This is a genomic window from Streptomyces sp. NPDC001348 (assembly GCF_053597535.1).
This window is the reverse complement of the sequence record NZ_JBSFIK010000029.1, coordinates 1-57,671: the sequence shown is the minus strand read 5'-3', so window position 1 is coordinate 57,671 and position 57,671 is coordinate 1. Positions and strand designations below refer to the sequence as shown.

Here is a 57,671-nt window from a genome sequence, read left to right as displayed (position 1 = left end):
CCGCGGCGGTCACCGAGGCGGCGCGGACCGACCGCTTCGACGTACGGTCCCTCGCCGAGCGCGCCCGTGCCGGCGGCAACCCGGTCATCCCCCTGGTGGCCGACCTGACGAAGGCCGTCGGCGAGGAGTACGGCCCCTACGTGCACCGGGGCGCGACCAGCCAGGACATCATGGACACCGCGACGATGCTGGTCGCCTCGCGCACCCTGGACTTGATCCTCGCCGACCTGGCGCGCGCGGAGCGGGCGCTGGCCGCGTCGGCCGCGGAGCACCGCGGCACACCGATGCCCGGGCGGACGCTGACCCAGCACGCCGTGCCGACGACGTTCGGGCTGAAGGCGGCCGGGTGGCGGTCGCTCCTGCTGGACGCCCGGGACCGGGCGGCGGCGGTGCGGGACTCGCTGCCGGTCCAGCTCGGCGGCGCCGCGGGCACACTGGCGGCCTTCGCGGCGTACGGCGCCCGGGACCCCCTCGCCCTGCCCGCCGCCTACGCAAGGGAGACCGGTCTGCGCGAGCCCCTGCTGCCCTGGCACTCCCTGCGTACGCCGATCGCCGACCTCGCCGGATGCCTGGCCTTCACGGCCGGGGCGCTGGGCAAGATCGCCGCGGATGTGCTCACGCTGTCCCGCACCGAGATCGGCGAGGTCACCGAGGGGGCCGGCGGCGGTTCCTCGGCCATGCCCCACAAGGCGAACCCGGTACGGGCCACCCTTGTCGCGGCCGCGGCCCGGCGGGCACCACAGCTCGCGGCCACGCTGTACGGGGCGCTGGCCGCCGACGACGAGCGGCCGGCCGGGGCGTGGCACGCCGAATGGGAGCCGCTGCGGGACCTGCTGCGGGCGGTGGGCGGCGCCGCCCGGGACCTCGCCGAACTGGCCGGCGGACTGCGGGTCCACCCGGAGACCATGAGCGAACACCTCGGCCTCACCCACGGACTGATCGTCTCCGAGCGGCTGTCCGCCGAACTGGCCCCCCTCCTCGGCCGGGCCCGCGCGAAGGAACTGCTCACCGGACTCGCCCGCCGTGCGCACGCCGAGGACCGCGACCTCCGCCACCTTCTCTCCGAGCAGCCGGAACTGAAGCACGTCGACCTCGACGAGCTCACCGACCCCGCCCGCTACACCGGCTCCGCGCGAGCCCTCACCGACCGTGCCCTGGAGCGACGTTGACAAGTGCACTGCTCAGCTACCGTGCCGAGGGCCCCGTTTCCGCTGCCCCGCTGCTGCTCGGGCCCTCGCTCGGCACCTCCCACGCGCTGTGGGACGCCGTCGCCCCCGAACTGTCCGCCACCCACCGGGTGGTCCGCTGGGACCTGCCGGGGCACGGCGGCTCGCCGGCCGATCTGATCGGGCCGGGGGCGACCGTCGGCGACCTGGCCGGGCTGGTGCTCGCGCTCGCCGACTCCCTCGGTGTCGAGCGGTTCGCTTACGCGGGAGTGTCCCTCGGCGGCGCGGTGGGGCTGCACCTGGCCGTGCACCACCCCGAACGGCTCACGTCCCTCGCCGTCATCTGCTCCTCGGCCCACTTCGGCGGCGAACAGCCGTGGCGGGAGCGGGCCGAGCGGGTCCGCCGGGAAGGCCTGCGGTGGCTGGTCGAGAACGCCGACGCCCGCTGGTTCACCCCCGGTTTCACGGTGCCGCGCCTCGTGGCCGACCACCGCGACGCCGCCCCGGAGGCGTACGCGGCCTGCTGTGACGCGCTGGCCGCCTTCGACCTGCGGGACCGGCTCGCCGACATCGCCGTACCCACCCTGCTCGTCGCGGGCCGGCAGGACCCGGCGACCCCGCCCGCCCATCTGCGGGAGATCGCGGACGCGGTGCCCGGCGCCACGCTCGTCGAACTCCCCGGCGCCTCCCACCTGGCGCCCGCCCAGTGCCCGGATGCCGTACTGACCGCCTTGCGCGGCCACTTCGGCGAGGCCGCCGGGCGGGGGATGGCGGTGCGGCGGGAGGTGCTCGGCGACGCGCACGTGGACCGGGCGCAGGCCCTACAGTCCCCCTTCACCGCGCGGTTCCAGGACTTCATCTCGCGCTACGCGTGGGGCGAGATCTGGACCGACCCGACGCTCTCCCGCCGTGAACGCAGCATGGTCACGCTGACGGCACTGGTCGCGCACGGCCACTACGAGGAACTGGCGATGCATGTGCGGGCGGCGCGACGCAATGGGCTCACTCCCGAGGAGATCGGTGCGGTGCTGCTGCAGACGGCCGTGTACTGCGGGGTGCCGGCGGCCAACAAGGCGTTCGCCACGGCCCAGCGGGTGCTGGCGGAGGAGGACGGGGCCGCCGGGTGACGTCTGTATGCACAGACGTATGCGAACAGGACGTATGGCAAGACGTGTGCAAACAGGACGTATACGCAAGACGTATGCGGAACGGGATGTGTGCGGAAGACGGTATGCGAACCAGACGTATGCGAAGGCGCATGCAAAACCGCATGCAAAATGGTATGCGATCTACCGCAGTCCGCGTCCCGTCTCAAGTACCTCCCGGGCCCGCGCCACCAACCCGTCCGCCCCGCACGACCGTGCGAGCGCGATGCCCCGGTTGAGCTCCGCGACCGAGCGGGCGGCGATGCCGTACTCGACGCGGGCGGCCGCGTGTTCGTACTGGCAGGGTGAGGCCTCCAGATAGGCGACGGCCTGGGCGGCGAGGCGGACCGCGCGCTGGCCGGTCTCGAGCGCGGCGGCGCAGCGCAGGGCCTCGCCGATGGCGGTGTCCGTGCCGAACCGTTCGGCGTCCCGGCGGGCGTCGGTGACGAGCCGGGCGGCCCGTGCCGGGTCCTCGGTGGCGAGGGCCCGGGCGAGGTCGACGGCCCACGGGACCATCACGGGGTTGTGGTGACCGCGGGCGGCGGCCGCCTTCTCGGCGGCCTCCAGCTCGTTGACGCCTTCCTTGGTCCGGCCGACGGCGAGCAGCAGCCGGCCTCGTACGGAACGCGGATCGGGCAGCACGATGGTGGACGGGTACGGCGGCGCGAACCCGTACTGTTCGGCGACTTCCCAGGCCTCCCCGGCATGGCCGCGGGCGAGCAGCGTGTCGACCAGGTTGCAGGTGGCCGACCAGTACAGGGGCAGACCGCGTCCGACGCGTTCGGCGAGGCGCAGTGACTCCCGCAGGGACGCCTCCGCCTCCCTGAGCCGGCCCCGTCTGCGATGGCCGAGGCCGAGGTAGGCGTGGGCCAGGGCGAGGTGGCCACCGCTCCAGCCGGCGGTCTCGTAGGCGCGCAGGGCATCCGTGTAGAGGGCTTCGGCACGGTCGAGGCGGTCGGTGTAGACGTAGGCGTTGGCCAGCATCAGCAGTAGTTCGATGCCCCACTCGGTGTCGGTCCAGCCGAGGCCGGGGGCGAGGCGGCCGTTGACGAGGGCCCGGTCGCACACTTCGACGACCTCCTCGGCGTTCTCGCCACGGGTCATGGCGTCGAAGCCGCGCAGGATCAGCAGGGCACGCTCGGAGTTGTCCCGGCCGGTGCAGGTACGGGCCAGCGCGGCGAGGCTCTCGGAGCGTCCCGGGGTGGCCGCGTCCGATGCGTGGAGTCCCTCCCACATGTAGTGCACGGCCTGCAGCCTCAGTTTGGCGGGCCCCGGTTCCTGCCGGGCGGCCTCCGCCTCGACGGTGCGGACGGCCTCCTCCAGCTGGTCGTTGTGGAGCAGGGCCTGGGAGAGGCGGACGACGGCGTCGATGCGCTTGTCGCCGTCGAGGCCCGGCATGGCGAGGGCGGCCTGCAGGTGGTCGATGGTGGTCGCGGGTGCCGTCAGAAGGGTGGCGCAGCCCAGTTCGTACAGCACGTGCGCGTGGACGTCGGGCCGGGGCGGCTCCACCAGGGCGCGTTCCAGGCAGCGTCGGGCCGCGTCCGGCGCGCCGACGGCGAGGTGTTCCCGGGCGGCTTCGCGCAACTGCTCGACGAGCTCCTCGTCCTCGTCCGGGTGCACCTCCAGAAGGTGCCGGGAGGCCGCGGCGGCACCGCGGCCGGTCTCGCTGACGACCTGGGCGGCGATGCCGTGCATCGCGGTGCGCATCGCCGGCGGGATGGAGTTGTAGACGGCGGTGGCGATGAGCGGGTGGACGAACTCCAGCTCGCCGTCGTCGACGCGGGCGGCGGCAGGGTCGGGTTCGGTGAGGATGCGGGCCCCGACCAGCTGTTCGGCGCAGCGCCGTGCGTCGTCGTCGCGCAGGGTGGCGAGCTGGGCGACCAGGTCGACGGTGATGCCGGTGCCGAGGATGGCGGCCGCCCAGGCCACCTTGGTGGCGTCGATGCCGAGATCCTCGAGGCGGGCGACGATCCCGCCGCCGCGGGCGGAGCGGTTCAGGGCGCGCAGTTCACCGGCGTGGGTCTCGACCGGTTCGAACTCGCCGTCGCGCACCTTGGCGAGGAGTTCGACCGTCTCGTACGGGTTGCCGCCGGTGACGGCCCAGACCTCCCGGCAGAACGGGGCGTCGGCATGCCGTCCGAGGGTTGCGCGGGTGAGGCCGGCGGTGGCGTCGGGGGTGAGAGCGCTGAGGCTCGTGACGGGGGCGCCCGCGGCCACCGCGTCGAGGTGGCGGGCGCTGTCACCGCTGACCTCGCCGGGCCGGCGGGCCACGACGACCAGGACGGACAGGTCGTCGAGGCGTTCGGTGAAGGCGGCGAGCCAGCGCAGGGTCTCCTGGTCGGCCCAGTGCGCGTCGTCGATCAGCAGGACGAGCGGCCACCACCGTCCCGCCAGTCTGCGGACGGCGGCGACCAGTCCGTCGCACACGCCCTGCGGGTCGGCGTGGCCCTCGCCGGGTTCCGTTATGCCGAGGGCGGGGCCGGCGATGCCGTACCAGTCGCCGAGGTATTCGCGGGCCTCCTCCGGCAGCAGCGACACCAGCGCGGGCTGCAACAGCTGCCGTAACACGTTGAAGGGGACGGATCTCAGTGTCTCGCCGCCGCGGGTGGACCACACGGTGCAACCGCGGCGTTCGGCGATACGGCGGATCTCGGCCAATAGCGCCGTCTTGCCGAGTCCCGCCTCGCCGCGGAACACCAGCAGCTTCCCGGAGGACGAACGGTCCGCGCACAGGGCGTCGAGCGCCCGCGTGACGGTGCCGATCTCCGCGTCGCGCTCCCACAGGGGAGCCGAGGCGACCGCAGGGGGCCGCGCCTCCGTCATCCCGTTACCTCCCCAGTCGCCCGAACGAAGTACAGATCTCGAGCGTAGCCCTCCCGTCCGCCGGCCGGAGGCCGGTCGGGACACCTGTTGCCGTGACGAGTGAACGGCGGTGCGCACCGGCGACGCCCACCGGCCCCCACCAGCCACTGTAGGGTGACGAACCGTCAATGGGCGGTAAAGCGAGGCCGGTTGCGGAACGCGGCGAGCCGCCCGCCCTGGGACACGGCCGCGGGAAACGCACGCGGCGGCCGCCGTCCGCGCGGCGGGGAGCCGATCGGCCGGGCCGGAGCGACCGGAGGGACAGCCGCGGGGAAGGCCGTGGGGACGGCCGATTCCGGGGGCTCTCATCCCTCTTTCACCGAGGCCTCATACGGTGGGGTCATGACGCAGGTGACTCCTCCCGGGTGGTACCCCGACCCCGGGCAGACAAGTGACGGTCCCGCCACCGAACGCTGGTGGGACGGCAAGGCATGGACGGACCAGACCCGTCCCGCCGGGTCGGCCGCCGTATGGGGTCCCCCGACACAGGCACCGCCCGCCGGCGCGCACCCGGCATATCCGGCCTATCCCGCCCAGCCGCCGGCCTCTCCCCGGCGCGGACTCCGCACGGGCATAGCCGTCGCGGTGGCGGCCGCGGTACTCACCAGCATCGGGGTCGGCGTGTACGCGCTCTCCGGCGACGGCGGCAGCGGCGACCGGGCCGGCTCGCACCGGGGCCCCGGCGGCCAGGGCGGCTCCGAGGGCCAGGGCGGGCCGTTCGGCGGTCCGGGCGGCGGCTCCGGCAACGGCGGTGGCGGCGGTCCGGACGGCCGGTCGCCCGCGCCGGGCCAGTCCGAGGCGCCGAAGGTCAAGGGCGGCGGTACGGTCAGCGACCCGATCAACGGCATCAGCATGCCCGTACCGGACGGCTGGACCGGACAGGCGTTCGAGGCGGGCGTGCAGGTGACCTCGGACGACTCCTACAAATGCCCCGGGGACACCTCCAAGACCTGCACCACCGGTGGCGCCTCCTCGGCACCCGCGCTGCTCCTCGGCGACAAGGGCGAGACGGCCGAGGCGGTCGCCAAGGCGGACATCGCGGCCAACGTCAAGCAGTCCTACGGCGGCACCACCTACGGCAGCGTCACCTCCCACAAGGTGCTGGCGTCCCAGGCGGTCACGGTCGCCGGCCAGAAGGGTTACCTGGTGCGCTGGAGGGCGGTCACCAGCAAGGGGGCCGACGGGTACGTGGAGTCGCTCGCCTTCCCCTCGCCCACCGACCCGAAGCGGATCGTCGTGGTGCGCTTCGGCGTCGACTTCGGGCAGCGGACATCGGTCGTCGACGAGATCACCAGGGGCATCAAGGTGTCGACCGGCGGCGGCAACGGGCAGGACGTCTGAGCCGCCGGTCCCACCCGGCACATGAGCCGGCCGGGCGGGGTGCCCCTCCGCTCAGGAGGAACCCCACCCGGCCGGCGGTGCGCGCCGCCCCCGTCCCCACGGTGCGACGCGTGCGGGTCGCCGTCCAGTCATCCCGTGGACGGCGGCCCGGCTCTCAGGTCAGCCCGAGTGCGGGCAGCACGGCGGCCTCCACGAACCGCAGCAGATAGCCGGAGTCGGCGTACTCGCCGCACAGCACGGGCCGCGCGCGCAGCACGCCGAACATCATCGCGGGCACGTACTCCAGGGCCGGGTGACCGGCGGGCACCTCGCCCCGCTCGACACCGCGCGCGAGGATCTCCTGGAGCGCGGCGATCTCCGGGTCGATGAGTGTCTCGCGCAGCGCCTGCTTCAGTTCGGGGTCCTGTGTGATCGCGTGGCCGAGGGCCTGCATCAGCCGGGTGTCCTTGCCGGACCAGTCCCCCGCGGCCCGGGCGGCCCGGCGCAGGTCCCCGGCGAGCGAGCCGGTGTCGATGCCGGCGAAGCGCACCTTGCGGTCGGCCCGCAGCGCCGCCGCCACGAACTGGGGCTTGGTCTTCCACTGCCGGTAGAGCGTGGACTTGCTGCACCGGGTGCTGGCGGCGACTCCTTCCATGGTGACCGAGTCGTAGCCGCACTCCCGGATCTGTTCGAGCACGGCGTCGAAGAACTCCCGCTCACGCTCGGGCGTGAGCTTGGAGCGGCGCGAGGCGGCGACCGTCTCCGGTCCGTCCGCGGCCTGCGACGTCATGTGCTCTTCTCCTCACTCGGGTCCGGGTCACGGTGCGGGCCTCCGCCCGCTCACGGCGGTCGGTGAAACCCGTCTCCAGTGTGTCCTATGTCAATCGATACGCCAGTGTACCGGTACGCGAACGTATCGGTACACTGGCGTATCGGTACGGGAACGTATCGATGAGTCAGCACCACCGTCAGTGAAGGGGCCGGGGGATGGATGCCCGTACCGAGCCTGCAGAAGCGGAGTCCGACGCGATAGCGCGACCGCCGCTCGTCCGTGAGCTCCTGCTCGTCGCGGGGCTCTTCCTCGTCTACAAGTTCGGCCGGCAGCTGGCCACCGGCCACACCGGTGAGGCCCTGCGCAACGCCCGCCGCGTATGGGACCTGGAACGGGCCGTGCACCTTCCGGACGAGGGCGCCGTGCAGTCCGCACTGCTGCACGGCGGCACCCTGGTCCATCTGGCGAACACCTACTCCGCGACCGTTCATTTCCCGGCCACCGCCGCCTTCCTGGTCTGGCTGTACCTGCGGCGGCCCGCACATTACGTCTGGGCCCGCCGGGTCCTCGCCGCGGTCACGGCCGCCGCCCTGGTACTGCCCTTCACGTTCCCGCTCGCCCCGCCGCGCATGCTGACCGGCACGGGGCTGATCGACACCGCGCGTGTGTACGGACCTTCCGTATACGGTCCACCGCAGACCGACCACCTCTCCAACCAGTACGCCGCGATGCCGTCGCTGCACTTCGGCTGGGCCCTGATGGTGGCGATCGGCCTGATCGTCGCGACCCGCTCCCGCCGGCGCCTGCTGTGGCTGCTGCACCCCCTCGTGACGCTGGTGGTGATCGTCGGTACGGCGAACCACTACTGGCTCGACGCGATCGTCGCGACGGCCATGCTCGGCGTGGCGCTCGCCCTGATCCGTCCGCCGCACCGCACGGAGAGTGCGGCGAGCACGCCCCGGCGCGGCCGGCGGACGCCGGTCTCCCCCGAGCAGCCGGTCCTGGTCGGAGCGGGCCGATGAACGCGGATCTCGTCGCCGTCGCCCTGTCCCTGGTCTCGGCCGTCGCCTACGCCGCGGCCGCCGTCGCCCAGGAACGCCTCGCCTCACGGGAACTGGGCGCGGGTCTGCTGCGGCTGCTCGGCAGCAGTGCGTGGTGGTCGGCGGTCGGGCTGAACGCGGGCGCCGCGCTGCTGCACGTCGTGTCTCTGAAGTACGGTCCGCTGACGGTGGTCCAGCCGCTGGGCGCGCTCACCCTGGTGGCGGCCGTGCCGATGGGAGCGCGGGCCGCCGGGCGACGGGTCGGCCCGGCCGAATGGCGCGGCACCGCGCTCACGCTGCTGGGGCTCGCCGCCCTGCTGGTCACCGCGTCGGGTCCGGCGCCGGAGCGGTCGCTGAGCCTGACCGAGGCGCTCGCGGTCGCCGGTGCGACGGCGGCCCTGATCGGCGCGCTGGCGCGGCCCGGTACCCGGCCGGGACTGCGGCACGCGACGGCGTCCGGCCTCGCCTCGGGCGTGGCCTCGGCGCTCACCCAGACGGTGACGGTGGCGGCGACCGCTCGCTCCGGATCCGGCCTCGGCATCGGGGTGGTCGTGGTGGCGCTGCTGGTCGCCGCGTTCGCCACGGGCGGGCTGCTGCTGTCGCAGACGGCCTACCGGGGCGGTCTGGGCGCCCCGCTGGCCGTGGTGACCCTGGCCAACCCGGTCGCCGCCGCGGTGATCGGGCTCAGCCTGCTCGGCCAGGGACTGCGGGGCGGCGTGGCCGGTGTCCTGCTCGCCCTCGCCGGGGCGGGACTGGCGTCCTGGGGTGTGGTGCTGCTGACCCGGGTGACACCGGCGGCGGAATCCGCCCGCGGAGCCGAGGAAGAGCACCCGGTGGCGGCCGTCCTGGCACTGGAGCCGGGAACGGCGTCGAGAGAACCGGTGCTGGTGCCCCGCCGCTCGCCGTCAGGGCGCCTCACCCCGCTGTGAAACGACGTCGGCGGCCGGTACGTGCGGAAAGTGACGCGCGTACCGGCCGCCGGTGGACCGCGGCCCGTATTCCGTATGCAATTTCGTATGCAGTGGACCGGTGTCAGCCCAGTCCCCGAGAGTCCTGCTTCAGCGCCGTGTCGACGGTCAGCGCCGTCGCCACCACGAGGCTCAGCAGCGGCTCGGGCAGCTGGTAGTGGATCTGCAGGACGTAGTTGTCCGCCGTCGTGAACAGCGTCTTGGCGAGGCCTTCCCAGGTCTTGGTGATCCGGGCGACCTCGTTGTCCGCGTGGTCGACGATGGCGAAGTTCCACGCCCGCCAGTTCTCCGCCTTGATGGCACCGATCTTCTGACCGCCGGCGTTCATCGCGAAGTTGATCTTGCCGATCATGTTCTGCTGGACGATCTCACCCACCGGCGAGCCGTCCGGGCGCTCCACGATCACCCTGGACTTGAAGATCTTCCCCGGCCGGGTCAGCAGCAGCAGCGGCTGGCCGTAGGCGTCGCGGATCTCCAGCTTGTGCTTCATGAACTGGTCGAGGCTGGACAGAAGACGGACGACCTTCCGGATGAAGCTCTGGCCGACCTCGACGACCGAGCCGATCTCCCGGCCGTTCTGGTCCATGACCTTGTACTCGTTGGTCACCTCGATCAGCTTGGCCTTCTGGTTCACCACCAGCACCGGCTCGGTGAACAGGGTGCCGCCGCCGGGGCCGCCGGCGGTGACTCCGGCCTGCTGCTGCACCTGACGCTGCACCTTGGCGTCACCGGCCGCCTGCTGCGGAAACGCCGCCGCCGGCGGGGCGGCCTGCTGGGCGCCCCGCTGGTCCGGGTTGGTGTGGTCGGTCCACTGCGCGCCGTCCCAGTAACGGAGCGTCTGGGGCGCACCGTGCGGATCCGGGTACCAACCTGCAGGAGTGTTCGATTGCGTGGTCACCGGGGCACACTACCCTGAGCTGACCGGTACCTGACCAGTCCCCACGATGCGGTATTCATCGTCCGTTTACTCCGTGACGATCGCCGGGTCACTGACACCGGGACGCCCGTTCTCGACATGTCCGGCGAACCGGCGCAGAAACGCCGGATCGGTCTCGGACGTGACGGTGAGGTCGTACCAGCGGCGGCTCGCCGAGAGGTCCACGGTGAGCCGGACGCGCGCCCCGGGCCGCACGGTCACCGTCCGCGGCCGTCCGCCGTAGCCGTCGGCCACCTTCAACCGGGCGGTGCCGGTGCCCCGGTTGGTGAAGGTGAGCTCGACGTCGTCGCCGGTGTACCGGGCGGTGACCTCGGGGCCGGCGGCCTTTCCGGAACCCTTGAAAACGCGCAGGAACCCGTTGGGACCGTGCACGGTCAGATCGTGCGCGCCGCCGGACTGCGCCGAATCCCAGGTGCCGGCGACCGACTTGCCGGCCTCGGTGGTGTAGCTCCAAGGGCCGTCGGCGCGATTGCCGGAGGTGACGAGGAAGGCGGCGCCCGCGTGGGCACCGGAGGCGAAGGTGAGCGTGAGCCTGCCGGTCGCCGCGTCCGCCGAACCGTCCACCAGCGGCGCGTACTTCAGCGGCCGGGTGGCCCGGTGCCCGCGCTCCTGCTTGGGCAGCGCCGGGCCGGCGGGCGGGGTCGGCACGTAGTCGGGGTGGCGGTCGTGGTCCGGGGGCCGGTAGCCGTCGGTGTCCGGCAGGACGGCCGGCCGGGTGTCCGTGTGGGAGAAGTCGAACGCCGAGGTCAGGTCGCCGCAGATGGCGCGCCGCCAGGGCGAGATGTTCGGCTCGTGCACACCGAAGCGGCGCTCCATGAACCGGATGATCGAGGTGTGGTCCAGCGTCTCGGAGCAGACGTAACCGCCCTTGCTCCACGGGGAGACGACGATCATCGGCACGCGCTGCCCCAGCCCGTAGGGGCCGGCGACATGGCTGCCGTCGCCCTTGAACAGGTCGGGGCCGACGTCGACGGTCGAGCCGCCCTGCGCGGTGGAGGCCGGCGGGAAGGGCGGGACCAGGTGGTCGAAGAAGCCGTCGTTCTCGTCGTAGGTGATGAACAGGGCCGTCTTCGCCCACACCTTCGGGTCGGCCGTGAGGGCGTCCAGGACCTGGGCGACGTACCAGGCACCGTAGTTCGCGGGCCAGTTGGGGTGCTCAGTGAAGGCCTCGGGGGCCACGATCCAGGAGATCTGCGGCAGCTTGCCGCCCTTGACGTCGGCCTTCAGCCGGTCGAAGAAGCCCTCGCCCTTGCGGGCGTCGGTGCCGGTGCGGGCCTTGTCGTACAACGGGTCGCCGGGCTTCGCGTCCTGGTACTGCTTGAAGTAGAGCAGCGAGTTGTCACCGTAATTGCCGCGGTAGGCGTCCTGGATCCAGCCCCAGGAGCCGCTCGCGTCGAGGCCGTCGCCGACGTCCTGGTAGATCTTCCACGAGATCCCGGCCTTCTCCAGGCGCTCGGGGTAGGTGGTCCAGCTGTAGCCGGCCTCGTCGTTGCCGAGGACCGGGCCGCCGCCCTTGCCGTCGTTGCCGGTGTAACCCGTCCACATGTAGTAGCGGTTCGGGTCGGTCGAGCCGATGAACGAGCAGTGGTACGCGTCGCAGACGGTGAACGAGTCGGCGAGCGCGTAGTGGAAGGGGATGTCCTCACGGGTCAGGTACGCCATGGTCGTGGAGCCCTTGGACGGCACCCACTTGTCGTACTTGCCCTGGTCGAAGGCGGCGTGTCCGTCGTTCCAGCCGTGCGGGAGGTCCTGGATGAACGCCAGCCCGAGGTCGTCGGCGTCGGGGTGGAAGGGCAGCAGGTCCTTCGTGCCGTCCGACTGGTACCACACCGGCTTTCCGTCCTGGCGGGTCACCACCGGACGCGGGTCGCCGAAGCCGCGGACACCTCTGAGTGAGCCGAAGTAGTGGTCGAAGGAACGGTTCTCCTGCATCAGGACGACGATGTGCTCGACGTCCTCGATCGACCCGGTGCGATGGTTGGCGGGCAGCGCGGCGGCGCGCTCGATGCTATTGGACAGTGCGGTGAACGCCGAGGTGGCGCCCGCGAGTTGGAGGAATCGACGCCGGTTGACTTCGGGCATGGCTGAGGGACCTCTCATCCTGGCGCACGGGATGGCCGGAACGTGACCAACGAAGCGCGGTGCGAGTGTTCCAAGAGCACCGAACGTCTGGGAAGGGTGCGGTGGCTGTCATGTGACGGGCGTCGGTACGCGAGACCAAGACCTCGCCAAGAAAGCCCCGCGCGGTGATCCGGTCGGCGCCTGCGCCGCTCGCGGTGGAGCGCTCGGGCCTGCTCGGTCACCGGGCGGCCGGGGGTCACCGTGCTCCAGAGTCGGACGCACAGCGTGCTCCGCCTCGACCCGGGCTTCGACCTGCAGGGACAGCCGTTGCCGGCCCTGCGCACTCCGCCGCCCGGCCCCCCTTGAAGGTGCTGCTGGTCGGCCGCACCGACGACGCCAGGCGCAAGGGCGTCGACCTGGCTGCCCGGGCCCTCGGCCAGGTGCACGAGCTGCGGACCAAGGCATCCACCGACCCGGTCGAATGCGTCGTACGAGGAGCGCCGTCCGGCCTGGGCGACGCCCAGCGGCAGCAGATCCTCGACATGTCGGGGCCCCCGGGATGGAAGTGACCGTGCGCGGCTATTCCCGCGATCCCGGACGACTGGACCGGGACCTGTGGGCTGCGCCAGTCTGGTCGTCATGCCCTCCCGCTCGGAGGGGTTCGGGCTGATCGGGGTGGAGGCCGTCATCCGCGGTGTGCCGTTGCTGGTGAGCGCCAACAGCGGGCTGGCTCAGCTGCTGCGCGAACACCTCGGCAGTGACGCCGAACCACTGATCGCGCCGGTCACCAGGGACACCGACAAGGACGCCGACGTCCGGGCCGAGCGGATCGAACAGTGCCTTGTCGGCCGGGAGGCCGCTTACCGGCGCATGGCCGACGTACGCGGTCGGCTGTCCGCACGCGTGACCTGGGCGGCGGCGGCCACGCTCGTGCTGGGCGAGGCCGCCGCCCGGGCCTGAGCCGGGGCAGGACCCCGAACGCACCCGGATGTGCGGGCGGTGGCCCGAATCGGTGTCGCCGGCAGTGCTCTCACCGAAGCGCTTCCGTCTGGCAGAAGTCATCTTGCCGCGCTGCCGCCGGCATCACGACTCTGGGTCCAACCACGGCTCGAGGGGCGAAGACGCCCCGCTCACAGGGACGGGAACGCCATGCCCCACACGACCGCCTTCGCCAGGAACCAGTGGTACGTCGCCGCCTACAGCCATGAGGTGGGGCGCGAGGAGCTGCTGGGACGGACCGTTCTCGGCGAGCCACTCGTCCTCTACCGCACCGAGGAGGAGGGCACGCCGGTCGCCCTGCACGACCGCTGTGTGCACCGCCGCTTCCCGCTGCACGAGAGGCCCAGCCGGCTCGACGGCGACCGGATCGTGTGCGGCTACCACGGGTTCACCTACGACACCACCGGTACGTGCGTGTACGTGCCGGGGCAGAAGCGCGTCCCGCGCACCGCCCGCGTCGCCTCCTACCCGGTCGTCGAGCAGGACTCGCTGGTGTGGGTGTGGATCGGTGACCCGGCGCTCGCCGACCCGCTGACCATCCCGCGCGCCCGGCACCTCGACGCCCCGGGGTGGGTCACCGTCCGTGGCATGGAGCCGATCGACGCCGACTACGGCCTCCTCGTCGACAACCTCCTCGACCTCTCCCACGAGACGTATCTGCACGGCGGCTACATCGGCACCCCGGAGGTCGCCGAGACGCCGATCACGACGGAGGTCGACGAGGGGGCGGGGATCGTGCGGGTCAGCCGGCACATGGACGACGCCGCCTGTCCCCCGTTCTACGCCCGCTCCACCGGTATCGAGGGTCGCATCACGCGCTGGCAGGACATCGAGTACCACGCGCCCTGCCTGTACCTGCTGCACAGCCGCATCGCACCGGTCGGCGTGCTGCCCGAACCGGACGGCAGCGACCCGAACGGCTTCCACACCGAGATCACGTACGCGATCACCCCGTCCACCGACGGCCACGTGTACGACTTCTGGATGGTCTCCCGGGACTGGGCGGTCGACGACGACGAGGTCACCGAGTTCCTCCGGGGCAACAACCACACCGTCGTCATGCAGGACGTGGACGCGCTCAACCTGCTGCAGAGGACGCTCGGCACCGAGCGCACCGGCTACCAGGAGCTGAGCATCAACATCGACACCGGCGGCCTGGCCGCCCGCCGCATCCTCGCCCGGCTGGTCGAGGAGGGCGACAAGCCCGTGGAGAAGGTCCAGTGACGACGCCCGCCCGCCAGGCCGCCACCGGGGAGGTCTACCGCATCGACTGGCTGCCGGGCACCGATGTCCTGCACGGCACCTGCCACTGCGGCGCCGAGCACACCGCCCAGGACCCGGTCGCCATGTGGGAGTGGATGCTCGGCCACCCCGAAGGTCACCACCCGCCGCAAGGAGCCGGCTCATGAACGTGTACGAGGCCGAACTCGTGGTCGACCGGCTGGAGTCGGCCGCCGAGGGCGTCGTGGCCCTGACCCTGCGCCACCCGTTGGGCGAGGAACTGCCCGCCTGGGAGCCGGGCGCCCACGTCGACGTGCTCCTCGGCCCGGACCTGGAGCGGCAGTACTCGCTGTGCGGTGACCCGGCCGACCGTGCCGTGTGGCGTGTCGCGGTGCTGCGCGAGCCGGACGGGCGGGGCGGATCGGCGTACGTGCACGAACAGGTGGGGCCGGGCGACAAGGTGCGGGTGCGTGGACCGCGCAACAACTTCCCGCTCCACTCCGCCACCCGCTACCGGTTCGTCGCGGGCGGTATCGGCATCACCCCGATCCTGCCGATGCTGGCCGCGGCCGAGGCGGCGGGCGCCGAGTGGACCCTGCTGTACGGCGGGCGGGAGCGCCGGTCGATGGCGTTCACCGGCGAGTTGGCCCGTTACGGGGACCGGGTGACCATCGCCCCGCAGGACGAGACGGGACTCCTCGACCTCGGATCGGTGCTCGACGACCTGCCCGACGGCACCCTGGTCTACTGCTGCGGCCCCGGCCCGCTGCTCGACGCGGTCGAGGAGCGGTGCCCGGCCGGAGCGCTGCGCGTGGAGAGGTTCCAGCCGAAGGCGCAACCCGTCGGCGACGACGGCGAGTTCGAGGTGGAGCTGGCCAGGAGCGGTCGTACCCTCACGGTCCCCGCGGGTGTCTCGGTGCTCGACACCGTGCGCGCCGCGGGCGTGGAGGTGCTCTACTCCTGCACCGAGGGCACCTGCGGCACCTGCGAGACGGACGTACTCGAGGGCACTCCCGAGCACCGCGACTCGGTGCTCAGCGACGAGGAGCAGGCGGCCGGGGACACGATGATGATCTGCGTGTCCCGGTGCCGGGGAGCGCGGCTCGTCCTCGACCTCTGACCCGGCGTACGGCACGACCCGCCTGGTGCACGCTGGTGCCGGTGGTGCCACCGGGTGAGGGCCGCGCGGCGGACGGCCCGGCGCCGTCGGCGACCTGAACGCCGACGGTGCCGGGTCAGGCCTCCGGTGCCGGGACGACGGCCAGATGGCTCGCCGTGGCGCGGGCGCGACGCGGGCGGCGCGGGGCCGCGGCGGGGCGGCGGGAGTCGCGCAGGACCAGGGTGAGGCGGGCGTAGCCGAGGGACTGGAGGGCTCTGGGGGTCTCGACGACGATCCGGCAGTCGGTGGCACCCCAGCGCGGGTCCGGGTGGAGCAGCGGACGGACGGCTCCGTCGGGTTCGCCGGCGTTCTCGCCGACGGTGCGGATCCAGTGCGGCAGGCCCTGCCGGAAGGCGGCTTCCATGAGCGGGTCCTGGGCGATGTCCCGGCGGATCGCCTGCAGCCCGTGGTCGTGGACGCTGTGCTCCCAGACGGCCTTGAAGTGCGCCAGCATCGGCAGGCACCAGCTCGGCTCGTGCTCGCCGAGGACGGTGGCCGCGTCGGGGTGGAACAGCACGAACCTCAGGAAGTTGTCGCCCGGCATGGCCGTCGGATGCGGGCCGACACCCCGGAAAAGTGTCTGATACGCGCTGTTGGCCAGGACGACGTCCCAGCTCTGGTCGACGACGAAGGACGGGAAGGGGACGGCCTCCAGGAGCGCGGCGTAGTCCTGGAGATACGCCTGGGCCTCGAGACCCTCGGGGACGGGACGCGGCTCCGGCCGCTGCCCACCTGCCTGATGTGCCATCGGGAGGTCACCCCTCTTGCCTATGCGGCCTTCACGCGGCGCCCTGATCCTGCTGCCCCGACAAGAGTCATGTCAACTATCGTGGCATTTCATGCCTGTTGACGGCTGAAATTGGCCACAGTTGTGGCGAGACCTGGATGTGAGTTCGAAGCACCCGCTACTCTCCGGGAAGTTCACGGCAACTGTTTGTGGTGAGTCTCGTGTTGAGCCTCTGAGAGACGTAGGAGATCTGTCGGTGACGGATGGCTACGAGGATCCGGGCGCCACGGCGACCGCCCAGCTGCCGGCCGTCGTCGCCCGCGTCACCGCGCTCGCCGACCGGCTCGGTGTACCGCACGCCGAGGTCTTCGACGTCAGACGGCTGTCCGTCGCCTGCGGCGTCCCCGAATCCGTGGTCCGGTCCCTGCTCGGCGGCCGGCCCGCGGGCGAGCCCGATGTGCAGGCGAGGTTCCTGCAGCGCCTGGACCTGCTGCGCCGCACCCGGCTGAAGCCCAACGGGCGCAGGTACACCCAGCAGGAGATCGCCGACGGGGCGGGCATGTCCCGGCAGCAGGCGGGCGCGCTCATCAACGGCGACCGGCGTCCCACGATGGAGCACTGCGACGCCCTGCAGCGTTTCTTCCGGGTGCACGCCGGCTTCCTCACCGCGGAGGACCCCGAAGCCCTCGCGGGTGCCCTGCAGCGCACCGAGCAGGAACTGCTGCAGAAGCTGGCCGACCGCGAACGGGCGGCCGCCCGGGCCGCCGAGGATCCGCTGGAACGGCTGCTGCAGGACCACGGTGTCCGCGGGATCGCCTGGCGGGCCGCTCAGCTGCCCACCGACCAGCACCGCGACAAGGTCGCCGAGTGGCTGGACATGCTCTTGGAGAGCGTCAAGCGGCCCGAGTCGTGAAACTGCGCGGAAGAGTGGGCACCGCCCGGCAGATGCGCCGTCTGTGCGGCGAGTTGGTCGCCGAACTGACCCTTCCCGCCCCGGCGCGGCCGGACGACCTGTACGCGGCACTGTGCGACGCGATGAGCCGGCGCCGCGGCCGTCCCGTGCTGTTCCGGGCGGCCGCCTTCCCGCCCGGCACCGCCAGCGGGCTGTGGCTCGACATGGCCGACCGGGACCTGATCGTCGTGGAGGAGCGCACCGCGCCCGACCACCAGCTGGTCATCCTCGGGCACGAGTTGTGGCACATGCAGGCCGGCCACGGCGGCCACCACCTCGAGGGCGTACGGGTGGCGTCACGGCTGCTCGGCGACGACCAGGACCAGGAGGCCCTGGAGGCCGCCGTGCACAGGGTGGCCGCCCGTACCCGCTTCGACCTGGCCGAGGAGCAGCAGGCCGAGGCCTTCGGCCTGCTGCTGGCCAGCAAGTGCCGTACGCGGCTGGCGGGTTCGTCACTGTGCGGGCCGGTGCCGCGGGACGACCTGGCGGGCCGTATCGAGGCGTCGCTGGGGTATCTCCGCCGGCAGGGCTGAGGTACGCCGGACGGTGACCCGCTTACGGCGGGGCGGCGTTGTCAGTGGCGGACGGCAAGCTGGAGGTGCGCCGCCGCCGTGTGCGGCGTACGCGCTGCGAAGTGCGTGGACCATGACACTCGACGGGGAGAGCCGACCGATGCACACCGCCGTACTGACCGACCGCGAGCGCGCCGCCGTCCAGGCATATCTGCGGCTGCTGCACACCGTGCGCGCCGCCCTGGACGGGCCGCCGGACCAACCCCGGCCCGTCCTCGTCCCACCCGCCGTGCTGGCCGAGGCGGACCGGGCGCTGACCGACGCCGGACTCGCGGGCAACGAGGGGGAGTTCTTCCGGCTGCTGCACGGCCGGCGCCCGCGGTCCTGAGGCTGCCGGGCCCGGGGACGCGTCGTTCGACCGCACGGCCGGTGTTCCCGGGCCCGGGGCGCGCTCAGGAATGCGGCACCACGACCGCCGTCATGACCACGCCGCGCCGGACGCCCCAGCGGCCCTCGAACCGGCCGACGCGGCGACCGCCCACCCGGGGCCCCGGCACGAGGAGCTCGGCGTGCAGGCTGCCCCCCGGTTCCGGGCCGGGCTCGGGGACGATGTCGATGTCGGCCTCGGAGAAGTCCAGCCACTGGCCGGTGAGCGGGAACCAGGCCTTGTAGACGGACTCCTTGGCGCTGAACAGGATCCGGTCCCAGTGCACGTCGGGCCGTTCCTCGGTGAGCCGGCCCAGCCGTTCGGCCTCGGCGGGCAGGAAGACGTAGGAGACGACCTCCTCCGGGAGCACCTCGTGCGGTTCGGCGTCGATGCCGAGGGAGGCCAGGTCGGCGGCGCGGGCCAGGGCGGCGGCGCAGTAGCCGTCGCTGTGGGTCATGCTGCCGACCAGACCGTCCGGCCAGCGCGGCGCGCCGCTCTCGCCGGTCAGCACGGGCTGCGGGGGCACGCCGAGCTTCTCCATGGCGATCCGGGCGCAGGCCCGCACGGCTGAGAACTCGCGGCGGCGTTTGGCCACCGCCCGGGTCATGAGTGCCGCTTCCCCGGGGTACAGCGGGGCGTCCCGCAGCTCGTCGTCACCGTGCAGTTCCACGGCCACGACCGAGTGCGGAAGCAGCTCCTCGATCACCGGATTCGACCTCCATCGGCAGGATACGACGCGGGATTCCGGGCGCCTGCGGACGCCCCCGCCATTCGCGGGGATACCCGACGGACACCTCTTCGAAGCGGACGCCGTCGTGCCAGGTGGTCCGCGGGATGTGGAGATGACCGTAGACCATGGTGGCGACGCGGAATCTGCGGTGCCAGTCCGCGGTGAGCCGGGTGCCGCACCACATGGCGAACTCGGGGTGCCACAGCACGTCCGTCGGATGCCGGTCCAGCGGATAGTGGTTGATCAGGACGGTGGGCAGGTCCTCGGGCAGCTCGGCCAGCCTGCGTTCCGTCCCGGCCACCCGGGCGCGGCACCAGGCCTCGCGGCTGGGGTAGGGGTCCGGGTGCAGCAGGTGCTCGTCGTTGCAGACGATGCCGGTGCCGTGCGCGTGGGCGAGGCCCTCGTCCTTGGTGGCGCACCCCTCGGGAAGGAAGGAGTAGTCGTACAGCAGGAACAGCGGTGCGACGACCGCGGGACCGCCGGGGCCGCGCCACACGGGGTAGGGGTCCTCGGGGCTCGTCACACCCAGCTCGCGGCAGAGGTCGACGAGGTGCTCGTAGCGGCGGACGCCGCGCAGGGTGACGGTGTCCCGGGGGTGCGTCCACAGTTCGTGGTTGCCGGGGGACCACAAGACCTTGCGGAAGCGGCCGGCGAGGGTCTCGAGGGCCCAGCGGATGTCGGCGACCGTCTCGGCCACGTCGCCGGCCACGATCAGCCAGTCGTCGTCCGAGCCGGGACGCATCCGCTCGACGAGGGCACGGTTCTCGGGGTATCCGACGTGCAGGTCGCTGATGGCCAGCAACCGCCCGGCCCGGCCGGCCGTGGACTCCACCCTGGCCCCTTCCGATCATGTCAGTGACACCACGAGAACACATCCACGGTCACCGGACAAGGACAATCCGCGCCAGTGCGGGGCGCGCCGTGGCGCCGCCGTTCCACGGCACCGGCCGAGCTCCTCGGCAGGGCCGGCACATCCGTAACACGGGCGTTGCACGCAGGGGCCGTTGAAAGCCGTATGATCGCCCCAACACCACCGCCAGGAACGCCCTCAGCGCAGGGCGGTTCGGTGTCCCTCCATCCCCCCTGCCCGGGCACGGGCCGCTGCGCCCTGCCCGAAAAGCCTGAAAGGCGGCCTGCATGCTCTCTCGCGTACGCGTCTGGCTCAACCGCACGTACGCGGAGAACGTGTTCTTCATGGATCAGCTGCGGAGAAATCCCAGCGACCGGGCGGTGGAGATCCACGCCACGCACGGCGATCCGGACTCTCCCGTGCTGGCCGCCGCCGACACCGCCGAGCTGGAGCCGGAGGGCCTGTCCCCGGCCGGGTACGTCGAGTACGCGCTGGACCAGTGCGCGCGGCGCGGCATCGACGTGTTCGTGCCGCGTCTGCACCAGGCGGCGATCGTGGCGCAGCGCGCCGAGTTCGAGGCGGCCGGTACGGCGTTGCTGGCGCCGACCCCCGAGGGCGCCGCCGTGTTCGAGGACAAGGCGACCGCCTACCAGGCGGTCGCCTCGGTCGGCGTGCCGGTGCCGCCGTGGCGGCGGGTGCGTACGGCGGACGAACTCCTCACCGCTGTAGACGAGTTGGAGGCCGCCGGGCACAAGGCGTGCTTCAAGCCGGCCGCCGGTGCGGGCGGCGTGGGCTTCCGGGTCATCACGCGCGCGCCGTTCTCGCTGGCGCAGCTGAGCGGTTTCCCTGGGCCGCACGTGCCGCTGGATCTGGTGGTGGCGGCGGTGCGGGAGGCCGAGGAGCCGGTGGACTGGCTGGTGATGCCTCGCCTGGCGGAGCCGGAGGTGTCGGTGGACTGCCTCACCGGCACGGACAACCGTGTCCGGTTGTCCGTGGGCCGCACCAAGAACGGGCGCCGCCGCGGCTTCACGCTCGACGAGCGGTGGCTGGCGCCTGCGCGGCTGATCGCGGAGGGGTTCGGACTGCACTACCTGTCCAACATCCAGTTCCGGATGTTCGGTGAGCAGCCGGTGCTGCTCGACGTCAACACCCGCCCGGCCGGCGGTCTGCACCAGCTGTCGCTGTGCGGGATCAACGCGCCCTGGGCGGCAGTGCAGTTGGCACTGGGTGAGGAACCCGGCGAGATCGTGCCACCGTTCCTGGGCCAGGACTACGCCGTGGTGTCCGGGCCTCGTCCGGTGCGGCCGGTGTCGTTCCCGCGGCAGCGCACGGAGGAGACCGGGCCGCTGCTGCCGACGGTGCCCTCGCCCGCGGCGGCGCCCGACACCGAGGTCGCGGCACAGCCGGGTGCCGCCGCTGCGGCACCGGCCTGAGGCGCCACGGCCTGAAGCACACCGCCCACCGGTCTGGACCAATCATGGCGCAGCCCCTTGACACCATGATTGGTCCATACCAACTTGGTTGCGCACCGCCTTCCGTACTCCCCGCACCCCCGCACACCTCGTGCACTCCCGAAACCCCCCTCATTCAGGGAGATCGCGTGCGCAACCCACTCGGGCGTCCCAGACGCCGTCTCCTCGCCCTGATCGGCTCCGCGGCCCTGGCGTTCGCCGGGGCCATCGCCCTCCCCATCAGCGCCCACGCGGCCGACATCCTCACCAACCCCGGCTTCGAATCGGGCGGTCTCTCCCCCTGGACCTGCAGCCAGAACCTCGGCTCAGTGGTCTCCTCACCCGTGCACGGCGGCTCCAAGGCGCTTGCCGGAGCGGTCACTTCGAGCGACAACGCCCAGTGCGGCCAGACGGTCTCCGTCCAGCCGAACACCACGTACAGCCTCAGCGGCTGGGTGCGCGGCAGTTACGTCTATCTGGGCGTGAGCGGCGGCGCCTCCACCTGGACGACGTCACCGTCCGCGTACAGCCGGCTGTCGGTGTCCTTCACCACCGGCGCCAACCAGACCAGCGCCACCGTCTACGTCCACGGCTGGTACGCCCAGGGCACCTACTACGCCGACGACTTCAGCCTGGACGGACCCGGCGGCGGGGACGGCGGCTCGGACACCCAGGCGCCGACCGCGCCCACCGGCCTGACGTCCACCGGCAAGAGCTCCTCGAGCGTGTCGCTGAAATGGAACGCGTCGACGGACAACGTGGGCGTGAGCGCCTACGACGTCTACAGCGGCGGCACCCAGGTGCTCAGCGTCTCCGGTACGACCGCCACGGTCGGCGGACTGTCGCCGAACACCGCGTACGCCTTGACGGTGAAGGCACGCGACGCGGCCGGGAACGTGTCGGCGGCCTCCAACTCCGTGACGGTCACCACGGACGCGGGCGGCGGCAACAGCGGCTTCAAGCAGGCCGCCCCCTACCTGTACGAGGGCTGGGGCGATCCGCCGAGCCCGAGCACGGTCATGAACGCGACCGGCGTCAAGTGGTTCACCATGGCCTTCGTGCTGGACTCCGGCGGCTGCACCCCCGCCTGGGACGGAAGCCGGCCGCTGACCGGCGGCGCCGACCAGAGCGCCGTCAACGCCGTCCGATCCGCCGGCGGCGACATCGTCCCCTCGTTCGGCGGCTGGCAGGGCAGCAAGCTCGGCGCCAACTGCTCCTCCGCGAGCGCGCTCGCCGGGGCCCTGCAGAAGGTGATCGACGCCTACTCCCTGAAGGCGATCGACATGGACATCGAGAACTCGGACGAGTTCGAGAACGAGGCCGTGCAGGCGAAGATCCTCACCGCGCTGAAGACCGTCAAGGCCGCCAACCCCGGCCTGAGGACGATCGTCACCTTCGGCACGTCGACCACCGGCCCGACCTACTACGGCAACCGCCTCATCGAGCAGGCGCAGTCGCTGGGCGCGAACATCGACGTCTTCACGATCATGCCGTTCGACTTCGGCGGCGGCTCGGACATGTACGGCAGCACGGTGAACGCCGCCGAGGGCCTGAAGGCCAAACTGAAGTCGACCTTCGGGTGGGACGACGCGACCGCCTACTCCCACATCGGCATCTCCGGTATGAACGGCCTGTCCGACCAGCAGGAGAACACCACCCCGGCGATCTGGACCCAGATCCGGGACTGGGCGAACTCCCACCACATCGCCCGGCTCGCCTTCTGGTCGGTCAACCGTGACCGTCCGTGCGCGGGCGGCGGCGTGGTGAGCAACTGCTCCGGCATCAGCCAGAACAACTGGCAGTTCACCTCGATCACGGCCGGCTTCACCGGCTGAGGGTCCCGCTCCGGCGGCCGGCCCCGCCAGGGCCGGCCGCCTCGGCACGTCAGAACCGGCCCGAACCCCGGTACAGCTCCAGTTCGCCGTCCAGTTCGACGGCGAGCACGGTCGCGTACGGGTCGAGGTCGGACTCGGCGGGCGGGTCGATCCACAGCACGCCGACCGCCTCGTGCAGGCCTCCGACGACCCGGTGGCCGAGTTCGGCACCGGTGCCGAGCACCGTGACCCTGCGGACCTTCGTGGCCAGGCCCCGGACACCGATCTCGGCGCGCGGCGCGTCGAACAGGGTCAGGTAGAGGGTGCGGCGGTCGGCGGAGAGGGTGCTGGGCCCGTAGTGGTGCCCGGCCGGCAGCCCGCGCACCGTCCCGTACACCGCCTCGGAGTGCCTGCGGATCCACTCCCCCAGTCCTTCGAGGCGCTCGACCTGCGGTTGCGGGATGGTGCCGTCCTCTCTCGGGCCGACGCTGAGCAGCAGGTTGCCGCCCCCGCCGATGGTCTCGGTGAAGTACCGGACGAGCTGTGCGAGCGACTTGTGGTTGTGGTCGTGGTGCTGGTGACCCCACGAGTCGTTGATCGTCAGGCACAGTTCCCAGGGGCCCTCCGGCGGCACGATGGGGGCGCCCTGCTCGGGGGTGGCGTAGTCGCCCTCGCCGAGCATGCGGGCGTTGAAGACGACGTCGGGGACGTAGGAGCGGATGAGCGCGGCGAGTTGCTTGATCCGCCACTGCTCCTCGCTGCGGTCCCACTCGCCGTCGAACCACATCAGGTCGGGCCGGTAGCGGGAGGCCAGTTCACGGACCTGGCCGTCACGGTAGGCGATGTACCGCTCCCAGGCCTGGAGGTCCTCGTCCTCGGCCGAGCACTCGGAGTACCGGTTGTCCTCCAGCTCGGGAGGGCGGCCCGGCTTGCGGGTGGTGGCGTAGTCGGGGTGGCTCCAGTCGGAGTGCGAGTAGTAGAGGCCGACCTTCAGTCCCTTCTCGCGCAGGGCGTCGGCGTAACCGGAGAGGTAGTCGCGGCCCAGGTTCAGGTCGCCGTACGCGGTGTCCCACAGGGCGACGCCGTCGTGGTGCCTGCTGGTGAGGACGGCGTACCTGGCGCCCGCGCGGGCGAACAGGTCGGCCCAGGCCCGCGGGTCGTAGTGGGCGCCGGTGAACCGTTCGAGCTGAGACATGTACCGGTCATAGGGCACGATGTCGTCGTAGAAGGACCAGGATTCCTGGACACCGTCGACGGCGTAGATGCCCCAGTGGACGAAGATCCCGAACTTGGCGTCGGTGAACCACGGTTGCATGGGCACGGGTCGGCTCACCTCGCACGCCGCAGGCGCAGGGTCAGGATCTGGAAGGGCCGCAGGGCGACGGTCACCGCGCCGTCGGCGTCGGTCTCCGCGTCCTCGAGCGGTCGCTCCAGCAGGTCGGTCACCTGGGCGCCCGCGAGCGGGAAGCCGGTGCGCAGTACGCCCTGGGCACGGCCGCCCAGGGACTCGTACAGGCGGACCACGACATCACCGGAGGTGTCGTCGGCGAGCTTGACCGCCTCGACGGTGATGCCCTCGCCGTCCACCGAGACGACGGGCTCCGGCTCGCCCGCCGAGTCCGCCACCCGCAGGGGGAGGTTGAGGGCGTAGCCCTCGGCGACCGCGTCCGCGATGCTCGCGCCGGGCAGGAGGGAGTAGACGAAGCGGTGGCGGCCCTGGTCGGCCCCCGGGTCCGGGACGCGCGGGGCGCGCACCAGGCTCAGGCGGACCGTGGTCGTCGTACCGCCGTCCTCGCGGACCGTGCGGGAGACGTCGTGACCGTACGTCGAGTCGTTGATGACCGCGACACCGTAGCCGGGCTCGCCGATGTGCACCCAGCGGTGGCCGGAGACCTCGAAGCGGGCCGCCTCCCAGCTGGTGTTGGTGTGCGTGGGCCGCTGGATGTGGCCGAACTGGATCTCCGCGCTGGAGTGCGGGGCGCGGACGTCCACGGGGAAGCCCGCCTTGAGGATCTTCTCCGCCTCGTGCCAGTCGATGTCGGTCTCGAAGTCGACGCGGGGGCTGCCCGCGCGCAGGGTGATCGTCTGGGTGATCTTCGAGCCCTTGCCGAACGTGCGCTCCACGCGGATCGCGCCGAGCAGCGGATCCTCCTCGACGACCGTCACGGAGTCCGGCTCGAGCAGGTCCGTGTACCGGTTCTTGTAGTGCTTGTCGATGTCCCAGGCGTCCCAGTAGTTGGGGAGGTCGGTGTGCAGGCGCAGGAGGTTGCCGGCGTCGGCGAGGACTTCGCGCCGTGCCCGCAGGTCGTACACGGACGACAGTGTGCCGTCCTCCGCCACCTCCACGCGGACCAGCCCGTTGTCGAGGACCCGGCCGCTCACCGTCACCGGCTGCGGCGGTTCGGCGCCCTCGAGGGGGGCGCTGCCGCTCGCCGGCACCTCGACGTACGCCGGTGCGCCGGCGCCCGTACGGACCACCTCGGCCCGGTCGAACGGGCCGGTGTTGAACACGCGGGTCCCGCCGCCGCCCAGCGCGGTGACGGCCTGTGCCGTCAGCTCCTCCAGCTCCTCGGCGACCCGCGCGTACTCGGCCTCCGCCTCGCGGTGCACCCAGGCGATGGACGACCCCGGCAGGATGTCGTGGAACTGGTGCAGCAGCACCGTCTTCCACAGCCGGTCCAGCTTCTCGTACGGGTAGGTGTAGCCCGGGGCGTGCAGCGCGGCCGTGGTCGCCCACAACTCCGCCTCGCGCAGCTTGTGTTCGCTGCGCCGGTTGCCCTGCTTGGTGCGGGCCTGCGAGGTGTACGTGGCCCGGTGCAGCTCCAGGTACAGCTCGCCGACCCACACCGGGGCGTCCGGGTACTCCTCGCGGGCCTTGGCGAAGAACGCGTCGGGGTGCTCGACCTCCACCCTCGGGGAGCCCTCCAGGTTCTTCAGCCGCCGTGCCCGCTCCATGATCTCGCGGGTCGGGCCGCCACCACCGTCGCCCCAGCCGAAGGGGGCCAGGGACCGGGTGGCGCCGCCCTTCTCGCTGTAGTTGCGGACCGCGCGGGACATCTCCTCGCCGCTGAAACGGGCGTTGTAGGTGTCGACCGGCGGGAAGTGGGTGAAGATGCGGGTGCCGTCGATGCCCTCCCACCAGAAGGTGTGGTGGGGGAACTTGTTGGTCTGGTTCCAGGAGATCTTCTGGGTCAGGAACCATTCGTTGCCGGCGAGCCTGGCGAGCTGCGGGTAGGCGGCGGTGTAGCCGAAGGAGTCCGGCAGCCAGACGCCCTTGGTCTCGACGCCGAAGTGCTCGATGAAGAACCGCTTGCCGTGGATCAGCTGGCGGGCGATGGCCTCGCCGCCGGGCAGGTTGCCGTCGGCCTCCACCCACATGCCGCCGACCGGCGCCCACTGGCCCTTCTTCACGGACTCCTGGATCCGGGCCCACACCTGCGGGTAGTTGTCGCGCACCCACTCGTACTGCTGGGCCTGCGAGCAGGCGAAGACGAACTCCTCGTACTCGTCGGCGAGGGAGGTGACGTTGGAGAAGGTCCGGGAGGTCTTGCGCTTGGTCTCCCGGATCGGCCACAGCCACGCGGAGTCGATGTGGGCGTGCCCGACGCCGGAGATCACGTGCGCGCTGGCGTGGGCGGGCTTGGCGAGCACCGGCCGGAGCACCGCGCGCACGTCCGCCGCCGAGCCGGCGATGTCGTCCAGGTCCAGCCGGTCCAGGGAACGGTCCAGCGCGTGCATGATCTCGTGCCGGCGCGGGTCGTGCTCACCCAGCTCCAGCATCAGCTCGCGCAGCACCTGGATGTCGAGGTCGAGGTGCCAAACCTCCTCGTCCAGCACGGCGATGTCGGCCCGGCGGAATGTATACAGTGGACGGTCGCCTGCCGTCAGTACATCGCCCAGCGGTGTCGGTGCCGCGAAGTTGTTCGCCAGGATGTCGGGGTTGGAGGCCGCCTCGACCAGGTAGTCGACGCTCTCCCCGCCCGCCGCCGGATTGGCGATCGCCACGTACTGGTTGAGCGGGTTGACCGCCTTCAGCGGCGTCCCGTCGGTGCGGTGGACCAGCGCCTCGGCCTGGTTGCCGGGCCAGTCGCCCACGAACCCCAGGTCGATGACCGCCTCGACACGCCGGCCGGCCCACTCGGCGGGCACCTGCCCCCGCATCCGGAACCAGGTCGTACCCCAGGGCGGGCCCCACGGGGTGCCCATCTCGAAGGGCTCGTACGGAGCGGCAGCGGCCTCCTGGAACGGGACCGGCTCCCCCGGTGCCTGCCAGGCCTCGACGGCGAGGGGGACCGTGGCCGCGTAGATCGCGGGCTTGATGCGCTGGTCGTGGAGGCGAGTCACACGCTCCTCGATCCTGCTGCGTTCGTCGTGCATAAGAGGTCTCCAGGGAGGGGAGCAAGCGGATGGAAAGCGCTTTCCAGCGAGGGTCTACCTAAGGTACGCCAGGCCCGGATGGACCTCCGTGTAGCCCTGGACGAGCCTGCGGGCCACGTTCACGGAGTCGACCAGCGGGTGCAGCGCGAAGGCCTTCACGGCTGTCGCACGGGAGCCGGACTCGGCGGCGGCGAGCACCTCGCGCTCGACGGCCTTCACCGCGCAGACCAGTCCGGTGGCGTGGCCGGGCAGCGGGTCGACGGCCACCGGGTGCGCGCCGTTGGCGTCCACCAGGCACGGGACCTCGATGACGGCCTCGGAGTCCAGCACCGACAGGGTGCCGCGGTTGCGGACGTTGAGGATCAGGGTGGTGCGCTCGTCGCGTGCGATGGCCCGCATCAGGGCGAGCGCCACCTTCTCGTAGCCGCCGGAGAGATCGTCGGCGTCACGCTCACCGGCGCCGGCGGTCTCCCGGTTCTCGGCCATGTAGGTGGCCTCGCGTTCGGCGCGGGTGCGGTCCCAGGTCTTCAGGGCCGACGCCCCGGGATCCTTCATCTCCTCGTAGAAGCGGTCCTGCTGGTCGCGGAGGAAGGCGCCGCGGGTCTGACCGGCACCCTTGTAGGCGCCCACGGCCTCGCGGTTGAAGTAGTAGTAGTGCAGGTACTCGTTGGGAACGGCGCCGAGCGACTGCAGCCAGTCGACGCCGAAGAGCTTGCCCTCCTCGAAGGAGCCCAGCAGGCCGGGGTCGGCGAGCAGGCGCGGGAGTTCGTCGCGGCCGGCGACACGCAGGCCCCGGACCCAGCCGAGGTGGTTCAGGCCCACGTAGTCGATCCACGCCTCCTTCGGGTCCGCGCCGAGCACGCGGGCGATGCGGCGGCCGAGCCCGACCGGGGAGTCGCAGATGCCGATCACGCGGTCACCGAGGTGGCGGGACATGGCCTCGGTGACCAGGCCGGCCGGGTTGGTGAAGTTGATGACCCACGCGTCGGGGGCGAGACGGGCGACGCGTCGGGCGATGTCGACCGCCGTGGGCACTGTTCGCAGACCATATGCAATACCACCCGCACCGACCGTCTCCTGGCCGAGCACACCCTCCGCGAGCGCCACCCGCTCGTCGTTCGCGCGCCCCTCGAGACCGCCCACCCGGATCGCGGAGAACACGAAGTCGGCGCCGCGCAGGGCCTCGTCCAGGTCGGTCGTCGCCGTCACCCGGGGCGCGTCGGGCACCCCCGCGGCCTGCTCGGCCAGCACCCGGGTCACGGCCGACAGCCGTCCGGCGTCCAGGTCGTGCAGCACCACGTGCGTGACCCGGCCCTCCGCGCGGTCCGACAGCAGCGCACCGTACACGAGCGGCACCCGGAACCCGCCGCCGCCCAGAATCGTCAGCCTCACCCTTGCACCTTTCCTGCCACGACCACCTCGACGTCCGCCTCCTCGAGCGAGGAGCGGGTCGCCGGGTCGACCGGCGCGTTCGTCACCAGCACGTCCAGGTCCTCGGGACCGCACACCTTCGCCATTCCCGTACCCGGGAACTTGGCGGAGTCCGCGAGCAGGACGACCTTGTCACCGGCCCTGATCATGGCCCGTTTCACCGGCACCTCGACCACCGTGGTGTCCATCACCTGACCGCCCGGGCGTACTCCGCTGGTGCCGAGGAAGAGCCAGTCGGCGTGCAGCTGACGCAGGTTGTCCTCGGTGAGGAAGCCGACCAGGGACCGGTACTCACGGCGCACCATGCCCCCGAGCAGCACCAGCTCTATCCCGTCGTCGTCGGCGAGTTCCTCGTAGACCACCAGGTTGCTGGTGATCACCGTCAGGCGCCGCCCGTGCAGCTGGCGGGCCAGGCGGTAGGCGGTCGTGCCGATGTCGAGCAGCACCGACTGACCGTCCCGCACCATCGCCGCGGCGCACTCCGCTATCGCGTCCTTCTCCGCCACCCGCACCTCGGCGACCTCGGCGAAGGGCTGGTCGCCGTCCTCGACGACGGCGCCGCCGTGGACACGCGTGAGCAGGCCGTCCTCCTCTAGCTTGACCAGGTCGCGCCTGACCGTGGCCGGGCTCACACCCAGCTGCTCGGAGAGATCGGTCACGGCCGCGGGTCCACCGGAGCGCAGAGCCCGGAGGATGAGTTGGTGTCGTCGTTCTGCCAGCACGGCATGAACAGTACTCGTCATCTTCAATCATTTCTATGCTCGGATCTGCTCAGGTATTGACCAAACTCGCGGAGCAGCGCACGATTCCGGGCATTGAATTTGCAGAGCTCTGACGAGAGGACGGTTCCGTGGGCGACGACCGGCCCGATGTGCTGCTGACCGGGCTGCTCTTCTACGACCTCGTCCTCACCGGCCTGGGCGGACCGCCGACGCCCGGCGAGGAGATCTGGACCGCGGGGATGGGCTGCGGTCCCGGCGGCATAGCCAACCTCGCGGTGGCCGCGGCCCGGTTCGGTCTGCGGACCTCGCTGGCCACCGTCTTCGGGGACGACTTCTACGGCGTTCACTGCCACGAGGTCCTCGCCGGACAGGAGGGCGTCGACCTGTCCCTGTCCCGTACCGCGGAGGGCTGGCCCACCCCCGTGACGGTGGCCCTCGCCTACGGCCACGACCGCGCCCTGGTGACCCACGGCCAGGAGCCGCCGTACTCACAGGACGCGCTGGTGGGCGACCCGCCCGAGGCACGGACGGCCCTGGTGCACCTGGAGGCCGAACCGCGCGAGTGGCTCACCAAGGCCGCCGCGAACGGCACCATGATCTACGCCGACGTCGGCTGGGACCCCACCCGGCAGTGGTCCGCCGACCTCCTCGACCAGCTCGCCCTGTGCCACGCGTTCCTCCCCAACGAGGCCGAGGCGATGGCGTACACCCGCACCGACAGCGCGCTCGCGGCCCTCGGCACGCTCGCCGAACTGGTGCCGGTGGCCGTGGTGACGCGCGGCGGCGACGGGGCGGTGGCCGTCGACCAGACGACCGGCGAGTTCGCGGAGGTCCCGGCCCTCGACGTCGACGTGCTCGACGCGACGGGCGCCGGCGACGTGTTCGGCGCGAGTTTCGTCGCGGCCTCGCTCGGCGGCTGGCCGCTCGAGGAACGGCTGCGGTTCGCCGTCCTGGCCGCCGGGCTGTCCGTGCGGCACCACGGCGGCGCACTGGCGGCCCCCGGCTGGTACGGCGTCGACCAGTGGTGGCGCTCGCTGACCGACCCCGGGCTCAGGCGGGCGTACGGGTTCCTCGCGGACCGGCTACCGGCCGACCCCGGCCCTCCCGTCGGGCACGCCCCCGTCACCCCTCCCGCACGTCCGCACTGATCGCCCGTACATCCGCGACATCCGCGTACATCGCGCACCTCTGCGAAGTCGCGCAACGATTCCGAAAGGCGGTGGGAGCTTTGCGGCTCTCACGAAGGGGCCTGCTGCGCGCGGGCCTGGCCGGTACGGCCGCCACCGCGCTCGGCGGCCTGGCGTCCGGCTGTGCCGTTCCCACCGGTTCGACGGGCCGGAACATGGTCCTGTGGTACTGGGACGGCGGCCTCGGCGACACGGTCGTCAAGAGAGCCAGGGCCCGCTACGGCGACACGGTCGACCTGCAGGCCATCAAGATCGGCGGCTACTACCGCTCCAAGCTGATCACCACCCTGGCCGGCCGGGCCCATGTCCCCGACATCGCGGGCCTCAAGGGCGAGGACATGGCGTCGTACCTGCCCAACGCCGACCAGTTCGTGGACCTTCGCACCCTTGGGGCGGACAAGTACAAGAGCCTCTACCTGCCCTGGAAGTGGGAGCAGGGCATCGCCGACGACGGTTCGATGATCGGCTTCCCGATCGACTGCGGCCCCGTCGCGCACCTCTACCAGTACGAGGTCTTCCGCAAGGCGGGGCTGCCGTTCGAGCCCGCGGACGTGTCGAAGGAACTGGACACCTGGGAGAAGTTCTTCGCCGCGGGCGAGCGGCTGCGCAAGCACATCCCGGGCACCTCCCTGCTGACCGACGTCAACAGCGTCTTCGACAACGCGGTGAACCAGGGCAGCAAGCGGTACGTCGACAAGAACCGCAACTTCATCGGCGACGAGGAGCACGTACGGCACGCCTGGGCACTCGCCGTGGAGGCCAAGCGGCGGGGTCTCGTCTCGAACCTCGTCACCGGCACCCCCGACCAGCTGTCGGCCGTGGCGGACGGCAAGCTGCCGAGCCAGCTCGGTGCCTCCTGGGCGACCTACGACCTCAAGAACGGCGTGCCGAGGACCAAGGGCAAGTGGCGGGTCGCCGACATGCCCGTGCGGCCCGCGAACAACGGCGGCTCGTTCCTGTCCATCACCAAGGCGTGCCGGGAGCCGGAGCGGGCTTTCGAGATCATCGCCTGGATGCTCGACGCGGCCAACCAGGCTCAGGGCTACGTCGACGCGGGTCTGTTCCCCTCCACCCCCGCCTCGTACGGCCTGAAGCAGTTGCGCGAGCCGGACCCCTTCTTCGGCGGCCAGAACACGACGGACGTCTTCGGACCCGCCGCGCAGAAGATCGCCGTCGCCTACAACAGCCCGTACGACATCGCGCTCGGGCAGCCCATCAGGGACGAGATCAAGAACGTGGGCGTCCTCGGCAAGGATCCCCGAAAGGCCTGGAAGGACGCCATGAGCAAGTGCCGGCGCATCGCCCAGCACCTGGGGGTGAGCTACTGATGGCCGCCCTCCCCGCGCTGCAGGAACCTCCGGTGGTGACGGCGCAGACGGCTCCCCCGCGACCCCGCGGCGGTCTGCGCAAGTACTGGCATCTCTACGCCGCGATCTCGCCCTTCTACCTGCTCTTCCTCGCCTTCGGTCTGATACCCGTCGGCTTCTCGCTCTACTTGTCCTTCCACCGCTGGGACGGCCTCGGCTCGATGGAGTGGGCGGGCCTGGCGCAGTACGAGTACCTGCTGAGCGACGGCGACTTCTGGCAGTCGATCGGGACCACGATCGTCATCTGGGCGCTGTCCACCTTCCCCATGATCGCCCTGGCGATGGTGACGGCCGTCATGCTGAACTCGGCGGTCCGCTTCAAGAACGCCTACCGCGTCGCCTACTTCCTGCCGAACGTCACCTCGGTGGTCGCGATCGCCATCATCTTCGGCTCGGTCTTCTCCACCAACTTCGGCCTGATCAACGCCCTGCTGCAGGCGGTCGGCCTGGACCAGGTGGCCTGGCTGAACACACCGTGGGGCATCAAGGTCGCCATCGCGACCCTGATGACCTGGCAGTGGACCGGCTACAACGCGATCATCTTCCTCGCCGGTCTGCAGACGATCCCCGGTGACCTGTACGAGGCGGCGCGCATCGACGGAGCGGGGCCCGTGCAGACGTTCCTCCGGGTGACGTTGCCGCTGCTGCGGCCGACGCTGCTGTTCGTGCTGGTCGTCTCGACCGTGACCGGTCTGCAGAGCTTCTCCGAACCGCAGGTCCTGCTGCAGAACACCTCGAACGACTCGACGTTCGCGGGCGGTCCGGGTCACGCGGGCCGGACGATGGTCCTCTACTTCTTCCAGCAGACCTTCGACAACAACGACTTCGGCTACGGCGCCGCCGTGGCCTGGGGCATCTTCCTCGTCGTCATCATCTTCTCGATCATCAACTGGCGCCTGGTGCAGCGCCGGGGCGAAGACTAGGGAGGCCGTCACCATGGCATCCATCCAAGGCACGCGTCGGCCCAGGCCGGTCAAAGGGACCCGGAGCCGGGGCGTCGCACTGCACACCGTGCTGATCGTCGGCGTGCTGCTGTCGGCCTTCCCGTTCTACTGGGCCGTGATCATGTCGACGCACACGTCGTCGGAGATCTTCTCCTATCCGCCGAAGCTGCTGCCGGGCACGCACTTCCTGGAGAACGTCCGCCATCTCTTCGACAGCATCGACTTCCTGGGCTCGATGTTCAACTCGCTGCTGGTGGCGGGCTCGGTGACCTTCCTGGTCCTGTTCTTCGACTCGCTGGCCGCCTTCGTCTTCGCCAAGTTCGAGTTCCCGGGCCGCAACGTGCTGTTCGCGCTGCTGATGGCGATCTTCATGGTGCCGACACAGCTCCAGGTCATCCCGCAGTTCGTGATCATGGCGAAGATCGGCTGGATCGGCTCGATGACGGCGCTGATCGTGCCCGCGGCGGCCAACGCGTTCGGCATCTTCTGGATGCGCCAGTACATGAAGAGCGCCATCCACGACGAACTGCTCGACGCCTCGAAGCTCGACGGGGCGAACTTCGTACGCCAGTACTGGCACGTCGCGCTCCCCGTCGTCCGCCCGGGACTCGCCTTCCTGGGTATCTTCACCTTCATGGGCCAGTGGAACGACTACGCCTGGCCCCTGATCGCCCTGACCAACCCGGACAACGTGACGCTCCAGGTGGCCCTGTCCCAGCTCAACGGAGTGCACGGCACCACCGACTACGGCATGGTCATGTCCGGCGCACTGCTCGCGCTGATCCCCCTGCTGATCGTGTTCGCCATCGGCGCCAGGCAGATGATCGGCGACCTCGCCAAGGGGGCCATCAAATGACGGATCCACTGCTCGCCCTGAGGCCCTGGGAGGCCCCCGAGGTGACCGCCTGGGGGCGGCTGCCGATGAACGCCGTGGACCGGCGACCGGGTGCGGTCTCCCTGGACGGGGAATGGCGCTTCCAACTGCTGCCGGCACCGGAGGCGCCGCTCGCCGACGCGTGGTCGTCCGTCCACGTTCCCGGCGTCTGGACCCTGCAGGACACGGACGACCTTCCGCAGTACACCAACGTCCGTATGCCGTATACCGAATACCCTCCACTGTCGCCCGCCGCCAACCCGACGGGCGTCCACGAGCGTGTGGTCGACATCCCCGCCGACTGGGCCGGCCGCCGGATCGTGCTCCAGGTCGGCGCCGCCGAGAGCGTACTGCTGGTGTATGTGGACGGGCGGCCCGTCGGCGTTTCCAAGGACTCCCACCTCGCAGCCGAGTTCGACCTGACGGCCGTGGTACGCCCCGGCGAACCGGCGGTGCTGCGGCTGACGGTGGTGAAGTGGTCGGAGGCCTCGCACATCGAGGACCAGGACCACTGGTGGCACGGCGGGATCACCCGGTCGGTGCTGCTGTACGCGACGGATCCGCTGCACCTCGCCGACGTCACCGTGCGGGCCCGGCAGGACGGCGAGCTCACCGTGCACTGCCAGGTGCGGGACGCGGGCGGCGGGGCGCTGCCCGCGGGGTGGTACGTCAGCGGGGACCTGGACGGGCAGCCCATCGCCCAGGACGCCGAGTTCGACCGGGTCAACGCCGAGGACGACCGGGTCTCCGACTTCCTCGGCGAGGCGCGGCTGCGGGCCACCGTGCCCGAGGTACGCACCTGGAACGCCGAACTGCCGGAGCTGTACGGCCTGACCGTCCGGCTGCACCGTGCCGACGGCACGGTCGCCGACACCTTCCGCCACCGGATCGGTTTCCGCGACGTAGCCGTGGCCGGCCGGGACCTGCTGGTCAACGGCGAGCGGGTGTTCATCCGGGGAGTCAACCGGCACGACTTCCATCCGCTGACCGGCCGCACCGTGTCCTACGACGACATGCGCGCGGACCTCGCCCTGCTGAAGCGTTTCGGCTTCAACGCGGTCCGCACCTCCCACTACCCCAACGATCCCTCGCTGTACGACCTCGCCGACGAACTGGGCTTCTACGTCGTCGACGAGGCGGACATCGAGTCGCACGACCACGCCCATGAGATCGCCGACGACCCGCGCTACCTGAACGCCTTCGTCGACCGCGTCTCGCGGATGGTGCTCCGGGACAAGAACCACCCGTCGGTGATCATCTGGTCGCTGGGGAACGAGTCCGACTACGGCGCGAACCACGACGCGGCGGCCGGCTGGGTGCGCCGGCACGACCCCACCCGGCCCCTGCAGTACGAGGGCGCCGCCAAGCGCGGCTGGGCGGACCCGGACGTGGCCTCCGACATCGCCTGTCCGATGTACGCGCCGATCGAGGACTGTGTTGCGCACGCGCTGTCCGGCGAGCAGACGAAGCCGCTGATCCAGTGCGAGTACTCGCACGCCATGGGCAACAGCAACGGCACCCTCGCCGACCACTGGGCGGCCATCGAGTCCACCCCGGGTCTTCAGGGCGGCTTCATCTGGGAGTTCTGGGACCACGGAATCCTGCAGCGCGTGAGCGATGGAAGACCGGCCGGACGCGCGGGCGCCGGGCTGTATGCGAACGGTGTCGCCGCGCCCGGCCACCGCTGGGCGTACGGCGGTGACTTCGGTGAGAGAGTCCACGACGGCGCGTTCGTCGCGGACGGGGTCGTCTTCCCGGACCGCACGCCCAAGCCCGCCCTGTACGAGCACCGGGAGATCACCGCGCCGGTCCGCATCCGCTCCTTCCGGCACGAGGGGCTGGTGCTCGCCAACCACCAGCACTTCCGCGGCCTCGACTGGCTGACCGCCCGGTGGGAGCTGTCCCTGGCCGACGGCCGCACCCTGACCGCGCCGGCCGAACTGCCCGATCTGCGGCCGGGCGAGACGGCGGCGGTGCCACTGCCCCTGGAGCTGCCCGAGGACGGCGGTGAGGCATGGCTGACGCTGCGGGTGACCACGGCCCGGGACGAGGCATGGGCGCCACGCGGTACCGAGGTGTGCGCCCCGCAGGTGCGGCTGCGGTCGGCTGAGAACCCCCTGGCCCGGGAGGTGCCCGCCCCGGCCGCCGCGCACCGGCCCGTCGAGGTCGACGCCGACGGCCTCCTGGTCCATCCGCTGCTGACCGCGGCGCCCGCCCTGTCCCTGTGGCGGGCGCCCACCGACAACGACGAGCTGGGCGGCATCGCGCGGCGCTGGCGGGAATGGGGGCTCGACGCCCTGGTCCGCAAGCTGATCTCCGCGGACCGTGCGGACGGCCGGGTGACCGTGCACGCCGAGTACGCCGGCACGGTCGGCGTCATCCGGCACCGGCAGGAGTTCACGCCCGTCGAAGGCGGCATCCGGGTGGCGGAGTGGGCCGAACTGCCGGACGACTTCGACGACGTGGCACGCGTCGGGTCGGTGTTCGAGACCGTGGCGGGCCTGGACCTGCTGGAGTGGTTCGGGCAGGGCCCCTGGGAGTCGTACCCGGACCGCAGCACCGGTGCGCCCGTCGCCCACCACTCGGCTCCCGTCGACGAGTTGTTCACGCCTTACCTGCGTCCGCAGGAGAGCGGCGGCCGGCACGGCGTACGGCGTTTCACACTGTCGGCGCCCGACGCCACCGGGCTCGCCGTCGAGCTGGACGAGCCGCGCCAGGTGTCCGTCACCCGCTACCGCGCCGCGGATCTGACCGCCGCCGCCCACCATGACGAGCTGGTGCCACGCCCCGGGTGCGTGGTGCACATCGACGCGGCCCACCGAGGGGTGGGCACGGCGTCCTGCGGGCCCGACACGGCGCCCTCCTATCTGGTCCCCGCGGGCGTCCACCACTGGAGCTGGACCCTGCGCGTCCTCTGAGTTCCCCGGCTTCACCATCCTCACGGAGCACCCATGTGCAAGACGCATGACCACCCCCAGGGCGAGGCCGCCCAGGCTGGCGCCGCCAGACGCAGTTTCCTCAGAGCCACCGCGCTGCTCGGCGCCGCCGCCACGGCAGGGGTCGCGCTGCCGGCCGCCGGCGCCGAGGCGGCCACGGCGCCGGCGGCCGGCCGGCGTCCGGACCCCGACAGCCGGCGTTTCACCCTCGCCGTGATGCCCGACACCCAGTACCTCTTCGACGGGCCCAGCATCGACAAGGCACCGGTCGAGGCGTCTTTGCGCTATCTCCTCGAACACGGCAGGGACGACAACATCGTCTTCCTGTCCCACCTCGGTGACCTCACCCAGAACGGTGCGAAGGACGAATTCGCCGCGATCGGCGCGGCCTTCGGGATCCTCGACCGGCGGGGCGTCGGCTACAGCGTCCTGGCCGGCAACCACGACGTGAACTCGTCGACGGACGACCAGCGCGGCCCGACACCGTACCTGGACGCTTTCGGGCCGCAGCGCTTCAAGGACAAGCCGACGTTCGGGGGTGCCTCCCCGGACGGCTACAACACCTACCACCTGTTCAAGGCCGCCGGGCGCGAGTGGATGGTGCTCGCACTGGACTGGCGGCTGTCGGCGAAGGGGTACGCCTGGGCGAAGGACGTCCTCGCCCGGCACCCGAAGACCCCCGTCGTCCTCACCACGCATGAACTGGTCGTCGAGGACGACTCCCTGTCCGCCTACGGGCAGCAGCTGTGGGACCGGCTGGTCGAGGACCACGACCAGATCTTCCTCACCCTGAACGGCCACTACTGGCCCGCGGGCAGGGCGACCCGCAAGAACGCGGCGGGCAACGACGTCCACCTGCACCTGACGAACTACCAGAACCGCTACTTCGGCGGCGCGGCGATGATCCGCCTGTACCACTTCGACCTGGACCGGAACGTCATCGACGTGGAGACGGTCTCCCCGTGGATCCTCGGCCGGGCCGCCAAGGGTCTCAACGAGCTGGAGCGGCAGGAGATCGAGCTGAGCGGCGACGCCGACCGCTTCTCGGTGGAGATCGACTTCGAGAAACGTTTCGCCGGTTTCGCGCCCGTCCCGGCCCGCCCGGCCCGCCCCGCGTCCCGGGTACTGATCCCCGGCACGGTCGCCTACTGGCGCTTCGACGGACACGCCGACGGCACGGCGGTCAGCGGTACCGTCCGCGACCTGTCCGGGCGCGGCAACGACCTCACCCTCGTCACCGTGGCCGGCGGCGCCCTGAACTGGTCCGCCGACCACCACCCCGACCAGCCCGGCCACGGCAGCCTGGAGTTCCAGGGCTACAAGTCCCCGCTGAAGGGCGCGTACCTCAGAACGGTCGACGGCGCTCCGCTCAACAAGGCCACCTTCGCGGACGGTTACACCATCGAGGCGTTCTACCGGCTGCCCGCCGACTGGGACCCCGACCACAACGCCTGGTCCGGCATCGTCAGCCGCACCGGGACGGGCGGCGCCGCCGGCAAGACCGCCGACGACCCCGACGAACCCCTCGCCACGCTGTCGCTGTCCAACGACCGCGAGCCGCAGTGGGCGATGCGCCCGCTCGACCAGCAGGGCATCGCCACCAACTGGGGGCAGGAGACACCGCTGGAGACCTGGTGGCACCTCGCGGTCGTCAACGACGGCACCCACACCACACTGTACGTGGAGGGCTGCCCGGTCGTCCGCAACCCGAAGGCCTCCGCGGTCGGCATCACCTCCGTCGGACTGCCCTGGCTGCTGGGCGGCTACGAGTACGCCGGAAAGATCGACCAGATCCTGCACGGCCGCCTCGGCGACGTCCGGATCGTCTCGCGGGCGCTGCCCGTCACCTCGTTCATGAACCACTGAAGCGCCGACTCGCACCAGGGAACGATCATGACAGAACAGCAGCTCCCCTCCTGGGCCGATCCATCCGTCTCACCGACCCACCTCGACGCCCAGGGCATCTCTCGTCGTCAACTCCTGCGTCGGGCAGGCCTGTTCAGCGCCGCGTTCGCCCTCGGCTCAGCGGCCGTGCCCGAGGCTGCCGCCGCGGACGGCTTCGGCGGCAACGATCCCAACCTCGCCTACGTCGTCGGCGACCACCACGTCCACAGCGTCTACAGCCACGACGCGAAGTACACCTTCTCCCAGCTGGCCACCGCGGCCGCCAAGTACGGCCTCGACTGGATGGTGTTCAACGAGCACTCCAACTTCGGGCACGCCTGGTACGGCGCCAGGATGGAGCACGAGGAGATCCTCAAGGCCCGCGCCGAGAACCCGCGTCAGCTGATCTTCCAGGGCCTGGAGTGGTACATCCCCGCCGCCGAGCACTGCACGATCTTCGCCGCGCCCGGTCCCCACGAGGTCGACCTGCTCACGCAGTTCGAGCTGGCGTACGACGGCAAGCTGCTCGGCTACACGGACGGCGCCCCGGACAATCCGAACACGGCGCGCAACGAGGCACACGCGGTCAAGGCCATCCAGTGGCTCGCGGAACAGCGCAGTACGGGATTCGTCGACGACGTCCTCGTCCTCGCGAACCACCCGATGCGGCTGGGCATCGACTCCCCGCACGAGATGCGCAACTGGCGGGACGCGGCCCCCGAGATCATGATCGGCATGGAGGGCGCGCCCGGCGCGCAGGGCGGCGGCATCCCCGGCTGGGAGGGCCCCGCCTCGCAGCGCGGCGAGTACACCAACAAGCCGTCCGTGAATTCCTGGGTCGGCTATCCGGAGAACGCGTACGTGCTGTACGGCGGTTTCGACTGGATGACGGCGACGGTCGGCGGCATGTGGGACTCGATGCTCGCCGAGGGCAGGCTGTTCACGATCACCACCAACTCGGATGTGCACCGGGTCGTCTTCGACACGTGGAAGAACGGCGACTGGCCGCCCGGTCAGAACTTCGACAACACCGGCAAGATCCCCGACCCGGTGAACACGGACGCCCCGCAGCCCGGCGGCGACTTCTGGCCCGGGCAGTTCAGCCGCACCCACGTGGGCGTGACCCGCTACGGTTACCGCCCGGTGATGGCGGGCCTGCGCGCGGGCCGGGTATGGCTCGACCACGGGCATCTGCTCGACGGGCTCGATGTCCGCTTGAAGCGTGACTGCGACCGCGGCCCCGGCGTCACGCTGGGCGGCCGGCTACGCGTCCGCAGAGGCGAGAAGCTCACGCTGTACGTGACCGTGACGACCGCATCGCGCCCCAACACTCAGGGAATCCTGCCCCAGCTGGCGCACGTGGACCTGATCCGGGGCGCGGTGACCGGCCCGGTGGACGACCGCGACTCGTGGCGGGCACCCGACACGAAGGTCGTACAGACGAAGGACGTCAGCGACCGGAAGGGAACGTACACGCTGCGCATCCCGGTCGTCGCCGGTGACGGATCCTTCTACGTCCGGCTGCGCGGCAGCGACGGCAACCGGCTCGGGGCCGGCTACCTGGGCGCTGCCGTCGACCCACAGGGCCCGATCCCGCACGAGCCCGGGAACGGCGACCCGTGGGCCGACACGTGGTTCTATTCGAACCCGATCTTCGTGGACGTGGTGGGCGCCTGAGACGTCAGGCGTAGAACCGCGACAGGCTCTGCAGGACGGCGGCGGGCTTCCCGCCGCCGTCGATCTCTATCGTGCCGTCGACGGCGATCTGCACCCCGCCGGGCACCTCCTCCACCTCCGCGAGCCTCGCCACCAGGCGGATCCGGGAGCCGACCTTGACGGGTGCGGGGAAACGGACCTTGTTCAGCCCGTAGTTGACCTTGGTCGTGACGCCCTGGACATCCAGCAGCTCGGTGAACAGCGGGATGAACAGGGACAGCGTCAGGTAGCCATGGGCGATGGGCGCCCCGAACGGCCCCTCGGCGGCCCGCTGGGGGTCGACGTGGATCCACTGGTGGTCGCCGGTGGCGTCGGCGAAGGTGTCGATGCGCTCCTGGGTGACCTCGATCCACTCACTGGTGCCGAGGTCGCTGCCGGCCAGCTTCTTCAGTTCTTCCAGGCCGTTGACGGTGACGCTCATGAATACCCTGTTCCTTACGGGAGTCGTTTGCCGTAGCGCTGACGCACCCGGGCCTTGAGGAGTTTTCCGGAGGCGGTGCGCGGGAGTTCCTCCGCGACCACCACGGACTTGGGGATCTTGTACTTGGCGAGACGGCCGGCCAGGGAGGCGAGCACCTCGTCGGGGTCGAGGGCGGCGCCCTCCCGGGGGACGACGACCGCGCGGGGCACTTCGCCCCACTTGTCGTCCGCCACACCGATGACCGCGCACTCCGCGATGTCGGGGTGGGCCAGCAGCCGGTCCTCGATCTCGGCCGGGTAGACGTTCTCCCCACCGGAGATGATCATGTCCTTCATACGGTCGACGATGTACACGTAGCCGTCCTCGTCGACCCGTGCCGCGTCCCCGCTGCGGAACCAGCCGTCCGCGAAGGAGGCCGCGGTCTCCTCGGGAAGCCCCCAGTAGCCGGGCATGACGTGCGGCCCGCGCACCACGACCTCACCGGTCTCGCCGGCGCCGACCGGGGCGAGGTCCGGTCCGACCACCCGCACGTCGCTGAAGAAGTGCGGCACGCCCGCCGAGCCCGCCTTGCTCACGGCATGTTCGGCGTCCAGGAAGAGGGTGCCGGGCGAGGCCTCGGTCATGCCGTAGCCCTGCAGGAAGGTCAGGCCGCGCTCCTGGTAGGCGTCGATCAGCGGAGTGGGCACGGGTGAGCCGCCGCAGGTGAGGATCCGCAGGGAGGACAGGTCCGCGTCGGCCCAGCGAGGGTGCCGGGCCACCTGGTCGAACATGGTCGGCACACCGAACATGAAGGTGATGCGGTGCCGTTGGATCAGGTCGAAGGTCGCCTCGGCGTCGAAGGACTCGACCAGGACACAGGTGCCGCCCTTGAGCAGTACCGGCAGGGTGAGCATGTTGAGGCCGGCCGTGTGGAACAGCGGGGCGGAGACCAGGGCGCGTTCGTCCGCGATCAGGTCGTGGTCGACGAGGACGTTGACGGCGTTCCAGGTGATGTTGCCGTGGGTGAGCATCGCGCCCTTGGGCCGGCCGGTCGTGCCCGAGGTGTACATGATGAGGCAGGTGTCGTCGGCGGTGACCGGCTCGTCGATGGGCTCCTGCGGGGCGCCGGCCACCGCCTCCTCGTACTCGGCGCCCACCTCCAGGTACGTCCGTACGTCGGTGCCTCCGGGCAGTCCCGCGACGAGTCCGGCGTGGGAGGGCCCGAAGACGAGTGCCTTGGCGCCGGAGTCGGCGAGTTGGTAGGCGATCTCGGGGCCGGCGAGGCGGGTGTTGAGGGGGACGAAGACCGCGCCCAGGGTGCCCGCGGCGAACAGCGTCTCCAGGTAGGCGGGGTGGTTGGGGCCGAGGTAGGCGATGCGGTCGCCGCGGCGGACGCCCCGGGCGCGCAGGGCGTGGGCCAGGCGCGTGGTGCGTGCATACAGTGTGCGGTAGTCGGTGGACTTCTCACCGTGCACCAGGGCGGTGCGGTGCGGGGTCTTGCGGGCCCGGCGGGCGGGCCACGACCCCAGTCCCTCATTGCGCATCTGACGCCCCTCTCACGGTTTCGTCAGTCCGAGCAGACGGGCGGCGTTCTCCTTGAGGATCTTCGGCCGGACCTCGTCCTTGACCGACAGCTTCTCGAAGTCGGCGAGCCAGCGGTCGGGGGTGAGGACGGGGAAGTCGGAGCCGAAGAGGACCTTGTCCTTCAGCAGTGTGTTGGCGTACTGCACCAGTTGTGGTGGGAAGTACTTCGGCGACCAGCCGGACAGGTCGATGTGCACGCCCGGCTTGTGGGTGGCGACGGCGAGCGCCTCGTCCTGCCAGGGGAAGGACGGGTGCGCCAGGATGATCTTCAGATGCGGGAAGTCGGCGGCGACGTCGTCCACGTGCAGCGGGTTGGAGTACTTCAGCCTGATCCCGCCTCCGCCGGGGACTCCGGCGCCGATGCCCGTCTGGCCGGTGTGGAACAGGGCGATGGTGCCCGTCTCCTCGATGACCTCGTACAGGTCGTAGGCCACCGACCGGTCGTTGGGGAAGAAGCCCTGGATGCTGGGGTGGAACTTGAAGCCCCGCACCCCGTACTCCTCGACCAGCCGCCGCGCCTGCTTCACACCCGCCTTCCCCCGGAAGGGATCGATGGAGGCGAAGGGGATCAGTACGTCCGCGTTGGCGGCCGCCGCCTCGGCGACCTCCTCGTTGGGGACGGGCGGGGTGCCGGTGGCGGACTCGGCGTCCACGGTGAAGATCACGGCGGCCATCCTCCGCTCCCGGTAGTAGGCCGCGGTCTCCGCGAGGGTGGGCTTGCGCTTGCCCTCGACCTTGAAGTAGGCGGAGGACGCGTCGTGCAGGTCGTCGTCCAGGGAGGAGTGGCCCTTGGCGGACACCTCCGCATGGGTGTGGACGTCGATCGCGACGAGTTCCTCGACGTTCATGACGGGGTCCATCACGCCTCCGGGAACTTGGGCGCCGGGATACCGACGCTCTGCGGCTCGGCGCCGACCGAGGTCGCCCACGCGTCGGCCAGGGAGTCGGGGGTCCAGCCGCCGTCGGCGTAGGCCGCCCTGATCTCCTGCGGATGCGACCAGAGTGCCACCTTGTCGCCGCCGATGCCGATGGCCTGGCCGGTGATGCCGCGTGCGGCCTCGGAGGCGAGGAAGGGGACGAGGGCCGCGCAGTCCTCGGGGGTGCCGAAGCCCTCGCCCTTGCGCAGGAAGTCCGGCAGCGGCTCGCCGTTCTTCAGGGCTTCGACGTACGGGGCGAAGGCGGGGATGGTCTCGGTCATGGCGGTCGCGGCCACCGGCACGATCGCGTTGACGGTGATGTTCGCCCGGCCCAGCTCCATCGACCAGGTACGGGCCATGGCGGCGATGCCGGCCTTCGCGGCGGCGTAGTTCGTCTGGCCGAAGTTGCCGCGCTGCCCGGCCGGGGAGCCGACCAGGATCAGGGTGCCGCCCTCGCCCTGCTCGCGCATCCGCACGGCGGCGGCACGGGCGCAGGTGAAGGTGCCCTTCAGATGGGTGGTGATCACCGCGTCGAAGTCCTCGTCGGTCATCTTCCACAGCACCTTGTCGCGCAGGATGCCCGCGTTGGTGACCAGGATGTCCAGCCGCCCGAACTCCTCGACGGCACGTCCGACGAGCCGGTCGGCGGCCTCGGTGGTGCCGACGGGGACGACCTCGGCGACGGCCGTTCCGCCGGCCTCGGTGATGGACTTCACCGCCTGCTCGGCCACTGTCTCGTCGATGTCGTTGACGACCACGGACGCCCCGTGGGCGGCGAGGGCGTGGGCGTATGCGAGGCCGAGGCCCCGGCCGCTGCCGGTGACGACGGCGGCCTTGCCGGTGAGATCGATGCTGGACACGCGGAGTCCTTCCCAAGGCGATGCGGGTGCTGCGGCTACGAGATCGAAGCTAAGAGCAATAATTGTTGACGTCAATAGTTGTCCCGAACCTGCGGGTGCGGCATCCTGGCCTCGGAAACCGGGAAGAGGTCCCGGCCGACCGAGACGAGGGAGACCGCCATCACCCGCCAGCACGCCGCGGAACCCGGCCTCGACGAGCACGAACCGTGGATGCGCGGGCTGCACGCCGACGCCGGCTACCTGCTCTACCGGCTGGGCCTGCGCTCCGGGCAGCTGTTCAACGCCTTCCTGGAGAAGTCCGGCCTGCGCCTGCGCCACTACGCGGTACTGCGCTTCCTCGCCACCTCCGAGGGCTCCCTCCAGCGTGAGCTGAGCACCCGGCTCGGCTACGACCCGAGTGCGATCGTCGGCCTGGTCGACGACCTGGAGAAGCTGGGTTTCGCCGAACGCCGACCCGCCCCCGACGACCGCCGCAGCCGCATCGTCGTCCTCACCGGCAAGGGCCGTGCCTTCCTGCGCGACACCGACGAGGCGGGGCTGCGCGTCACCGGGGAACTCCTGGCCCCCCTGGACACGGCCGAACGGGAGACGCTGCACGCACTGCTGCTGCGCGTCGCCGAGGACGGGCTCTCCTAGCCCCCCCGGCCGCAGGAGGACACTTCGCGATGACGGTCCGCTCCGCTCCCGACCGACTGCTCTCGGTGCTCGCCGCGTTCGACCACGAGCATCCGGCACTGTGCCTGACGGACATCAGCCGCCGGGCGGGGCTCACCCTCACCACCGCGCACCGGCTGGTCGCCGCGCTCACCGACTGGGGCGCCCTGGAACGGGACCCCGACGGCGTCTACCACGTGGGCCTGAGACTGTGGGAGGTCGCGGCCCTGGCGCCGCGCGGCCTGGCGCTGCGCCAGATCGCGCTGCCGTACCTGGAGGACCTGTACGAGGCGACGCACGAGAACGTGCAGATGGCGGTGCGGGACGGGTCCGAGGTGGTCTACATCGAGTGGATCTCGGGGCGTTCGGCGGTCGGCGTGCACATCCGGGTCGGCGCGCGCTGGCCCCTGCACGCCACCGGAGTGGGGCTCGCGCTGCTGGCGCACGCCGACATCGCCTTCCAGGAGGACTACTGCGCCGGTCCGCTCGCCTCCTTCACCCCGTACACGATCAGCGATCCGGCACGGCTGCGCCGGGTGCTGGCGGAAGTGCGGCGGTCCGGCGTGGCGGTGAGCGACCGCCAGGTGACGGACGACGCGTTGTCGGTGGCGGCCGACGTGCGCGGACCGGGCGGAGCCGTGGTCGCCGCCGTGTCCGTCGTCGTACCCCAGCAGGCGGCCCAGGTGCCGGTACTGGCCCCGGCGGTACGACTGGCGGCGCGCGGGATATCCCGCGCCCTGGGCTGGCAGCCGGAACGGACACCCTGAGCGGCGGCCTCGCGCGCGAGTGGTTCAAGCAGACGCGGACGGAGTCCTCGACGGTCGGACTCGCCGACGAGTACGACATGCCCGACGTGCCGCACGCCCGGCGCCTGACCACCTCCGGCACCTTGGTGCACGGCAACTCGACCCGGCCAACGACGGCCTCGACGGCCTCGGCGGCTGGAACCTGTCCTGGCCGGAGTGGAAGGCGGGGAGCGCGCTCCAGCCGCCTTGGCGGCATTCATGGACTGAACCCATCCGCCACACAAGGACTTTCCTCGCTACAACTCTTGACGACCTCGGTGACGGGGAGCACATTGGGCCCACTTTGAGAGCGCTCTCAAGACGCGCTCCCGAAGGCATCCGCGGCACATCCCCGTACCGAGAGGCTCCCCATGAGTGACACCTCCGGCATGCACCGCAGACCGCGCCCCTGGCAACGGGCGCTCCTCGCCGTCATCGGCACGCTGGGCCTCGCGGCGGCCGCCACCACGGTCGCCTCACCGTCCGCCGAGGCCTCCGCGCCCACACCGCCGTCCGGCTGGACCCAGGTCTTCCTCGACGACTTCAACGGCGCTGCGGGCTCCGGCGTCGACACCGCGAACTGGCGCTACGACACCGGGACTTCGTATCCGGGTGGCCCTGGGAACTGGGGTACCGGCGAGGTCGAGAGGATGACCAGCAGCACGGGCAACGTCTCCCTCGACGGCAACGGCGACCTGCGCATCACCCCGATGCGCGACTCGTCCGGCAACTGGACCTCGGGCCGCATCGAGACCAACCGCACCGACTTCCAGCCGCCGTCCGGCGGCAAGCTGCGCGTCGAGGCCCGTATCCAGATGCCGAACGTCACGGGTACCGCGGCCGAGGGCTACTGGCCGGCGTTCTGGATGCTGGGCGCTCCCTACCGCGGCAACTACCAGAACTGGCCGGGCGTCGGCGAACTGGACGTCATGGAGAACGTCCAGGGCCTGAACAAGGTCTGGGGCACGATGCACTGCGGCACCAGCCCGGGCGGCCCCTGCAACGAGACCACGGGCATCGGCGGTTCCACCGCATGCCCGAACACCACCTGCCAGTCGGGCTTCCACACCTACGCCCTGGAGTGGGACCGCTCGGTCAGTCCCGAGGCCATCCGCTTCTACGTCGACGGGGTCAACTACCACACGGTCACGGCGAACCAGACGGACGCCACCACCTGGGCCAACGCCACCGGCCACGGGTTCTTCGTCATCCTGAACGTGGCGATGGGCGGCGCCTTCCCGGACGCCTTCGGCGGCGGCCTCGACGGCGACACACGGTCCGGCGTCCCGATGGTCGTCGACTACGTCCAGGTACTGCAGTCCACGGGCGGCGGGAGCGGTACCACACCTCCGCCGTCCGGCGGCCGGGACGCCTACGGCGCCATTCAGGCGGAGTCCTACGACAGCCAGTCGGGCACGGCCACCGAGACCACCACGGACACCGGCGGCGGCCAGGACATCGGCTCGCTCGCCAACGGCGACTGGGCTCTGTACAAGGGCGTCGACTTCGGCTCCACGGCGGCCCGGCAGTTCTACGGACGGGTGGCGAGCGGTGCGGCGGGCGGCGTGAGCGGACTGGTCGAGGTACGCCTGGACAGCCGGAGCAACTCCCCCGTCGGCAGCTTCGCGGTGGCCGACACCGGTGGCTGGCAGAGCTGGCGGACGGTCCCGGCGAACATCAGCCCGGTGACCGGCACCCATGACGTCTATCTGACGTTCACCAGCGGCCAGGCGTCGGACTTCGTCAATGTGAACTGGTTCGACTTCGGCCACTGACGCCACCTCGTGAGAAGGGGCTCACGCCGAGAAGGGGTTCACGCCGACGCGTGAGCCCCTTCTCCGTGCGAGACGCTCAGCGCAGCTCCGCCCGGAACGCCGCCGGCGTCATGTCCGTGTGCTGCTGGAAGAACTTGGAGAAGTTGGCCGCGTCGGGGAAGCCGACCGCCGCGCCCACCCGGCCGATGGGCAGATCGGTGTGGGCCAGCAGGCGTTTGGCCTCGAGGATCACGCGCCTGTCGATGAAGCCCTTGGGCGTCTGGCCGGTGGCGGCGCGGACCGCGCGGACGAGGGTGCGGCGGGAGTAACCGAGGGCGTCGGCATAGGCGCTGACGCTGTGGTTGGCGGTGAAGCCCTTCTCGACCGCCTCACGGAAGAGGGTGAACGTCGTGTCGGCCTGCTGCCGGGTCGCCTGGGCCGAGCCGGCCGCGAGGTGCGCCAGGCGCAGCAGGAACGCCGTGAGGGTGTGGCGCAGCACCTCGGTGTGCAGGCCGAGCGGGAGCGTGGCGGTGTCCTGGTACTCGCGTCCCAACTGGGCGAGGGCCGCCTCGAGCCCGGCGAGCTGGCTCTCGTCGGGGCGCAGCAGCGGCGGGAGGTCGTAGCGGTACAGACCGGTCGCCTCGACGGTGGGGCGGGGCAGGAAGCCGGGCTGCATGGTCAGGACGGTTCCGCGGTACTCGCTGCTGGGCGAGAAGCGGTGGACCTGCCCGGGGCGGATCCACAGCAGGTCGCCGGCCGTCGCCTCGTACTCGGCGAAGTCGATCATGTGGCGTACGGGGCCGTCGGTGAAGAGCATCACGACGTGGAAGTCGATGCGGTGCACGCGCTCCAGCGGCGCCTCGGCGTGCCAGGTGTGACCGGTCCCCATGGGGCCGATCTGCATGCCGACACCGCATGCGCTGAGCTCGACCGGGAAGGGGAAGGTTCTGATCCCGTCCACGCCGCCGTCGCCGTCCACGCCGCCGCCTTCCCTGCCTTGGGTGGTTCTGTCTGCCATGTCCTTCTCGTGCCGCCTCGGTCGCGCATCGCAACGCGCGGGGGTGTCCCACTTTCACCACAGGCTGACACACGGCGACCTTCCCCCGTAAAAGTCTGACTTTTAAGTTCGAACGCGTCAGAGCAATCCATCCGCTCGGATAGAGGATTTCTTGAAGATGACCACGCAGACACCGGACAGCTTCGAATGGACCGAACTCGACCGGCGTGCCGTCGACACGGCCCGTCTGCTGGCGGCGGACGCCGTACAGAAGGTCGGCAACGGCCATCCCGGCACCGCGATGAGCCTGGCGCCGGCGGCGTACACCCTCTTTCAGAAGGTGATGCGTCATGACCCGGCCGACCCCGAGTGGACGGGCCGGGACCGCTTCGTCCTCTCCCCCGGTCACACCTCGCTGACCCTCTACACCCAGCTCCACCTCGCCGGGTACGAGGTGGAGCTGGACGACCTGAAGTCGTTCCGCACCTACGGTTCCAAGACCCCCGGCCACCCCGAGTACGGGCACACCGCGGGCGTGGAGACCACGACCGGCCCGCTCGGCCAGGGTGTCGCGAACGCCGTGGGCATGGCGATGGCGGCCCGCTACGAGCGCGGCCTGTTCGACCCGGACGCCCCGGCGGGCACCTCCCCCTTCGACCACATGATCTGGGCGATCGTCTCCGACGGCGACCTGCAGGAGGGCGTCTCCGCGGAGGCCTCCTCGCTGGCCGGCCACCAGAAGCTCGGCAACCTCGTCTTCCTCTACGACGACAACCACATCTCCATCGAGGGCGACACCGCCACCGCCTTCTCCGAGGACGTGCTGAAGCGGTACGAGGCGTACGGCTGGCACACCCAGCGGATCGAGCCCACGGACGACGGCGACATCGACGTGCCCGCGCTCCACGCGGCGTTGCAGGCCGCCCGGGCCGAGACCGGCCGCCCGTCCATCGTCGCGATGCGCACGATCATCGCCTGGCCCGCCCCGAACGCGCGGAACACCGAGGCCGCTCACGGCTCGGCGCTCGGCGAGCAGGAGGTCGCGGCGACCAAGCGCGTCCTCGGCTTCGACCCGGAGAAGACCTTCGAGGTCGCGGACGACGTCCGCGCCCACACCCGCCGGGCCCTGGACCGGGGGGCCGAGGAGCACGCCGCATGGGACAAGCGGATCGCCGAGTGGCGTGCGGCCCAGCCGGAGCGCGCCGAGCTGTTCGACCGGGTCGTCGCGGGCCGGCTGCCCGAGGGATGGGCGGACTCCGTGCCGGTGTTCGAACCCGGGAAGTCCGTCGCCACCCGTGCGGCCTCCGGCAAGGTCCTGCAGGCCCTCGGACCGGTCCTCCCCGAGCTGTGGGGCGGTTCCGCCGACCTGGCCGGCTCCAACAACACCACCATCGACAAGGGCAGCTCCTTCCTGCCGGAGGGCAACCCGCTCCCGGAGGCCGACCCGTACGGCCGCACCGTCCACTTCGGCATCCGAGAGTTCTCGATGGCCGCGGAGTTGAACGGCATCGCGCTGCACGGCAACACCCGTGTCTACGGCGGCACCTTCCTCACGTTCTCCGACTACATGCGCAACGCCGTGCGGATGTCCGCGCTGATGCAGCTGCCGGTGACGTACGTGTGGACGCACGACTCCATCGGCCTCGGCGAGGACGGTCCGACCCACCAGCCCGTCGAGCACCTGGCCGCGCTGCGCGCCATCCCGGGGCTGAACGTGGTCCGCCCGGCGGACGCCAACGAGACCGCGATCGCCTGGACGGAGATCCTGCGCCGGCACTCCACCCACCCGGCCCCGCACGGGCTGGCGCTGAGCCGGCAGGGACTGCCGACCTACGCGCCCAACCCGGACACCGCGCGCGGCGGTTACGTCCTCGAGGAGTCCTCCACCCGGGCGCCGGACGTCGTCCTGATCGCCACCGGCTCGGAGGTGCAGCTCGCGGTGGCCGCCCGTGAGCTGCTGGAAGCCGAGGGCGTCGGGACGCGGGTGGTGTCGATGCCGTCCGTGGAGTGGTTCGAGGAGCAGCCGCGCGAGTACCGCGACCGGGTGCTGCCGCCGGAGGTGCGGGCGCGTGTCGCCGTGGAGGCCGGTATCGGTCTGACCTGGCACCGCTTCGTGGGCGATGCCGGACGCATCGTCTCCCTGGAGCACTTCGGCGCCTCCGCCGACGCGAAGACCCTGTTCGCCGAGTTCGGCTTCACCGCCGAGAACGTCGCCGCGGCGGCGCGTGAATCCCTTGCCGCTGCTCGCGGTTGATACGAACGCACGAAGGAAGATGATCACAGTGACCGAAGCGACCGCGATCGCGGGAGCACTTGAGCGCCTTGCCGAGGAGGGGGTTTCCGTCTGGCTGGACGATCTGTCCCGCGGGCGGATCGAGTCCGGCGGTCTCGCCGAGCTCGTCGAGGCCGGGAAGGTCGTCGGCGTCACCACCAACCCGTCGATCTTCCAGGCCGCCATCGGCTCCGGCGCCGACTACGAGGAGCAGCTCGCCGACCTGGCCGTGCGGGGTGTGACGGTCGACGAGGCGGTGCGGATGCTGACGACCGCCGACGTACGGGCCGCCGCCGAGATTCTGCATCCTGTATACGAGAGGACGGGCGGCCGGGACGGCCGTGTCTCCATCGAGGTCGACCCGCGGCTCGCCCACGACACGACGGCCACGATCGCCGAGGCGCGCCAGCTCGCCTGGCTGGTCGACCGCCCGAACGTCATGATCAAGATCCCGGCGACCCGTGCGGGGCTGCCCGCCATCACCGAGGTCGTCGGCCAGGGCATCAGCGTCAACGTCACGCTCATCTTCTCGCTGGAGCGCTACCGCGAGGTGATGGACGCCTACCTCGCCGGCCTGGAGAAGGCGCGCGCGAAGGGCCTGGACCTGTCCGCCATCCACTCCGTGGCGTCCTTCTTCGTGTCCCGCGTCGACACCGAGATCGACAAGCGGCTTACGGTCCTGGGCACCGACGAGGCCCTCGCCCTCAAGGGCCGGGCCGCGCTGGCCAACGCGAGGCTGGCCTACGAGGCCTACGAGGAGGTCTTCTCCGGCGCACGCTGGCTCGCCCTGGCCGGGGACCGGGCGAACAAGCAGCGTCCGCTGTGGGCGTCCACCGGTGTGAAGGATCCCGCATACAAAGACACGCTGTATGTAGACGATCTCGTCGCGCCCGGCACGGTCAACACCATGCCCGAGGCCACCCTGAACGCGGTCGCCGACCACGGCGCCGTCACCGGCGACACGGTCACCGGCGGCTATGCGCAGGCCCGCGCCGACCTCGCAGCCGTCGAACGGCTCGGAATCTCCTACGAGGAGGTCGTCCGGCAGCTCGAGGACGAAGCCGTCGCCAAGTTCGAGGCGGCCTGGCAGGACCTGCTGGACGCGGTCACGAAGTCCCTGAACAGCAAGGGAGTTGACGCGTAATGACCACGAACGCAGAGCAGGGCGCCGCGCCGGAGCAGGTGCTGGTGCCCGTCGAACCGGCGGCCGACTGGGCCAATCCCCTGCGCGATCCGCGCGACCGCCGCCTGCCCCGCATCGCGGGTCCGTCGGGGCTGGTCATCTTCGGCGTGACCGGCGACCTGTCCCGCAAGAAGCTGATGCCGGCCGTCTACGACCTCGCCAACCGCGGACTGCTGCCGCCGGGCTTCTCCCTGGTGGGTTTCGCCCGCCGTGACTGGGAGGACCAGGACTTCGCCCAGGTGGTGCACGACGCCGTCCGTGAGCACGCGCGCACCCCGTTCCGCGAGGAGGTCTGGCAGCAGCTCGCCGAGGGCATGCGGTTCATCCCCGGCGACTTCGACGACGACACCGCGTTCAAGCAGCTGCGCGAGGCCGTCGAGGAGCTGGACGCCTCCCGGGGCACCGGTGGCAACTTCGCCTTCTACCTCTCCGTGCCGCCGAAGTTCTTCCCGAAGGTCGTGCGGCAGCTGAAGAAGCACGGCCTGGCGAGTCCGCCGGAGGGCGCCTGGCGCCGGGCGGTGATCGAAAAACCGTTCGGGCACGATCTGGCGAGCGCCCGGGAGCTGAACGCGATCGTGCACGACGTGTTCGACCCGGACCAGGTCTTCCGCATCGACCACTACCTCGGCAAGGAGACCGTCCAGAACATCCTGGCCCTCCGCTTCGCCAACCAGATGTACGAGCCGATCTGGAACCGGTCCTTCGTCGACCACGTGCAGATCACCATGGCCGAGGACATCGGCATCGGCGGCCGGGCCGGCTACTACGACGGCATCGGCGCCGCCCGCGACGTCATCCAGAACCATCTGCTGCAGCTCATGGCCCTGACCGCGATGGAGGAACCCATCGCCTTCGACGCGGAGGCGCTGCTCACCGAGAAGCTGAAGGTGCTGAAGTCGGTACGGCTGCCGGAGCACCTGGGCCTGAGCACCGTCCGCGGACAGTACGCCGAGGGCTGGCAGGGGGGCGAGCAGGTGCCCGGATACCTCCAGGAGGAGGGCATCGACCCGCGGTCGAAGACCGACACCTACGCGGCGATCAAGCTGGAGGTCGGCAACCGCCGCTGGGCGGGCGTCCCGTTCTACCTGCGCACCGGAAAGCGGCTGGGCCGCCGGGTCACCGAGATCGCGGTGGTCTTCAAGCGGGCCCCGCACTCCCCGTTCGACTACACGGCCACCGAGGAACTCGGGCAGAACGCCATCGTCATACGCGTCCAGCCCGACGAGGGCATGACCGTCCGGTTCGGTTCCAAGGTGCCGGGCACCTCGATGGAGATCCGGGACGTGTCGATGGACTTCGCCTACGGCGAGTCGTTCACCGAGTCGAGCCCGGAGGCGTACGAGCGGCTCATCCTGGACGTACTGCTGGGGGACGCCAACCTGTTCCCCCGCCACCAGGAAGTGGAAGAGTCCTGGAAGATCCTCGACCCGATCGAGGAGTACTGGGCGGCCCACGGCAGGCCGGCGCAGTACGCGTCGGGCAGCTGGGGACCCGGGGAAGCCGACGAGATGCTCGCACGAGACGGACGGAGCTGGCGCAGGCCATGAAGATCGACCTGACCGACACCACGGCAAGCAAGATCAACAAGGCGTTGGTGCAGGGCCGCCGCGCCATCGGGACACCCGCGGTGGGCATGGTCCTGACGATGGTCATCGTCACGGACGAGGAGAACGCCTACGACTCGATCAAGGCCGCCGAGGAAGCCTCGCACGAGCACCCCTCACGGACCCTGGTCGTCATCAAGCGGCACGCCCGCAATCCGCGTGAGCGCACGCGGTCCCGCCTGGACGCCGAGGTCCGGGTCGGGTCCGAGGCCGGCACCGGGGAGACGGTCGTGCTGCGCACCTACGGCGACGTGTCCGACCACGCCGACTCGGTGGTCCTGCCACTGCTGCTGCCCGACGCTCCAGTGGTCGTCTGGTGGCCGGTGGGGGCACCGGAGAACCCCGCCAGGGATCCGCTGGGCGCGCTGGCACAGCGCAGGATCACCGACCTGTACGCCGTAGAGAACCCACTGGAGGTCCTGCAGCACCGGGTCCGCTCCTACGCGCCCGGTGACACCGACCTCGCCTGGACCCGGCTCACCCCGTGGCGCTCGATGCTGGCCGCCGCCCTGGACCAGGCCCGGACGCAGGTGACCTCGGCGGCCGTGGAGGCCGAGGCCGACAACCCCGCCGCCGAGCTGCTCGCCCGCTGGCTGGAGGCACGACTCGGGGTGAACGTGGACCGCGTCGTCACCTCCGGGCCGGTCGTCACGGCCGTCCGCCTGGGTACCGACAACGGCGAGATCGTCATCGACCGTCCCGAGGGCCCGCTGGCCACGCTGACCCTCCCGGGGCAGCCGCCGCGCACCCTGGCACTGAAGGTCCGGTCCATGTCCGAGCTCATCGCCGAGGAACTGCGCCGCCTCGACGCCGACGAGATGTACGCCATCGCCCTGCGCGGCAAGGAGGAGATCCCCGCCCATGTCTGACGCCCCGAAGCCCACGCGGCGGCCGGAATGGGCCGCCCTGGAGGACCACCGCGCGGACACGATGCCGCACCCGAGCCTCAGGGAGCTGTTCGCGGCGGATCCCGGCCGCGCCGAGCGGTACGTCGTCACCGTCGGCGACCTGCGCATCGACTACTCCAAGCACCTGATCACCGACGAGACCCTCGCCCTGCTCCAGGAACTGGCCACCGCCACCGGCGTGTACCGGCTGCGCGACGCGATGTTCCGCGGTGAGCGGATCAACGTCACCGAGAACCGGGCCGTGCTGCACACCGCGCTGCGCGCCCCGCGGGACGCGGTGGTCGAGGTCGACGGGGAGAACGTGGTCCCCGAGGTCCACGCGGTCCTGGACAAGATGGCCGGCTTCGCCGAGCGGGTCCGCTCCGGTGAGTGGACCGGTCACACGGGCCGGCGGATCCGCAACGTCGTGAACATCGGCATCGGCGGTTCCGACCTGGGCCCGGCGATGGCCTACGAGGCGCTTCAGCCCTTCACGGCACGGGAGTTGACCTTCCGCTTCGTGTCCAACGTGGACGGTGCCGATCTGCACGAGGCGACCCGCGACCTGGACCCGGCGGAGACGCTGTTCATCGTCGCGTCGAAGACCTTCACCACCGTCGAGACGATCACGAACGCCACCTCGGCCCGCTCCTGGCTGCTCGACGCCTTCGGAGGGGACGAGAAGGCGGTGGCCAAGCACTTCGTCGCGCTGTCCACGAACGCGGGGAAGGTCACCGAGTTCGGCATCGACCCGGACAACATGTTCGCCTTCTGGGACTGGGTGGGCGGCCGGTACTCGTACGACTCGGCGATCGGGCTGTCGCTGATGATCGCCATCGGACCGGACCGCTTCCGGGAGATGCTGGACGGTTTCCGGATCGTCGACGAGCACTTCAGGAGTGCGCCGCCGGAGGCCAACGCACCGCTGATCCTCGGCCTGCTGGGCATCTGGTACAACAACTTCTTCGACGCCCAGTCGCATGCGGTGCTGCCCTACAGCCACTACCTGTCGAAGTTCACCGCCTATCTGCAGCAGCTGGACATGGAGTCCAACGGCAAGTCGGTGGATCGGGAGGGCCGCCCGGTCGAGTGGCAGACGGGGCCGGTGGTGTGGGGCACGCCCGGCACCAACGGGCAGCACGCCTACTACCAGCTCATCCACCAGGGTACGAAGCTCATCCCGGCGGACTTCATCGGCTTCGCCCGGCCGGTGGCCGAGCTGAGTGACGAACTGAAGGCGCAGCACGACCTGCTGATGGCGAACTTCTTCGCCCAGACCCAGGCCCTCGCCTTCGGCAAGACCGCCGACGAGGTGCGCGCCGAGGGCGTGCCCGAGGAGCAGGTGCCGCACCGCACCTTCCGCGGCAACCACCCCACCACGACGGTCCTCGCCGGGGAACTGACCCCGTCGGTCCTCGGCCAGCTCGTCGCGCTGTACGAGCACAAGGTCTTCGTACAGGGCGCGGTGTGGGACATCGACTCCTTCGACCAGTGGGGCGTGGAGCTCGGCAAGGTCCTCGCCAAGCGCATCGAACCGGCCCTGGCCGAGACGTTCGCATCGGCCGCTGCCGCGGCGGGCTCCGTGCCCGGTCTCGACCCGTCCACCGCCGCCCTGGTGGCCGCCTACCGCTCGCTGAAGAACGCCCCGAACGCTTAAGGAAGAAGTGAACTGACCATGCAGCTTGGACTCATCGGCCTCGGCAAGATGGGCGGCAACATGCGCGAGCGGATCCGCCGCGCGGGCCACACCGTCATCGGCTACGACCGCAACCCCGAACTCTCCGACGTCAAGAACCTCGCCGAACTGGTCGAGAAGCTCGACGCCCCGCGCACGGTGTGGGTGATGGTCCCGGCCGGCCACGCCACCCAGTCCGTCATCGACGAACTGAAGGAACTGCTGTCCGAGGGCGACACGGTCGTCGACGGCGGCAACTCCCGCTGGACGGACGACGAGAAGCACGCGGCGGAACTCGGCGTCAAGGGCATCGGCTTCGTCGACGCGGGCGTCTCCGGCGGGGTCTGGGGCCTGCAGAACGGCTACGCCCTGATGGTCGGCGGCGACAAGGCCCATGTGGAGCGGCTGGAGCCGGTCTTCGAGGCGCTCAAGCCCGAAGGCCCGTACGGCTACGTCCACGCGGGCAGGGTCGGTGCCGGCCACTTCTCGAAGATGGTCCACAACGGCATCGAGTACGCCATGATGCAGGCCTACGCCGAGGGCTGGGAGCTCCTGGAGAAGGTCCCTTCGGTGGACAACGTCCGGGAGGTGTTCCGTTCCTGGCAGGAGGGCACGGTCATCCGCTCCTGGCTGCTCGACCTCGCGGTCAACGCCCTCGACGACGACGAGCACCTGGAGAAGCTGCGCGGCTACGCCGAGGACTCCGGCGAGGGCCGCTGGACCGTGGAGGCGGCCATCGACCACGCGGTGCCGCTCCCGGCGATCACCGCCTCCCTGTTCTCCCGGTTCGCCTCCCGGCAGGACGACTCCCCGCAGATGAAGATGGTCGCGGCGCTGCGCAACCAGTTCGGCGGCCACGCCGTCGAGTCGGTGAAGGAGTAGCCGGTCATGGGGGACCTCCTGCTGGTCCGCCATGGCGAGACGGAGTGGAGCGCTTCGGGACAGCACACCAGCTTCACCGACCTGCCCCTCACCCAGCACGGCGAGGAACAGGCCAAGTCCCTGGCTCCACTCCTCACCGGCCGGACCTACGCCCTGACACTCACCAGCACGCTCCAACGCGCGATACGCACCGCCGAACTCGTCGGACTGCCGGGGGCCGCCCCGGACCCCGACCTGCACGAATGGGACTACGGCGGCTACGAGGGCATCACCACCGTCGACATCCACCGCACCCGCCCCGACTGGGACCTGTGGACGGACGGCGTCCCGCCCGGCTCCAGCCCCGGTGAGTCACCCGCCGACGTGGGACGGCGCGCCGACCGGGTCCTGTCCCGCCTTGACCCGGTGCTCGCCCGCGAAAAGGACGACGTGGTGCTCGTCGCCCACGGCCACTTCCTGCGTGTCCTCACCGCCCGCCGACTGGGACTGCCGCCGGCCGAAGGCCGCCTGTTCCAGTTGGCCACCGGCACAGTCAGCCGGCTGTCGACGGAGCACGGCCGGCCGGTGATCGCGGAGTGGAACACCGGCCCCTGACCGTCCGGCCCCGCGCGCTCACCCAGGTGCTCTTCGCCCAGCTCAAGGAGCTGACGCCGGGGAGCCCGGAGC

48 protein-coding genes (1 of these 48 running past the window's edge) are annotated in these 57,671 nt (G+C 71.1%); 32 read left to right on the top strand and 16 right to left on the bottom strand.

Annotation, left to right across the window (positions count from 1 at the left end):
* Both pcaB and pcaDC read left to right on the top strand, forming a co-directional pair.
* A protein-coding gene (gene pcaB, locus ACWC21_RS27175) for a 3-carboxy-cis,cis-muconate cycloisomerase (protein WP_450885455.1) crosses the window boundary here: on the top strand, positions 1-1,169 show its 3' portion. It extends 166 nt beyond the left edge of the window; the window shows 1,169 of its 1,335 coding nt (coding positions 167-1,335); its start codon lies beyond the left edge, outside the window; its stop codon occupies positions 1,167-1,169.
* Positions 1,166-2,293 (top strand): bifunctional 3-oxoadipate enol-lactonase/4-carboxymuconolactone decarboxylase PcaDC, encoded by a 1,128-nt coding sequence (pcaDC, locus tag ACWC21_RS27170; protein ID WP_450885454.1) that lies wholly within the window; start codon positions 1,166-1,168, stop codon positions 2,291-2,293. The genes pcaB and pcaDC overlap by 4 nt, the downstream gene beginning before the upstream one ends.
* Before the next feature lie 162 nt (positions 2,294-2,455).
* On the opposite strand, the gene ACWC21_RS27165 is transcribed toward pcaDC, so the two are convergent.
* Entirely contained in the window at positions 2,456-5,134 is a 2,679-nt protein-coding gene (locus tag ACWC21_RS27165; RefSeq protein ID WP_450885453.1) for an ATP-binding protein, read from the bottom strand.
* A gap of 381 nt (positions 5,135-5,515) precedes the next feature.
* Here ACWC21_RS27165 and ACWC21_RS27160 point away from each other — a divergent pair, with 381 nt between their 5' ends.
* Positions 5,516-6,514: a DUF2510 domain-containing protein gene (locus tag ACWC21_RS27160; protein ID WP_450885452.1), complete on the top strand. Its 999-nt coding sequence runs from the start codon at positions 5,516-5,518 to the stop codon at positions 6,512-6,514.
* 154 nt (positions 6,515-6,668) lie between these two features.
* Here ACWC21_RS27160 and ACWC21_RS27155 read toward each other — a convergent pair whose 3' ends face one another.
* Positions 6,669-7,283 (bottom strand): TetR/AcrR family transcriptional regulator C-terminal ligand-binding domain-containing protein, encoded by a 615-nt coding sequence (locus ACWC21_RS27155; protein WP_450885451.1) that lies wholly within the window; start codon positions 7,281-7,283, stop codon positions 6,669-6,671.
* A 197-nt stretch (positions 7,284-7,480) separates the two neighbouring features.
* On the opposite strand from ACWC21_RS27155, the gene ACWC21_RS27150 reads away from it, so the two are divergent.
* Complete coding sequence (locus ACWC21_RS27150; RefSeq protein WP_450885450.1) at positions 7,481-8,287, top strand: phosphatase PAP2 family protein; 807 nt, start codon at positions 7,481-7,483, stop codon at positions 8,285-8,287.
* Positions 8,284-9,234, top strand: a complete 951-nt coding sequence (locus ACWC21_RS27145) for a hypothetical protein (protein ID WP_450885449.1) — start codon at positions 8,284-8,286, stop codon at positions 9,232-9,234. The genes ACWC21_RS27150 and ACWC21_RS27145 overlap by 4 nt, the downstream gene beginning before the upstream one ends.
* A gap of 103 nt (positions 9,235-9,337) precedes the next feature.
* Here the strand turns inward: ACWC21_RS27145 and ACWC21_RS27140 are convergent, their stop codons facing one another.
* Positions 9,338-10,171, bottom strand: a complete 834-nt coding sequence (locus ACWC21_RS27140) for a phospholipid scramblase-related protein (RefSeq protein WP_450885448.1) — start codon at positions 10,169-10,171, stop codon at positions 9,338-9,340.
* Between the two features lie 66 nt (positions 10,172-10,237).
* The gene (locus tag ACWC21_RS27135) at positions 10,238-12,292 is read right to left on the bottom strand and encodes a phosphocholine-specific phospholipase C (protein ID WP_450885447.1); all 2,055 of its coding nucleotides are present in this window, start codon (positions 12,290-12,292) and stop codon (positions 10,238-10,240) included.
* Positions 12,293-12,456: 164 nt separating this feature from the next.
* Between ACWC21_RS27135 and ACWC21_RS27130 the strand changes: the two genes are divergently transcribed.
* From ACWC21_RS27130 to ACWC21_RS27110, 5 genes are all read left to right on the top strand, one after another.
* Positions 12,457-12,840, top strand: coding sequence for a hypothetical protein (locus ACWC21_RS27130; RefSeq protein WP_450885446.1), 384 nt, complete (start codon positions 12,457-12,459; stop codon positions 12,838-12,840).
* A 46-nt stretch (positions 12,841-12,886) separates the two neighbouring features.
* Positions 12,887-13,231: a glycosyltransferase gene (locus ACWC21_RS27125; RefSeq protein ID WP_450885445.1), complete on the top strand. Its 345-nt coding sequence runs from the start codon at positions 12,887-12,889 to the stop codon at positions 13,229-13,231.
* A 189-nt stretch (positions 13,232-13,420) separates the two neighbouring features.
* Entirely contained in the window at positions 13,421-14,494 is a 1,074-nt protein-coding gene (locus tag ACWC21_RS27120; protein WP_450885444.1) for an aromatic ring-hydroxylating dioxygenase subunit alpha, read from the top strand.
* Positions 14,491-14,679 (top strand): hypothetical protein, encoded by a 189-nt coding sequence (locus tag ACWC21_RS27115; RefSeq protein WP_450885443.1) that lies wholly within the window; start codon positions 14,491-14,493, stop codon positions 14,677-14,679. The genes ACWC21_RS27120 and ACWC21_RS27115 overlap by 4 nt, the downstream gene beginning before the upstream one ends.
* The gene (locus ACWC21_RS27110; RefSeq protein ID WP_450885442.1) at positions 14,676-15,611 is read left to right on the top strand and encodes a PDR/VanB family oxidoreductase; all 936 of its coding nucleotides are present in this window, start codon (positions 14,676-14,678) and stop codon (positions 15,609-15,611) included. The genes ACWC21_RS27115 and ACWC21_RS27110 overlap by 4 nt, the downstream gene beginning before the upstream one ends.
* A 115-nt stretch (positions 15,612-15,726) precedes the next feature.
* Here ACWC21_RS27110 and ACWC21_RS27105 read toward each other — a convergent pair whose 3' ends face one another.
* Positions 15,727-16,398 carry an MmyB family transcriptional regulator gene (locus tag ACWC21_RS27105; protein ID WP_450885441.1) on the bottom strand — a complete coding sequence of 224 codons (672 nt, stop codon included), beginning with the start codon at positions 16,396-16,398 and terminating at the stop codon, positions 15,727-15,729.
* A 235-nt stretch (positions 16,399-16,633) separates the two neighbouring features.
* Here ACWC21_RS27105 and ACWC21_RS27100 point away from each other — a divergent pair, with 235 nt between their 5' ends.
* The 3 genes from ACWC21_RS27100 to ACWC21_RS27090 all read left to right on the top strand — a co-directional run bounded on the left by ACWC21_RS27100 (position 16,634) and on the right by ACWC21_RS27090 (position 18,229).
* On the top strand, positions 16,634-17,290 hold the full coding sequence (locus tag ACWC21_RS27100) for a helix-turn-helix domain-containing protein (RefSeq protein WP_450885440.1): 657 nt from the start codon (positions 16,634-16,636) through the stop codon (positions 17,288-17,290).
* 32 nt (positions 17,291-17,322) lie between these two features.
* The gene (locus ACWC21_RS27095; RefSeq protein WP_450885508.1) at positions 17,323-17,862 is read left to right on the top strand and encodes a toxin-antitoxin system, toxin component; all 540 of its coding nucleotides are present in this window, start codon (positions 17,323-17,325) and stop codon (positions 17,860-17,862) included.
* Between the two features lie 139 nt (positions 17,863-18,001).
* A complete protein-coding gene (locus tag ACWC21_RS27090) occupies positions 18,002-18,229 on the top strand; it encodes a hypothetical protein (RefSeq protein WP_450885507.1) in 228 nt (75 codons plus the stop codon).
* Between the two features lie 64 nt (positions 18,230-18,293).
* Here ACWC21_RS27090 and ACWC21_RS27085 read toward each other — a convergent pair whose 3' ends face one another.
* Together ACWC21_RS27085 and ACWC21_RS27080 are read right to left on the bottom strand one after the other, a co-directional pair.
* Positions 18,294-18,974 carry a 4'-phosphopantetheinyl transferase family protein gene (locus ACWC21_RS27085; RefSeq protein WP_450885439.1) on the bottom strand — a complete coding sequence of 227 codons (681 nt, stop codon included), beginning with the start codon at positions 18,972-18,974 and terminating at the stop codon, positions 18,294-18,296.
* The gene (locus tag ACWC21_RS27080; protein ID WP_450885438.1) at positions 18,922-19,830 is read right to left on the bottom strand and encodes a metallophosphoesterase family protein; all 909 of its coding nucleotides are present in this window, start codon (positions 19,828-19,830) and stop codon (positions 18,922-18,924) included. Before ACWC21_RS27080 ends, ACWC21_RS27085 begins: the two co-directional genes overlap by 53 nt.
* Before the next feature lie 305 nt (positions 19,831-20,135).
* On the opposite strand from ACWC21_RS27080, the gene ACWC21_RS27075 reads away from it, so the two are divergent.
* A complete protein-coding gene (locus ACWC21_RS27075) occupies positions 20,136-21,281 on the top strand; it encodes an ATP-grasp domain-containing protein (RefSeq protein ID WP_450885437.1) in 1,146 nt (381 codons plus the stop codon).
* 167 nt (positions 21,282-21,448) lie between these two features.
* Positions 21,449-23,134 (top strand): carbohydrate binding domain-containing protein, encoded by a 1,686-nt coding sequence (locus ACWC21_RS27070; RefSeq protein ID WP_450885436.1) that lies wholly within the window; start codon positions 21,449-21,451, stop codon positions 23,132-23,134.
* A 49-nt stretch (positions 23,135-23,183) separates the two neighbouring features.
* On the opposite strand, the gene ACWC21_RS27065 is transcribed toward ACWC21_RS27070, so the two are convergent.
* The 4 genes from ACWC21_RS27065 to ACWC21_RS27050 are packed head-to-tail and all read right to left on the bottom strand — an operon-like array spanning position 23,184 to position 29,643.
* The gene (locus ACWC21_RS27065) at positions 23,184-24,434 is read right to left on the bottom strand and encodes an alpha-L-fucosidase (RefSeq protein ID WP_450885435.1); all 1,251 of its coding nucleotides are present in this window, start codon (positions 24,432-24,434) and stop codon (positions 23,184-23,186) included.
* An 8-nt stretch (positions 24,435-24,442) separates the two neighbouring features.
* Entirely contained in the window at positions 24,443-27,490 is a 3,048-nt protein-coding gene (locus tag ACWC21_RS27060; protein ID WP_450885434.1) for an alpha-mannosidase, read from the bottom strand.
* A gap of 54 nt (positions 27,491-27,544) precedes the next feature.
* Positions 27,545-28,882: a 6-phospho-beta-glucosidase gene (locus ACWC21_RS27055; protein WP_450885433.1), complete on the bottom strand. Its 1,338-nt coding sequence runs from the start codon at positions 28,880-28,882 to the stop codon at positions 27,545-27,547.
* Positions 28,879-29,643 carry a DeoR/GlpR family DNA-binding transcription regulator gene (locus ACWC21_RS27050; protein WP_450885432.1) on the bottom strand — a complete coding sequence of 255 codons (765 nt, stop codon included), beginning with the start codon at positions 29,641-29,643 and terminating at the stop codon, positions 28,879-28,881. Before ACWC21_RS27050 ends, ACWC21_RS27055 begins: the two co-directional genes overlap by 4 nt.
* Before the next feature lie 128 nt (positions 29,644-29,771).
* On the opposite strand from ACWC21_RS27050, the gene ACWC21_RS27045 reads away from it, so the two are divergent.
* The 7 genes from ACWC21_RS27045 (at position 29,772) to ACWC21_RS27015 (ending at position 40,512) form a co-directional block, all read left to right on the top strand.
* Complete coding sequence (locus tag ACWC21_RS27045; RefSeq protein WP_450885431.1) at positions 29,772-30,791, top strand: carbohydrate kinase family protein; 1,020 nt, start codon at positions 29,772-29,774, stop codon at positions 30,789-30,791.
* Positions 30,792-30,871: 80 nt separating this feature from the next.
* Entirely contained in the window at positions 30,872-32,158 is a 1,287-nt protein-coding gene (locus ACWC21_RS27040; RefSeq protein WP_450885430.1) for an ABC transporter substrate-binding protein, read from the top strand.
* Positions 32,158-33,120, top strand: a complete 963-nt coding sequence (locus ACWC21_RS27035) for a carbohydrate ABC transporter permease (protein WP_450885429.1) — start codon at positions 32,158-32,160, stop codon at positions 33,118-33,120. The genes ACWC21_RS27040 and ACWC21_RS27035 overlap by 1 nt, the downstream gene beginning before the upstream one ends.
* 13 nt (positions 33,121-33,133) lie before the next feature.
* Positions 33,134-33,997, top strand: a complete 864-nt coding sequence (locus tag ACWC21_RS27030) for a carbohydrate ABC transporter permease (RefSeq protein WP_450885428.1) — start codon at positions 33,134-33,136, stop codon at positions 33,995-33,997.
* Positions 33,994-36,933: a glycoside hydrolase family 2 TIM barrel-domain containing protein gene (locus ACWC21_RS27025; RefSeq protein WP_450885427.1), complete on the top strand. Its 2,940-nt coding sequence runs from the start codon at positions 33,994-33,996 to the stop codon at positions 36,931-36,933. Before ACWC21_RS27030 ends, ACWC21_RS27025 begins: the two co-directional genes overlap by 4 nt.
* Positions 36,934-36,966: 33 nt before the next feature.
* Positions 36,967-38,817: a LamG-like jellyroll fold domain-containing protein gene (locus tag ACWC21_RS27020; protein ID WP_450885426.1), complete on the top strand. Its 1,851-nt coding sequence runs from the start codon at positions 36,967-36,969 to the stop codon at positions 38,815-38,817.
* 27 nt (positions 38,818-38,844) lie between these two features.
* A complete protein-coding gene (locus ACWC21_RS27015; RefSeq protein ID WP_450885425.1) occupies positions 38,845-40,512 on the top strand; it encodes a PHP domain-containing protein in 1,668 nt (555 codons plus the stop codon).
* A 4-nt stretch (positions 40,513-40,516) separates the two neighbouring features.
* Here ACWC21_RS27015 and ACWC21_RS27010 read toward each other — a convergent pair whose 3' ends face one another.
* From ACWC21_RS27010 to ACWC21_RS26995, 4 genes are read right to left on the bottom strand one after another with little or no spacing between them, the layout of a single operon-like run.
* On the bottom strand, positions 40,517-40,972 hold the full coding sequence (locus ACWC21_RS27010; protein ID WP_450885424.1) for a MaoC family dehydratase: 456 nt from the start codon (positions 40,970-40,972) through the stop codon (positions 40,517-40,519).
* 14 nt (positions 40,973-40,986) lie between these two features.
* On the bottom strand, positions 40,987-42,495 hold the full coding sequence (locus ACWC21_RS27005) for an acyl-CoA synthetase (RefSeq protein WP_450885423.1): 1,509 nt from the start codon (positions 42,493-42,495) through the stop codon (positions 40,987-40,989).
* 12 nt (positions 42,496-42,507) lie between these two features.
* Positions 42,508-43,383, bottom strand: coding sequence for an amidohydrolase family protein (locus ACWC21_RS27000; RefSeq protein WP_450885506.1), 876 nt, complete (start codon positions 43,381-43,383; stop codon positions 42,508-42,510).
* Positions 43,384-43,394: 11 nt separating this feature from the next.
* A complete protein-coding gene (locus ACWC21_RS26995; protein WP_450885422.1) occupies positions 43,395-44,312 on the bottom strand; it encodes an SDR family NAD(P)-dependent oxidoreductase in 918 nt (305 codons plus the stop codon).
* A gap of 210 nt (positions 44,313-44,522) precedes the next feature.
* Here ACWC21_RS26995 and ACWC21_RS26990 point away from each other — a divergent pair, with 210 nt between their 5' ends.
* The 3 genes from ACWC21_RS26990 to ACWC21_RS26980 all read left to right on the top strand — a co-directional run bounded on the left by ACWC21_RS26990 (position 44,523) and on the right by ACWC21_RS26980 (position 47,526).
* Positions 44,523-44,948 carry a MarR family winged helix-turn-helix transcriptional regulator gene (locus ACWC21_RS26990; RefSeq protein WP_450885505.1) on the top strand — a complete coding sequence of 142 codons (426 nt, stop codon included), beginning with the start codon at positions 44,523-44,525 and terminating at the stop codon, positions 44,946-44,948.
* Positions 44,949-44,977: 29 nt separating this feature from the next.
* Positions 44,978-45,733, top strand: a complete 756-nt coding sequence (locus ACWC21_RS26985) for an IclR family transcriptional regulator (protein WP_450885421.1) — start codon at positions 44,978-44,980, stop codon at positions 45,731-45,733.
* Between the two features lie 389 nt (positions 45,734-46,122).
* Entirely contained in the window at positions 46,123-47,526 is a 1,404-nt protein-coding gene (locus ACWC21_RS26980; RefSeq protein WP_450885420.1) for a glycoside hydrolase family 16 protein, read from the top strand.
* Between the two features lie 76 nt (positions 47,527-47,602).
* Here the strand turns inward: ACWC21_RS26980 and ACWC21_RS26975 are convergent, their stop codons facing one another.
* Complete coding sequence (locus ACWC21_RS26975) at positions 47,603-48,523, bottom strand: AraC family transcriptional regulator (RefSeq protein WP_450885419.1); 921 nt, start codon at positions 48,521-48,523, stop codon at positions 47,603-47,605.
* A gap of 157 nt (positions 48,524-48,680) precedes the next feature.
* On the opposite strand from ACWC21_RS26975, the gene tkt reads away from it, so the two are divergent.
* The 7 genes from tkt to ACWC21_RS26940 are packed head-to-tail and all read left to right on the top strand — an operon-like array spanning position 48,681 to position 57,599.
* The gene (gene tkt, locus ACWC21_RS26970) at positions 48,681-50,756 is read left to right on the top strand and encodes a transketolase (RefSeq protein WP_450885418.1); all 2,076 of its coding nucleotides are present in this window, start codon (positions 48,681-48,683) and stop codon (positions 50,754-50,756) included.
* A gap of 19 nt (positions 50,757-50,775) precedes the next feature.
* A complete protein-coding gene (gene tal, locus ACWC21_RS26965; protein WP_450885417.1) occupies positions 50,776-51,918 on the top strand; it encodes a transaldolase in 1,143 nt (380 codons plus the stop codon).
* Entirely contained in the window at positions 51,918-53,504 is a 1,587-nt protein-coding gene (gene zwf / locus ACWC21_RS26960) for a glucose-6-phosphate dehydrogenase (RefSeq protein ID WP_450885416.1), read from the top strand. Before tal ends, zwf begins: the two co-directional genes overlap by 1 nt.
* Entirely contained in the window at positions 53,501-54,430 is a 930-nt protein-coding gene (gene opcA / locus ACWC21_RS26955) for a glucose-6-phosphate dehydrogenase assembly protein OpcA (RefSeq protein ID WP_450885415.1), read from the top strand. Before zwf ends, opcA begins: the two co-directional genes overlap by 4 nt.
* Positions 54,423-56,105 (top strand): glucose-6-phosphate isomerase, encoded by a 1,683-nt coding sequence (pgi, locus tag ACWC21_RS26950; RefSeq protein ID WP_450885414.1) that lies wholly within the window; start codon positions 54,423-54,425, stop codon positions 56,103-56,105. The genes opcA and pgi overlap by 8 nt, the downstream gene beginning before the upstream one ends.
* An 18-nt stretch (positions 56,106-56,123) precedes the next feature.
* Entirely contained in the window at positions 56,124-57,005 is an 882-nt protein-coding gene (gene gnd, locus ACWC21_RS26945; RefSeq protein ID WP_450885413.1) for a phosphogluconate dehydrogenase (NAD(+)-dependent, decarboxylating), read from the top strand.
* Between the two features lie 6 nt (positions 57,006-57,011).
* The gene (locus ACWC21_RS26940) at positions 57,012-57,599 is read left to right on the top strand and encodes a histidine phosphatase family protein (RefSeq protein ID WP_450885412.1); all 588 of its coding nucleotides are present in this window, start codon (positions 57,012-57,014) and stop codon (positions 57,597-57,599) included.
* Positions 57,600-57,671: the final 72 nt, after the last annotated feature.

What these genes read in the sequence shown, in the direction of transcription:
- ACWC21_RS27165 (WP_450885453.1), bottom strand. Translation starts at nt 5,134, where the DNA reads ATGACGGAGGCGCGGCCCCCTGCGGTCGCCTCGGCTCCCCTGTGGGAG.
- ACWC21_RS27160 (WP_450885452.1), top strand. Translation starts at nt 5,516, where the DNA reads ATGACGCAGGTGACTCCTCCCGGGTGGTACCCCGACCCCGGGCAGACA.
- ACWC21_RS27155 (WP_450885451.1), bottom strand. Translation starts at nt 7,283, where the DNA reads ATGACGTCGCAGGCCGCGGACGGACCGGAGACGGTCGCCGCCTCGCGC.
- ACWC21_RS27150 (WP_450885450.1), top strand. Translation starts at nt 7,481, where the DNA reads ATGGATGCCCGTACCGAGCCTGCAGAAGCGGAGTCCGACGCGATAGCG.
- ACWC21_RS27145 (WP_450885449.1), top strand. Translation starts at nt 8,284, where the DNA reads ATGAACGCGGATCTCGTCGCCGTCGCCCTGTCCCTGGTCTCGGCCGTC.
- ACWC21_RS27135 (WP_450885447.1), bottom strand. Translation starts at nt 12,292, where the DNA reads ATGCCCGAAGTCAACCGGCGTCGATTCCTCCAACTCGCGGGCGCCACC.
- ACWC21_RS27120 (WP_450885444.1), top strand. Translation starts at nt 13,421, where the DNA reads ATGCCCCACACGACCGCCTTCGCCAGGAACCAGTGGTACGTCGCCGCC.
- ACWC21_RS27110 (WP_450885442.1), top strand. Translation starts at nt 14,676, where the DNA reads ATGAACGTGTACGAGGCCGAACTCGTGGTCGACCGGCTGGAGTCGGCC.
- ACWC21_RS27105 (WP_450885441.1), bottom strand. Translation starts at nt 16,398, where the DNA reads ATGGCACATCAGGCAGGTGGGCAGCGGCCGGAGCCGCGTCCCGTCCCC.
- ACWC21_RS27095 (WP_450885508.1), top strand. Translation starts at nt 17,323, where the DNA reads ATGCGCCGTCTGTGCGGCGAGTTGGTCGCCGAACTGACCCTTCCCGCC.
- ACWC21_RS27090 (WP_450885507.1), top strand. Translation starts at nt 18,002, where the DNA reads ATGCACACCGCCGTACTGACCGACCGCGAGCGCGCCGCCGTCCAGGCA.
- ACWC21_RS27075 (WP_450885437.1), top strand. Translation starts at nt 20,136, where the DNA reads ATGCTCTCTCGCGTACGCGTCTGGCTCAACCGCACGTACGCGGAGAAC.
- ACWC21_RS27060 (WP_450885434.1), bottom strand. Translation starts at nt 27,490, where the DNA reads ATGCACGACGAACGCAGCAGGATCGAGGAGCGTGTGACTCGCCTCCAC.
- ACWC21_RS27035 (WP_450885429.1), top strand. Translation starts at nt 32,158, where the DNA reads ATGGCCGCCCTCCCCGCGCTGCAGGAACCTCCGGTGGTGACGGCGCAG.
- ACWC21_RS27030 (WP_450885428.1), top strand. Translation starts at nt 33,134, where the DNA reads ATGGCATCCATCCAAGGCACGCGTCGGCCCAGGCCGGTCAAAGGGACC.
- ACWC21_RS27025 (WP_450885427.1), top strand. Translation starts at nt 33,994, where the DNA reads ATGACGGATCCACTGCTCGCCCTGAGGCCCTGGGAGGCCCCCGAGGTG.
- ACWC21_RS27020 (WP_450885426.1), top strand. Translation starts at nt 36,967, where the DNA reads ATGTGCAAGACGCATGACCACCCCCAGGGCGAGGCCGCCCAGGCTGGC.
- ACWC21_RS27015 (WP_450885425.1), top strand. Translation starts at nt 38,845, where the DNA reads ATGACAGAACAGCAGCTCCCCTCCTGGGCCGATCCATCCGTCTCACCG.
- ACWC21_RS27010 (WP_450885424.1), bottom strand. Translation starts at nt 40,972, where the DNA reads ATGAGCGTCACCGTCAACGGCCTGGAAGAACTGAAGAAGCTGGCCGGC.
- ACWC21_RS27005 (WP_450885423.1), bottom strand. Translation starts at nt 42,495, where the DNA reads ATGCGCAATGAGGGACTGGGGTCGTGGCCCGCCCGCCGGGCCCGCAAG.
- ACWC21_RS27000 (WP_450885506.1), bottom strand. Translation starts at nt 43,383, where the DNA reads ATGAACGTCGAGGAACTCGTCGCGATCGACGTCCACACCCATGCGGAG.
- ACWC21_RS26990 (WP_450885505.1), top strand. Translation starts at nt 44,523, where the DNA reads ATGCGCGGGCTGCACGCCGACGCCGGCTACCTGCTCTACCGGCTGGGC.
- ACWC21_RS26985 (WP_450885421.1), top strand. Translation starts at nt 44,978, where the DNA reads ATGACGGTCCGCTCCGCTCCCGACCGACTGCTCTCGGTGCTCGCCGCG.
- ACWC21_RS26980 (WP_450885420.1), top strand. Translation starts at nt 46,123, where the DNA reads ATGAGTGACACCTCCGGCATGCACCGCAGACCGCGCCCCTGGCAACGG.
- ACWC21_RS26975 (WP_450885419.1), bottom strand. Translation starts at nt 48,523, where the DNA reads ATGGCAGACAGAACCACCCAAGGCAGGGAAGGCGGCGGCGTGGACGGC.
- tkt (WP_450885418.1), top strand. Translation starts at nt 48,681, where the DNA reads ATGACCACGCAGACACCGGACAGCTTCGAATGGACCGAACTCGACCGG.
- tal (WP_450885417.1), top strand. Translation starts at nt 50,776, where the DNA reads ATGATCACAGTGACCGAAGCGACCGCGATCGCGGGAGCACTTGAGCGC.
- zwf (WP_450885416.1), top strand. Translation starts at nt 51,918, where the DNA reads ATGACCACGAACGCAGAGCAGGGCGCCGCGCCGGAGCAGGTGCTGGTG.
- opcA (WP_450885415.1), top strand. Translation starts at nt 53,501, where the DNA reads ATGAAGATCGACCTGACCGACACCACGGCAAGCAAGATCAACAAGGCG.
- pgi (WP_450885414.1), top strand. Translation starts at nt 54,423, where the DNA reads ATGTCTGACGCCCCGAAGCCCACGCGGCGGCCGGAATGGGCCGCCCTG.
- gnd (WP_450885413.1), top strand. Translation starts at nt 56,124, where the DNA reads ATGCAGCTTGGACTCATCGGCCTCGGCAAGATGGGCGGCAACATGCGC.
- ACWC21_RS26940 (WP_450885412.1), top strand. Translation starts at nt 57,012, where the DNA reads ATGGGGGACCTCCTGCTGGTCCGCCATGGCGAGACGGAGTGGAGCGCT.